At 47.3% G+C, this 45119-nt stretch carries 39 protein-coding genes and 1 pseudogene; 23 read left to right on the top strand and 17 right to left on the bottom strand.

Features of this window, described 5'->3' with window-relative positions; all coding sequences use genetic code 11:
* The 3 genes and pseudogenes from CIK04_RS16045 to CIK04_RS16035 all read left to right on the top strand — a co-directional run.
* Nucleotides 1-254: pseudogene (locus CIK04_RS16045) on the top strand (IS4 family transposase); the annotation flags it as partial.
* The gene (locus CIK04_RS16040) at nucleotides 220-741 is read left to right on the top strand and encodes a DUF1800 family protein (protein WP_369597162.1); all 522 of its coding nucleotides are present in this window, start codon (nucleotides 220-222) and stop codon (nucleotides 739-741) included. The pseudogene CIK04_RS16045 and the gene CIK04_RS16040, both read left to right, overlap by 35 nt.
* Nucleotides 735-2048: a DUF1501 domain-containing protein gene (locus CIK04_RS16035; RefSeq protein WP_097353391.1), complete on the top strand. Its 1314-nt coding sequence runs from the start codon at nucleotides 735-737 to the stop codon at nucleotides 2046-2048. Before CIK04_RS16040 ends, CIK04_RS16035 begins: the two co-directional genes overlap by 7 nt.
* Here CIK04_RS16035 and CIK04_RS16030 read toward each other — a convergent pair whose 3' ends face one another.
* Nucleotides 2049-3647 (bottom strand): diguanylate cyclase, encoded by a 1599-nt coding sequence (locus CIK04_RS16030; RefSeq protein ID WP_039540258.1) that lies wholly within the window; start codon nucleotides 3645-3647, stop codon nucleotides 2049-2051.
* Between the two features lie 691 nt (nucleotides 3648-4338).
* On the opposite strand from CIK04_RS16030, the gene CIK04_RS16020 reads away from it, so the two are divergent.
* Entirely contained in the window at nucleotides 4339-4560 is a 222-nt protein-coding gene (locus CIK04_RS16020; RefSeq protein ID WP_011150071.1) for a hypothetical protein, read from the top strand.
* 67 nt (nucleotides 4561-4627) lie between these two features.
* On the opposite strand, the gene CIK04_RS16015 is transcribed toward CIK04_RS16020, so the two are convergent.
* The gene (locus CIK04_RS16015) at nucleotides 4628-4876 is read right to left on the bottom strand and encodes a DUF1289 domain-containing protein (protein WP_038968651.1); all 249 of its coding nucleotides are present in this window, start codon (nucleotides 4874-4876) and stop codon (nucleotides 4628-4630) included.
* A 196-nt stretch (nucleotides 4877-5072) separates the two neighbouring features.
* On the opposite strand from CIK04_RS16015, the gene CIK04_RS16010 reads away from it, so the two are divergent.
* From CIK04_RS16010 to CIK04_RS15975, 8 genes are all read left to right on the top strand, one after another.
* On the top strand, nucleotides 5073-5519 hold the full coding sequence (locus CIK04_RS16010; RefSeq protein ID WP_017422206.1) for an META domain-containing protein: 447 nt from the start codon (nucleotides 5073-5075) through the stop codon (nucleotides 5517-5519).
* Between the two features lie 277 nt (nucleotides 5520-5796).
* Nucleotides 5797-6942 (top strand): ABC transporter substrate-binding protein, encoded by a 1146-nt coding sequence (locus CIK04_RS16005; protein WP_097353393.1) that lies wholly within the window; start codon nucleotides 5797-5799, stop codon nucleotides 6940-6942.
* Between the two features lie 38 nt (nucleotides 6943-6980).
* Complete coding sequence (locus CIK04_RS16000; protein ID WP_142994996.1) at nucleotides 6981-8681, top strand: ABC transporter permease; 1701 nt, start codon at nucleotides 6981-6983, stop codon at nucleotides 8679-8681.
* Nucleotides 8647-9297, top strand: a complete 651-nt coding sequence (locus tag CIK04_RS15995) for an ATP-binding cassette domain-containing protein (RefSeq protein WP_045588917.1) — start codon at nucleotides 8647-8649, stop codon at nucleotides 9295-9297. Before CIK04_RS16000 ends, CIK04_RS15995 begins: the two co-directional genes overlap by 35 nt.
* Entirely contained in the window at nucleotides 9287-9910 is a 624-nt protein-coding gene (locus tag CIK04_RS15990) for a CDP-alcohol phosphatidyltransferase family protein (RefSeq protein WP_097353395.1), read from the top strand. Before CIK04_RS15995 ends, CIK04_RS15990 begins: the two co-directional genes overlap by 11 nt.
* A gap of 105 nt (nucleotides 9911-10015) precedes the next feature.
* The gene (gene norR, locus CIK04_RS15985; protein ID WP_097353396.1) at nucleotides 10016-11545 is read left to right on the top strand and encodes a nitric oxide reductase transcriptional regulator NorR; all 1530 of its coding nucleotides are present in this window, start codon (nucleotides 10016-10018) and stop codon (nucleotides 11543-11545) included.
* A 202-nt stretch (nucleotides 11546-11747) separates the two neighbouring features.
* A complete protein-coding gene (gene hcp / locus CIK04_RS15980; RefSeq protein WP_038938983.1) occupies nucleotides 11748-13409 on the top strand; it encodes a hydroxylamine reductase in 1662 nt (553 codons plus the stop codon).
* 61 nt (nucleotides 13410-13470) lie between these two features.
* On the top strand, nucleotides 13471-14514 hold the full coding sequence (locus tag CIK04_RS15975; RefSeq protein WP_039467824.1) for a hybrid-cluster NAD(P)-dependent oxidoreductase: 1044 nt from the start codon (nucleotides 13471-13473) through the stop codon (nucleotides 14512-14514).
* A 71-nt stretch (nucleotides 14515-14585) separates the two neighbouring features.
* On the opposite strand, the gene CIK04_RS15970 is transcribed toward CIK04_RS15975, so the two are convergent.
* From CIK04_RS15970 to CIK04_RS15955, 4 genes are all read right to left on the bottom strand, one after another.
* Nucleotides 14586-15518 carry a class I SAM-dependent methyltransferase gene (locus tag CIK04_RS15970; RefSeq protein WP_013571988.1) on the bottom strand — a complete coding sequence of 311 codons (933 nt, stop codon included), beginning with the start codon at nucleotides 15516-15518 and terminating at the stop codon, nucleotides 14586-14588.
* 20 nt (nucleotides 15519-15538) lie between these two features.
* Nucleotides 15539-16234 (bottom strand): TIGR01621 family pseudouridine synthase, encoded by a 696-nt coding sequence (locus CIK04_RS15965; protein WP_017422214.1) that lies wholly within the window; start codon nucleotides 16232-16234, stop codon nucleotides 15539-15541.
* A 103-nt stretch (nucleotides 16235-16337) separates the two neighbouring features.
* On the bottom strand, nucleotides 16338-17954 hold the full coding sequence (locus tag CIK04_RS15960; protein ID WP_038938980.1) for a methyl-accepting chemotaxis protein: 1617 nt from the start codon (nucleotides 17952-17954) through the stop codon (nucleotides 16338-16340).
* A gap of 127 nt (nucleotides 17955-18081) precedes the next feature.
* Nucleotides 18082-19509, bottom strand: coding sequence for a sodium-dependent transporter (locus tag CIK04_RS15955; protein WP_045594453.1), 1428 nt, complete (start codon nucleotides 19507-19509; stop codon nucleotides 18082-18084).
* 352 nt (nucleotides 19510-19861) lie between these two features.
* Between CIK04_RS15955 and cls the strand changes: the two genes are divergently transcribed.
* The gene (cls, locus tag CIK04_RS15950) at nucleotides 19862-21316 is read left to right on the top strand and encodes a cardiolipin synthase (RefSeq protein WP_017422217.1); all 1455 of its coding nucleotides are present in this window, start codon (nucleotides 19862-19864) and stop codon (nucleotides 21314-21316) included.
* Between the two features lie 124 nt (nucleotides 21317-21440).
* Nucleotides 21441-22649, top strand: a complete 1209-nt coding sequence (locus CIK04_RS15945) for a cystathionine beta-lyase (protein ID WP_011080694.1) — start codon at nucleotides 21441-21443, stop codon at nucleotides 22647-22649.
* A 71-nt stretch (nucleotides 22650-22720) separates the two neighbouring features.
* Here the strand turns inward: CIK04_RS15945 and CIK04_RS15940 are convergent, their stop codons facing one another.
* The 7 genes from CIK04_RS15940 to pspA form a co-directional block, all read right to left on the bottom strand.
* Nucleotides 22721-23290, bottom strand: a complete 570-nt coding sequence (locus CIK04_RS15940; RefSeq protein ID WP_176463355.1) for a DNA-3-methyladenine glycosylase I — start codon at nucleotides 23288-23290, stop codon at nucleotides 22721-22723.
* A gap of 60 nt (nucleotides 23291-23350) precedes the next feature.
* A complete protein-coding gene (vmeI, locus tag CIK04_RS15935; protein WP_097353398.1) occupies nucleotides 23351-26458 on the bottom strand; it encodes an efflux RND transporter permease subunit VmeI in 3108 nt (1035 codons plus the stop codon).
* Nucleotides 26451-27536 (bottom strand): efflux RND transporter periplasmic adaptor subunit, encoded by a 1086-nt coding sequence (locus tag CIK04_RS15930; RefSeq protein WP_039449046.1) that lies wholly within the window; start codon nucleotides 27534-27536, stop codon nucleotides 26451-26453. Before CIK04_RS15930 ends, vmeI begins: the two co-directional genes overlap by 8 nt.
* A 1-nt stretch (nucleotide 27537) precedes the next feature.
* Entirely contained in the window at nucleotides 27538-28569 is a 1032-nt protein-coding gene (locus tag CIK04_RS15925; protein WP_097353399.1) for an efflux RND transporter periplasmic adaptor subunit, read from the bottom strand.
* A gap of 163 nt (nucleotides 28570-28732) precedes the next feature.
* Nucleotides 28733-29122: an envelope stress response membrane protein PspC gene (gene pspC, locus CIK04_RS15920; protein ID WP_038938975.1), complete on the bottom strand. Its 390-nt coding sequence runs from the start codon at nucleotides 29120-29122 to the stop codon at nucleotides 28733-28735.
* Nucleotides 29115-29348, bottom strand: coding sequence for an envelope stress response membrane protein PspB (gene pspB / locus CIK04_RS15915; protein ID WP_011080700.1), 234 nt, complete (start codon nucleotides 29346-29348; stop codon nucleotides 29115-29117). The genes pspC and pspB overlap by 8 nt, the downstream gene beginning before the upstream one ends.
* 15 nt (nucleotides 29349-29363) lie before the next feature.
* On the bottom strand, nucleotides 29364-30035 hold the full coding sequence (pspA, locus tag CIK04_RS15910) for a phage shock protein PspA (protein ID WP_017422223.1): 672 nt from the start codon (nucleotides 30033-30035) through the stop codon (nucleotides 29364-29366).
* A 230-nt stretch (nucleotides 30036-30265) separates the two neighbouring features.
* Here pspA and pspF point away from each other — a divergent pair, with 230 nt between their 5' ends.
* The 7 genes from pspF to CIK04_RS15875 all read left to right on the top strand — a co-directional run bounded on the left by pspF (nucleotide 30266) and on the right by CIK04_RS15875 (nucleotide 37561).
* On the top strand, nucleotides 30266-31303 hold the full coding sequence (gene pspF / locus CIK04_RS15905) for a phage shock protein operon transcriptional activator (RefSeq protein WP_026060827.1): 1038 nt from the start codon (nucleotides 30266-30268) through the stop codon (nucleotides 31301-31303).
* 176 nt (nucleotides 31304-31479) lie between these two features.
* Nucleotides 31480-33096 (top strand): ABC transporter substrate-binding protein, encoded by a 1617-nt coding sequence (locus CIK04_RS15900; protein ID WP_017790585.1) that lies wholly within the window; start codon nucleotides 31480-31482, stop codon nucleotides 33094-33096.
* On the top strand, nucleotides 33096-34058 hold the full coding sequence (locus CIK04_RS15895; RefSeq protein ID WP_026060828.1) for an ABC transporter permease subunit: 963 nt from the start codon (nucleotides 33096-33098) through the stop codon (nucleotides 34056-34058). Before CIK04_RS15900 ends, CIK04_RS15895 begins: the two co-directional genes overlap by 1 nt.
* The gene (gene sapC, locus CIK04_RS15890; RefSeq protein WP_017422226.1) at nucleotides 34045-34932 is read left to right on the top strand and encodes a putrescine export ABC transporter permease SapC; all 888 of its coding nucleotides are present in this window, start codon (nucleotides 34045-34047) and stop codon (nucleotides 34930-34932) included. The genes CIK04_RS15895 and sapC overlap by 14 nt, the downstream gene beginning before the upstream one ends.
* Complete coding sequence (locus tag CIK04_RS15885) at nucleotides 34932-35927, top strand: oligopeptide/dipeptide ABC transporter ATP-binding protein (RefSeq protein ID WP_026060829.1); 996 nt, start codon at nucleotides 34932-34934, stop codon at nucleotides 35925-35927. Before sapC ends, CIK04_RS15885 begins: the two co-directional genes overlap by 1 nt.
* Nucleotides 35924-36709, top strand: coding sequence for an ATP-binding cassette domain-containing protein (locus CIK04_RS15880; RefSeq protein ID WP_017422227.1), 786 nt, complete (start codon nucleotides 35924-35926; stop codon nucleotides 36707-36709). The genes CIK04_RS15885 and CIK04_RS15880 overlap by 4 nt, the downstream gene beginning before the upstream one ends.
* Before the next feature lie 69 nt (nucleotides 36710-36778).
* Nucleotides 36779-37561, top strand: coding sequence for a DUF2927 domain-containing protein (locus CIK04_RS15875; RefSeq protein ID WP_097353400.1), 783 nt, complete (start codon nucleotides 36779-36781; stop codon nucleotides 37559-37561).
* A gap of 101 nt (nucleotides 37562-37662) precedes the next feature.
* Here the strand turns inward: CIK04_RS15875 and CIK04_RS15870 are convergent, their stop codons facing one another.
* Nucleotides 37663-38052 (bottom strand): DUF2750 domain-containing protein, encoded by a 390-nt coding sequence (locus CIK04_RS15870; RefSeq protein WP_097353401.1) that lies wholly within the window; start codon nucleotides 38050-38052, stop codon nucleotides 37663-37665.
* Nucleotides 38053-38183: 131 nt separating this feature from the next.
* A complete protein-coding gene (locus CIK04_RS15865; protein WP_026130783.1) occupies nucleotides 38184-39089 on the bottom strand; it encodes a manganese-dependent inorganic pyrophosphatase in 906 nt (301 codons plus the stop codon).
* A 178-nt stretch (nucleotides 39090-39267) separates the two neighbouring features.
* On the opposite strand from CIK04_RS15865, the gene CIK04_RS15860 reads away from it, so the two are divergent.
* Nucleotides 39268-40482: a putative manganese transporter gene (locus CIK04_RS15860; protein ID WP_097353402.1), complete on the top strand. Its 1215-nt coding sequence runs from the start codon at nucleotides 39268-39270 to the stop codon at nucleotides 40480-40482.
* Between the two features lie 100 nt (nucleotides 40483-40582).
* Here CIK04_RS15860 and CIK04_RS15855 read toward each other — a convergent pair whose 3' ends face one another.
* Nucleotides 40583-42322 (bottom strand): glycoside hydrolase family 36 protein, encoded by a 1740-nt coding sequence (locus tag CIK04_RS15855; RefSeq protein WP_097353403.1) that lies wholly within the window; start codon nucleotides 42320-42322, stop codon nucleotides 40583-40585.
* Between the two features lie 236 nt (nucleotides 42323-42558).
* On the opposite strand from CIK04_RS15855, the gene CIK04_RS15850 reads away from it, so the two are divergent.
* Nucleotides 42559-43476: a sulfotransferase gene (locus CIK04_RS15850; protein ID WP_097353404.1), complete on the top strand. Its 918-nt coding sequence runs from the start codon at nucleotides 42559-42561 to the stop codon at nucleotides 43474-43476.
* A gap of 89 nt (nucleotides 43477-43565) precedes the next feature.
* Here the strand turns inward: CIK04_RS15850 and CIK04_RS15845 are convergent, their stop codons facing one another.
* A complete protein-coding gene (locus CIK04_RS15845) occupies nucleotides 43566-44591 on the bottom strand; it encodes a porin (protein WP_325205724.1) in 1026 nt (341 codons plus the stop codon).
* Nucleotides 44592-45119: the final 528 nt, after the last annotated feature.

The raw sequence follows: 45119 nt of genomic DNA, 5'->3' as shown, positions 1-45119 counted from the left end.
GTCAAGCGGCCGTAGCACATGGTCGAATGGCCAATGAAATCAGTTTTAAATACGCTTGTCAGTTCATCGCTAGTCAACTGAAAGTAATGAGCAAAGCGGTATCTCCAGGTAATACACCGAAGCGTCTAAAAAGTCTGCGCGGAGACTTATCCATCCTTTTTATAGACAAACGCCCTAAGCCAAATCGGCCTAGGGCGGTAAAAATATCAAAGACCCGATATCCTGTTAATCGCAAGGCAGCTCCTCTTAAGTGAACTACATTGCGACCCAACCGGGCGTTATCACAACAGCAATGGCACGTTTTTCGCCTTTGGCCAAGCGCCTCTCTCTTCTCCAAGTGTGTTCAATTTCTTCTCGCCGGACTACGCGCCAAATGCCCAAATGAAGGAAAAAGGCCTAGTAGCGCCGGAATTTCAGATTCTAAGCTGGAACAACTTCATTAATATCAGTAACCAGATGTGGTCTGCTACTGGAAACAGTCAATACGATTCAGAAGAGAACCCAAAGAAAATTGTCGTTAATCTCGCCCCGTTAGAAGCGCTCGCGAATGATCATCCCGCGCTGATTGCCGAGCTGAGCCGACGCTTTCTCTCCGAGCAAATCAGCCCAGAACTTGCGGTCATCATTGAGCAGAACTTAAATCAGCTCAAAGATCACCAGCAAAACACCAAAGTGCGTAATGCGCTGCATATCATTTTGAACAGTCAGGAATTTCACACCGAGGTAAGCAACGCATGGTGACTCGTCGACAATTTATCTCTGCTCTCGCCGCCACACCTTTGGTATCAATGCTAGGCAGTAAGCCCAGCTTCGCTCTACCCACCAATGATTATAAAGCACTTGTGTGCGTGTTTTTGTTCGGTGGCAATGACGGGTTCAATATGTTGGTTCCGACCAGTGATGCCCATTACGATGAATATGCACGTGCTCGGCCTGACATTGCGTTAGCCAAAGAATCGCTGTTGCCGCTGACGTTGGCCACTGGTTCAACGCTCTCTTTCGGCCTTCACCCTGCCATGAATGAACTGCAAGCATTAGTTAACCGCGGTAAAGCCATCCCCATTGTCAACAGTGGGGTGCTCGTAGAACCCACAACCAAAGCAGAGCTTCTCAATGGCACTCGCGCTCTACCACCCTTTCTTTTTTCACACAACTCGCAACAAGCTGAATGGCAACGGGGTTGGGCGGGCAGTTCCTCCACGTTAGGTTGGGCAGGCAGAATGATGGATGTGCTTTCCAATGGGCAGTTAGAAGTGAGCCCAACGTTCAGCATCAACGGCTATGTGCAGTGGCTGAATGGTGAGAAGCAGCGCGCGAACCTGATCAACCCAGATGGCATGCCCACTCTATGGGCAAACAACAATACGTTGAGGAAACAAAGCTTTGAGCAAGTTTTGGCGCTGCAACCCGACAGCCTATTTGCACAAGCTTTTGATCAGGTGAAGAGCGATTCTATTACTATTCGAGATCAGCTTTCAGCCGCGCTAACGTCCTCTCCTGAGGAGCCACACTTCCCAGATAACCGACTGAGCCAACAGCTTCATACCGTTGCAAGATTGATCAAATCCAGTGAACAACTTGGGCATCAAAGACAGGTGTATTTCGTTGGAATGGGTGGATACGACACCCATGCCAACCAATTGGTCGCCCATCAAACCTTACTGGCTGAGCTAAGCCAATCCCTCGACGCCTTTAACACTTCGCTGGAAAATGCCGGGATTGCCCATCAAGTCACTACCATGACAATGTCAGATTTCGGTCGAAGGCTTGCCAGCAATGGATCGGGAACGGATCACGGTTGGGCAAGCAACCACTGGGTCATGGGTGGCGCTCTGCAATCTGGACGGATTTATGGCCAATGGCCTTCCCTCGTCCTTGATGGGGAAAACGATTTTAATCGTGGCCGAATGATTCCAACCACCTCTGTCGAACAAATCGGTGCAACCGTGGCAAAGTGGATGGGTATTCAAACTGAGCAGCAATTGCTCGACATATTCCCCAACCTTAAGCATTTTGCGCAAAAAGATTTAGGATTCCTTGCTGGATGATCAACTGCTTTCATTGACTTTTTGCACTTGGACAACTCTTCCCTTACCTGCAGATTTTGCTTGGTACATCGCGATATCCGCTTCGTGAATGAGGCTATCCACATTGGTTGACGTCGTCTCGACGTCAACCGTCACTAACCCAATACTTGCGCCAATGACGAGGGCTTTGCGCTCAACAATCACTGGTATCGCAATCGTCTCAAGCAATGCTTGAGCGATTTTGGTCGCGTCTTGCATCGATTGATTCTTCAACAAAACGATAAACTCATCTCCGGCATAGCGAGCCGCCATATCCTCCTGACCCACGGTATCCAGTAACCGCTGAGCGACCGCTTTCAATAGAAGATCGCCCGTTTGGTGACCGTACTCATCATTGACGGCTTTGAAGCCATCAAGATCAATAAATAACAGCGAAAACGGCTGCTTACGCTCCAAGAATTTTGCTATCGCTTGTCTCACGGCAGTACGATTCGGCAAATCCGTGACAGAATCATGTGACGCGAGATGACGCGCAAAACGTTCTGCCGATTTCAGCTCTTTGGTTCTTTCTAAGACTCTAAATTCGAGCTCTTTTCGCCCGCGATTCACTTCATTGGCCATGAGATTGAAACTTTCCACCAATGCTTGAGTCTCTTTAATACCAGTAAAACCTTCGATGGTTTCCAAATGAGAGATGTGGCTTTCTGTCTCCGTCATTCCTTGAATTTGCTTGGTAAGTTTTCTTATTGGTCGCATTAACAGACCCGAGAGCTGCCAACTTAAGATAAAGCAAATAACAAAACAGGCGATGGCCACCACCAACGTGACTTTTTTAAAATCGTTGATTGCCGCATCTAATTCACTCACGGGTTGAGGGATCATAATGCCCCAGCCTAACGTCGGCGTCACAGTAAACCCAGCAATCATGTCTGCCTTCATTGCTGGTGAATAAAAGCGCTCCACGCCTGTTTCACCTCTTAACATCCGTTTTACCACACTGATTTTGGCAATATTTTTCGCCTGAGCTTGCCACTCTTTGTTTGGATGAGCCAAGACGCTTCCGGTGTTATCGACAATAGCGGCATGCCCTTTCTCGCCAAAACTCACCGCCTCTTGAAGCTGAACAACATACTCATTCGCCATCGCCGCCACCCAAACTCGTCCGTATTTATCTTCACGGTAGAGATAAATGGTTGGTTGGGGAAGAGACTGCGAAATAACCGGGGTAACTCGCGTGATTTGATCGGCGTTGACATCCAATGTTTTGGGAAAATAGACGGGCTCACCAAACAACACCCTACGTTGCATGGCGTTTTTTGAATAACGTGCCAAAGCATGTAAATTGAGCTGCTGGAGAAGGTTGATTTGTTGGGCAGAGAGTTCATTGCTATCAAACTCATCGCTGATCGATTCAAACACAGAGAGCACATCGACACTGTAGCGTTCTAAAGCGGCGCTCAGGTTTTTGGCGAGCAGCAAGTGCTTTTCGTGCACGGCTCGATACTCTTTCTCAAGCGCATGCTGAACCGCCCAGTACGAAAACAGCACAATAGGCACGACAGACACTAACAGCATCACTGATAACAAAATTGCACGCAGAGAAGGTCGCAATACAGGCATAAGCGTTCCAAACATTCGCAACAAGTTCTTAAGCACCTTAGCTGTGCTTAACGTTAACCTGCGCCAACTGTCATTTATAGAAATTATAATGATTTATAAGATACGGCGTTTAGAGGTGGTATAAAAGCCATCATCTGTAGTTCGTGTCCGCCATTCATAATTTTTATGAATAAATTTGCAATAATCTCACTTATTAGAATAGCGCTAACGGCGCTCGATACAAACTTCATGAACGCGATAATCCCGTCTTGTCCCTTCATCGCCATTCAGCAACGAACTAAATCACGCAAGGTTATCAACGCTCGGTTGAACGATTGCTTTGCTATAAGAAAAACTCAAAATTAAAAAACGAACAAAAAATAATCAAAACACCATTGACGAGATGTTGGCCCACTTCTAAATTTGATCAGTACCTGAGCAACCCACCCTCGACAAGGTCGCTGGCTTGCAACCAAACGAGGAAGTTGCTATCGACTGAGGTGTAGACCGATGTCGTTTAGGTTTCATTTCACGTCTCTGAGAACCGTTAGATACGTGATACAAGATGGCGTGCCTATCTGCTCTGAGACAATGTGTTTAATGCCAAGCGATTGACTTCAAATGGCCTCCAGAGAACTCGTACCACTAACGTACGAGTAAGAGCAGTTTACGCCTTAAACACTGCTGCTATGTATTCACGGAGGTTAGAAATATGAAACGAGCCAGCAAATCCTATCGTCTACAGCTCATAAGAGAAGTGGTGACACGACGCGAGCTGCAAACCAGTAACGACCCTATGGCAAATTACATCTATCAACTGATGACAGACAAAACGCATTCAACGCATGACGTTGAACAAAATCATAAATTTGTCGGTAGCCATTTTGATGAACATGCTGGGGGGTGGGTAAACGATAAGTGGGGGCTAAAATAGTCATCAACTCATGCATTTGACTCTCCTTAGTCAACGCATCTCAAATGTGTACTAGGGCTAGGGAGAGTTAAAATAAATCTTGCTGTGGGCTTTGTACTTCTTCTTTTATGCTTGATGGAGCTTTACCTTGTGCAAGTTTACGACGATAACGCTGACGACACAGTTTAATCACATGCAGCTGTTCACTTGGTGTCATGTTCAGCCAGTTAAAACGCTCTTCACGTTTACGCATGCATCCGTTGCAATAGCCTTTGTCATCGACACTGCAAACCCCCACACAAGGGCTGGGTACAGTGAAAAACTCCAATTGTTCCATACCGCCTCCTGCTGCTCATCGCTTTCACTGTTCACTCTAATCGTATCTCCATGAGCTAAGAAAGCATTCTCTAATAAAAACATGACCATGGTTGCTTTAAACGGCAAATTTTCATACGAAACTATGACCGTATTCTGACAAATACAGCGTTCGATTAACTATACTTCCCTCATTCCCCAAATCTGGAGTTAATATAATGAAGCTTAGTTCAAAAACCCTACTTGCCGCTATTTCAATGCCTCTACTAATGACTGCTTGCGTAAGTAACGGTGACAACATGAAACAATTAACAGCTCAAGATTTACAGCACCATAATTGGGAACTCGTCAGCATTGATGGCAACGCCATTACAATCAACGAGCATCAACAAGCCCCTCGCCTTGAAGTGGGTGAAAACATGATGGCTAATGGTAACGCGGGTTGTAATAACTTCTTTGGTCAAGCCGAGCTGAAAGATAACCAGTTCCGCATTGAAAAAATGGGCATGACAATGAAGATGTGTATCGATGACGCGATGAGCACTGAGCAAGCCGTTTCTCAAACTTTGTCTGACTGGAGTGATATCACCCTAACAAAAGACAGTCTAGTGTTGAAAAACAGCAACCACACGCTCACATTCACACTGAAAGATTGGAAAAACTAATCCAGTTTGATTGATTTTTTAGGGCCGCTTCTCGCGGTCCTTTTTATTCTCTCGCCACTCCATACATCGCTTTACCCCTGCATTCTCTCATCTTGCTTCATGTGGCTTTCACTTTCTTTCTCTGCACCTGTTCATAGAAGCATCAAAAACTGAACAACTTGCGCACAAAACTCGTAAACATTTCAATAAATTCAATTTTTTCATTCATAATGAAAGAAAACCGAGACAAGCACGGTCTCTGGTTGCAACACATAAAGCTCAACATGAAAGGAATGCTATGAAACGGCTGACAACACTACTGACTGGCGCGCTACTCTCTGCCAGCGTTTTCGCTACCACACCCTCTTGGCAACAAATCGAAGAAAAAGCACAAGGACAAACGGTCTTTTTCCATGCATGGGGCGGTAGCCAAGAGATCAACGACTATCTTCGCTGGGCGGGAGGCGAGCTGAAAACTCGCTATGGTGTCACGCTTAAGCACGTCAAAGTCACCGATATTGCCGAAACCACGACTCGACTCATCGCAGAAAAAGCCGCAGGAAAAAACCAAGGCGGGAGCGTTGATATGGTTTGGATTAACGGTGAAAACTTTAAGTCGATGAAAAACAATGATCTGCTTTACGGACCTTTTGTTGAGCAGCTTCCAAGTTGGCAATACGTCAATAAGACGCTGCCAGTAGACAGTGACTTTTCAGAACCCACACTTGGGCTCGAGGCGCCATGGGGCGTGGGTCAATTAGTATTTATTCATGATGAAAAAACACTTAACAATCCGCCCGCTTCGTTTTCAGAAATGCTGAGCTATGCAAAAGCGTACCCTAACCGCATCAGCTACCCGCGCCCTCCTCAATTTCACGGCACCAGTTTTTTGAAAGCAGTGCTCATTGAGCTAACCGATAACGACCCAGCATTAGCAAAACCGGTCAACGAGCAAGAGTTTCAACTCATCACTAAGCCACTTTGGCAATATTTGGATGAATTTCATCGTGTTGCTTGGCGTCAGGGAAAACAATTCCCAACGGACAGCGCAGAGTCTTTCCAACTATTGGATGACGGCCAGTTGGATTTAGCCATCACCTTTAACCCAAATGCAGTTTACTCAGCCCAAGCGAATGGCACGCTAGCAGAATCAACCAAGACATTTGCCATGAGCAAAGGCGCGCTATCAAACATTCATTTTCTCGCCATTCCTTGGAATGCAAACGCAGCGGAAGGGGCACTGGTCACCATCAACTTCTTGCTCAGTCCAGAAGCGCAGTCACGCAAAGGTGACCTGTCAATTTGGGGCGATCCATCTGTATTGGAGAATCAGTATCTCACCGGCAGCGCTAAAAACACGCGCCTATTTAAATCGGTGGCTGAGCCACATCCAAGCTGGCAAACCGCGCTTGAAGCCGAATGGCAAAAGCGTTACGGCAATTAATTCGACTACAACCAAGAGCCAATACAAACGAGAGCACGATGTTTAGAGCCGCTTATTTGATACTGATTTTAGTGTGCATTGCTCCGGTTATTCCGGGCTTATTCGGCGTGTTGCTCTCGTCTTTTGGTTATATTCCTCCCGTTGGCTTGAACCAACTGTCTTCGGTCGGATTTGAGGCAGTATTCAATTGGACTGGCGTGGAAAAGTCCATCGCGTTGACGGTGTTTAGCGCCCTTTTCAGTACCTACTTGGCTTGCTTGTTTACTTTCGCAATCTTGCAAGCCTTGTGGCAAAACCGCCATTGGAAAAAAGTGGAGTCGCTACTCTCCCCACTGCTTGCGATGCCTCATGTGGCGTTTGCTATCGGTTTCGCCTTTCTCTTCTCTCCCACTGGATTGGTTGCGAGAGTCGCGGTGCAAACGTTGGATGTTGGTCTATCCACTGACGATAGTGCTTGGTTTGTCAACGATCCGTATGCGTTGGGGTTGACCATCGCCCTCGCACTGAAAGAAATTCCGTTTTTGTTGCTCATGAGCGTGCCAGTGTTGCTGCAGTTAAACGTTGCTCAGCTCAGCCAAGTCTCCGCCTCTATGGGCTATTCACCGGCACAGTTTTGGTGGAAGACCGTCCTACCTCAGTGGTTAAGCAAAATGCGTTTTCCACTGTTTGCTGTGATGGCGTATGGCGTTGCGGTGGTTGATCTCAGTTTGATCCTCGGCCCAACCAATCCTGCCACGTTTGCCGTATTGGTTTGGCAGTGGTTTAGTGATCCTGAGTTGGAGCTATTACCAAGAGCTGCCGCAGGTGCGATGGTTCTGTTTGTTATCGCCAGTTTGCTTATGGCGGCTATCATGCTGTTTGAAAAGAGTGTCACGGGTTACTTTGGTCGCTGGCAGTATTCCGGCCGATTTGGTTTTTCGCTGCCAGGAAAAACACTCTTTGCTTTTTCAGCATTACTGGCACTGACTATGTTTCCTTTGATGTTGCTCTGGAGCTTTGCCCACCGCTGGCGATTCCCCGATCTTCTACCCAGCCGTTATAGCCTACGCTTTTGGCAGGCCGAATGGCAAAACGTACTGCCAACCGTGGAACAGAGTTTGCTTTTTGCCCTCGCAACAGCCAGTGTTGCTGTACTTTTGGCTTTGGTGGCACATGAATACCGCGATAAGCATCGAATTCATCTTCCTGGCTATGTCATTGCCTTGCCGATGTTGATCCCGCAACTTTCTATCTTGTTTGGATTGCAAATTGCGACGCTTTATCTCTCGTCAGATGCCTATTCGCTTTGGGTGTTGTGGTCACACGTGTTTTTTGCGTTTCCGCTTGTTTATTTGGCTTTGGATGGCCCTTGGCGCAGCTACAACCAGAACTACACGCGCGCCGCGCTCAGTCTTGGTAAAGCACCGATTTGGGTCTTTATTCGCATCAAGATGCCCATCCTAATGCCGGCTATTTTGTATGCTTGGGCAGTTGGGGCAAGCGTTAGCCTTGCACAATATTTGCCAACGCTTATCCTCGGTGCAGGCCGCATCACCACCATTACCACCGAAGCGGTGGCGCTCTCGAGCGGCTCAGATCGTCGCGTGACGGCCATTTACGCTTTGTGGCAAGCCATACTGCCATTTGTTTTCTTTTCTATTGCCCTCTTTATTGGACATTTACAAACGCGCCGTCGTCACGCTCGCGTTAAGGACACTAAAACTCATGACGTTTTGTCTCGAAAACCTCGCCATCCATAAACGCTCGGGCGAGACGCTGTTTTCCGACATCAATTTGACGATTGACGCCGGTGAGATTGTTAGCTTAATGGGCCCAAGTGGTTGCGGAAAATCCACACTACTGAGCCTTATCGCCGGTCATTTGAGTGACGAATTTAAGTACTCAGGTACACTTTCGCTTAACCAACGCGATCTCGCACCTTTGGCTCCCCACCAGCGTCAGGTGGGTATTTTGTTTCAAGATGATATGCTCTTTCCTCATTTGAATATTTGGCAAAATTTGGCGTTTGCGTTGCCCAACGACATCAAAGGGGCAGAGCGAAAAACGCAGGCTATCAATGCCCTCGACAAAATCGCTTTGTCTGAGTTAGCCGACTCTTATCCGGAGCAAATTTCTGGGGGGCAACGAGCGCGGATCAGCTTGATACGAATGTTATTAGCCAAACCACAAATGGCGCTGCTCGACGAGCCATTTAGCAAATTGGATAAGGAACTGAGAGTGCAATTTCGCGACTGGGTCATCAGCCAATTGCAACAGGCCAATATTCCAGCGCTGATGGTAACCCACGATATTGATGACGTGCCACCGGGAAGCCGAGTGCTGCATTGGCCTTGGGAGCAGTGCAATGTTAGATAGATTTAGTATTAAAGTGATACGTTGGCCGCTGACGCAAAGTGCCCAAGTGCTCAACCATTATGGCGTCACCGCCAATCAGATCACGATACTCGGTTTTGCCTTGGGCTGTTTTGCCCTTCCCGCCCTGATGGCAGAGCAATACCTACTAGCATTGGCGTTTATTGTTCTGAACCGAGTCTGCGATGGGCTTGATGGGGCGTTAGCACGCACCCAAGGGATCACCGACGCTGGTGGTTTTCTCGACATCAGCTTGGACTTTCTCTTCTACTCACTCGTTCCTTTTGGTTTTGTCTTGGCCAACCCAGAACAAAACGCCATTGCTGGCGCCTTTTTGATTTTCTCTTTCATTGGAACAGGCAGCAGTTTTCTCGCTTTCGCGGTGATGGCGGGTAAAGGGGGTATTGATAACCCGGTTTATCAAAACAAATCTCTTTATTACATGAGTGGTCTGACCGAAGGCACAGAAACCATCGCCTGTTTTGTGTCGTTTTGCCTCTTCCCGCACTCTTTCGCGACACTTGCTTACCTCTTTGGCGCGGCATGTTGGTTCACAACAGGGACACGTATCTACTCTGGCTTCCATACCCTCAATCAAGTCGATGAAGAGGAATAAGACAAATTGATCGACGTCAATAGAACATCAACTTTTGCTTGAATGCGATGTTCAAATGACATCACCTTGGTAGCATAACCGCTCAAAATCCAAGAAGAGGCGGTTATGTCCCAAACGATTGACCAAGCGGTGTTGAAAATCGCACTGAATTTAAGTTCCACTCTATCAAGCGAACAACAATACCAACACTTGATTGATGGCATCGCTTCGGTATTTCCTTGTGATGCTGCTGCGTTATTTGTGTTTGACCAAGACGGTTTTCTTACGCCCGTCGCGGTTAAAGGCTTATCCCCTGCGGTATTAGGCCGGCGTTATTTTCCCGCTACCCATCCCCGTTTAGAACGTATTTTACAAAGTCGCCACACGGTGCGCTTTGATGCCGATTGCGCCCTACCCGATCCCTTTGATGGTTCGCTGCTCACCGAAGATCAATGCATCGATGTGCACGATTGCCTTGGCAGCAGCCTTTATGTCGACGGCCAATTGGTTGGTGTACTAACGATGGATGCTCTGACCGTCGGCGCCTTTGATTATCTCGACCCCGTGATGGTGGAAACCTTTACCGCCTTAACCGCGGCCACCTTGCGCAATATTGCCCAGTTCAAGGCCTTGAAAGCGCAGAATAAAAAGCAAAAAAGCGTCACGCAAACACTGATCCAACAAGCGCGATCTCAGCAAGGGGAAATGGTGGGATTTAGCCCGCAAATCAATCAGCTGCGCAAACAAATTACCACCGTTGCTCCTTCAGATTACGCGGTATTGATCATGGGAGAAACGGGCACGGGCAAAGAGCTGGTGGCGCATAACGTTCATGCACAATCGCATCGCAGTGACAAACCGATGATCTACGTGAACTGTGCAGCGCTCCCGGAAGGGTTGGCGGAGAGTGAGCTGTTTGGGCATGTAAAGGGAGCCTTTACCGGCGCCAATCAACATCGTGCGGGAAAATTTGAGCTGGCTGATGGAGGCACTATTTTTCTCGATGAAGTGGGCGAGCTGCCTTTGGTGCTGCAAGCTAAATTGCTGCGCGTGATTCAGCAAGGGGAACTGCAGCGAGTTGGGAGTGATAAACACCTGTTGGTGAACGTACGCATCATTGCCGCCACCAACCGAAATTTGGAGAAAGAAGTCGAAACGGGCCATTTTCGCGCCGACCTTTTCCATCGTCTGAATGTTTTCCCAATCAAGGTTCCTGCCTTGCGTGAGCGAGAGGGCGATATTCCGGTATTAGCAGGCTATCTGCTTGAAAAAGTTCGCCATCAATTCAATGAGCCTAACTTGCATGTCCACCCAAAACTTTTAAACCAATTAGAGCATCTACCTTGGTATGGTAACGTTCGTGAACTAGAACACACCCTCACTCGCGCCGCCTTGCACGCCATTCAACAAGGGCAAACCACCATCAAAAGCGACCATATCGGGACACTGGCAAATCAATCCGATGTCAAAAATACATCCACCTTCTTTCCTGAACACGCTCAAGGGATGAGAGAGTTGGTCGAATCCTATCAAAAACAATTGATTGAACACGCTTTGTCCCAATCGGATGGAATTTGGGCGAAAGCCGCTGAGTTTCTACAGATGGACAGAGGCAATTTGTACCGGATGGGGAAAAAACTAGGGGTTAAAGTGTAAGCAATTGGGTATTTATTGATGTAAAAAAGACACGAACAGCGTGTCTTTTTTACATCTCCAGTATAGGCACCTTAAAAATAAATCCTTTAATTTCATACAGATACAAGTTGGCACGCAATCTGCTCTTAGGTGAACGTTTTTAATCTAATAACAACAACCTAAACCCATTTCGTTTAGGGATAACGACACCGGAGACGCCACTATGTTCTGTATTCAATGTGAACAGACGATTCAAACCCCAGCCGTAAAAGGCTGCTCTTTTGCTCAAGGTATGTGCGGAAAAACCGCAGAAGTGTCCGATTTACAAGACGTCCTTGTCTACTCATTGCAAGGGGTTTCCTACTGGGCGACTCAAGCACATCGATACGGCATCATTAACGATGAAATCAATCAATGGGCGCCAAAAGCGTTTTTCTCCACACTGACCAACGTTAACTTCGATCCTGAACGTATTCTGCAATTAACTTCTCAGGCTGCGCAGTTTAAAGCACAGCTAAAAGACCAAGTACTCACTGCCTCTTCATTGGCAAACTCACCACTGTCAGAAGTTCCTGCGGTTGCTGAGTTTGAACTACCAGAAAACGCACAAGCCATTCTCGCCTTCGCCCCACAAGTTGCGGTCAATCGCGGCAAAGAAAGTGTTCATGAAGACGTCATTGGCTTGCGCTTGCTCTGCCTGTATGGTTTAAAAGGGGCTGCCGCCTATATGGAACACGCACGCGTGTTGGAACAAACCAACAACGACATTTATGCGGAGTACCACGAAATCATGGCTTGGTTAGGCACCGATCCTGACGATCTTAACGAGCTGCTAGAGTGTTCAATGCGCATTGGCCTAATGAACTACAAAGTGATGGAAATGCTCGATCATGGCGAAACCGCGACGTTCGGCCACCCGGTTCCTACCGCGGTCAACGTCAAGCCAGTCAAAGGCAAATGCATCTTGGTTTCCGGCCATGACTTACACGATTTAGAAAAAATCTTGCAACAGACCGAAGGTAAAGGCATCAATGTCTACACTAACGGAGAGATGTTACCTGCGCACGGCTATCCAGAACTGAACAAATATCCGCATCTGGTGGGTAACTATGGCAGTGCTTGGCAAAACCAGCAAAAAGAATTTGCTAACTTCCCGGGTGCCATTGTGATGACCTCAAACTGCCTGCTGAACCCCAATGTGGGCCAATACGCAGACCGTTTGTTCACACGTAGCATCGTAGGCTGGCCGGGTGTCGCTCATATTGAAGGTGATGATTTCAGTGCCGTTATTGAATCTGCGTTGGCACAACCGGGCTTCCAGCACGATGAGATTGAGCACATGATCACCGTCGGCTTTGGCCGTAATGCACTGATGAATGCCGCCCCTGCGGTGATCGATCAAGTAAAGCAAGGCAACATCAAACATTTCTTCCTTGTGGGTGGATGTGACGGTGACAAGGCCGAGCGCAGCTACTACACCGACTTCACTGAAGCCGCACCAGAAGATACGCTGATCTTAACGCTTGCTTGCGGTAAATTCCGTTTCAACAAAAACACCTTTGGTGACATCAACGGCATCCCTCGCCTACTCGATGTTGGCCAATGTAACGACGCGTACTCCGCGATTCAATTGGCGTTGGCGCTGGCGCAAGAGTTTGACTGTGGCATCAACGAGCTGCCACTAACGCTTGTCCTATCGTGGTTTGAGCAAAAAGCGATTGTTATCCTACTCACCTTGTTCGCTCTGGGTGTGAAAGGCATTTACACCGGTCCAACTGCACCTGCGTTTTTGACTCCTAACCTGATTGCCATCATTCAAGAGAAGTTTGATATGCGCAGCATCGGTAATGTTCAGGACGATCTGAACACCATTCTTGCTGCTTAATCACTCGTGCCCTCCTTCGTGAGGGCACTTATCTTCCTTCTATCCCAACAAAGAGTGCTCTATGTTTTTTGAATGGCAAGGCAACGAACCCGCAACGTTGCAATGCGTAGACAAGTTTTTTGAAACCGATGACACGGTTTCCATCCGTCTCGCTGATCTCACTGAATCGCTGCTTTTTCAATTTAAGCCAGGCCAGTTCGTTAACCTTGGTGTAGAGATCGACGGCAAGATGGAATTTCGTGCCTACTCAATCAGTTCGCTGGCTGGTGAAGAATATCTTCAGTTCACCATCAAACGAGTTGACGGGGGTAAAGTATCAAACTTCATCATCGACTCTCTGCTTATCGGAGATACGGTTCAAGCCCTCGCCCCTGCGGGTGAGTTTAATTGTGTTGACCACCCACCACGTGAATTCGATGGACAAAGGAAAGCGCTCTTGATCAGCGCTGGATGTGGTGTCACTCCCGTTTTTGCCATGGCCAAACATTGGCTGAGCAATGAGATGAATGTCGATATTGAATTTCTTCACATTGCCCGCTCAGCCCAAGAAACGATCTATTTTGATCACCTATCAACCTACCAGTCGGCCTATGCTCATTTCCACTTAAAGCTGCTGCTCAAAGATGCCCAAGGTACAACGCACCCACAAGGGCGATTCGATGCGCAATGGCTACAAGATTTGGTGCCAGATTTTGCCACTCGTACCATCTATCTCTGTGGGCCAAATCAGTTTATGCAAGATACGCAAGACTATTTGCAAGTCTTGGGGTTTAACATGAATAACTTTTATCACGAAAGTTTTACCCCAGAGAAAGCCGACGCTATGGAAGCGAGCGATGAAGAGGTTTGTATTTCGGTGCCTGACTTCGCCCAAACCATCAACGCCCAGAAAGGTCAGTTGTTGGCGGATGTACTTGAAAATGCGGGTCTGCCGTTGATTGTCGCTTGTCGCAGTGGCATTTGTGGCTCATGTAAGTGCAAAGTGACGAATGGCCAAGTGCGCACCATCAGCCAAGAAACGCTCACCGACGAAGAAATTGCGCAAGGTTATGTTCTGGCTTGCTCATCGCACATCGAATCGGATCTGGATGTCAGCTTGCACTAAACAAGCGACGCTCCTGATAAACAAACGCCCTCACAATGTTGAGGGCGTTTTCACGTTCGCTGGCTACGCTGTTAATTGAAGCGCAGCACTTTCAGCGCGGCTTCGCTGTCGATATCCATAAACTCAGGGGGATTGTCCAAGCGCTCACGGAAAGTCAGCTGAGGCGCTTCTTCTTTCATGCTTTCAATCAAGAAATCGCTGCTCACTGCAGGGGAGTTAACGCACGCCAACACCTCACCTTGCTCTGTCAATAACTCTGGCAAACGGCGAAGAATCTTCTTGTAATCCTTGGTTAGCGCAAAACTGCCCTTTTGAAACGACGGCGGATCAATAATCACCAAATCATAAGGGCCCGCTTTTTTGATTTTCCCCCAAGATTTAAAGATGTCGTATCCCAAGAAGCTAACCTGATTGATGTTGTGCTCATTTAACTTGTGGTTGTCACGCCCTTTCGACAATGACGATTTGGCCATATCGACGTTCACCACTTTGTCTGCACCACCCGCGATCGCCGCAACAGAGAAACCACAGGTGTAGGCAAACAGGTTGAGTACATTCTTATGTTTGGCATTTTCGCGTACCCAATCGCGACCATAGCGCATATCCAAAAACAGGCCAAAGTTCTGATTTCGGCCAATATCTAATTGATATTTCAGGCCACTCTCGACAACCACAGGGCGCGCTTCCAATTCGCCAACCAACACTTCGGCTGGGTCACCATCGGCATATCGGTGCTGAATCACCACGCAACGACCAAGCTTTTCTTGCCACAATGGTGTGTTCGTTAGTGCTAACAAGCCTTCTCTGAGGCATTGTAAGAATGCCTCATCCACTTGTTTGAAGAGATTGACGATCAACTGGCCGTGCAGCCAATCACAGGTAATTTGCTCTAGCCCTTCAAAGCGTCGACCACGCCCATGAAAAAGACGGCGAATCTCATCAGGAGCCTGCTGTAACTGCGATTCGACATGCTGGAAAAATGTCGTTAGGTGTGATGCTTGCATCTGTGTCTCTACTAATTTGTTTATTTATTGATGGTTGGCCAGTTGAGTTGCCAAGGTGTCAACCATTGTTCAATGGCTTGGTTGAGCGCCTCGCTGTTCCATTTCTCACCCAGGTCGGCTTGATTTCTCGGGTCGCACACAAAGTGGTATTGCTCACCTTGGTATTGGAAACCAAGACAAAACGCGTGCAAGTAACCACGATCGGAATCACTGCCGGCATTGTAGATGGGATCGCCAACAATGCTCGATCCTACCGATTTTAACGCCACGCGGATCTGATGGGTTTTGCCCGTGTAGGGTTTACACAAAAAGGCGCGTTCTCCCGGTTCTCCGGCAAGGGAAAAGAATTGAGTGATGGCGGGATTTTGCTTACTGTTGACCAGCTTCCAACTGGCCCGTCGTGAGCGCTCCATATCGCCAATAATGGTACCTTGTTTTTTCTTTGGCTTCTTCGCACCAATGGCGAGATAGAACTTCTCTACCTCTCGTTGCGCAAAGCGTTGTGAAAGCGCGCTGGCCGCCGTGCTGTTTCTTCCCAGCAACAAAATACCAGAAGTCATTTTGTCGAGCCGATGAATAAGATATAGATGCTCATCACCACTGACGTTGGCCACTTCTTGTAACAGCATGGTATCGCCATCATCTTTGTGAACCGAAACATTAGGATGTTTGTTGATGATCAGAAAATCAGGGTGGGTAAAGAGAATATCAAACATGGCGTAACACAAGTTGAGCCATTTTCATGCGAATTTGGCTGGTTTCATGGACAAGGGCGAAGTATACCCGTAATCGTCATGAATACCAGCCAAACTCTAGTGCTTACGCAATGCGAAACTTACCAATCAACTGATCCAGTTGAGCTACTTTGCCACTCAAACCAGCCACGCTCTCAGAGCTGCGGTTTGCAAGAGCCAAAGATTGTTCAGAAATATCACTAATAGCGGTGATGTCTGACGCGATCTCTTTCGTTACCGCAGTCTGTTCTTCCGCTGCAGTAGCAATGGAATTGACCATGCTTTGCACATTCGCAGCCCCCGCCACAATTGCTTCTAGCGAAGAAACGGCACCTTGACTCTGCTCAACACCAATTTCCACCAAACGACAATTATCTTGGGTGTAAGTGACCGCTTCATGTGTGCCTGATTGTATCGCTTGAATAATGCCTGCGACTTCTTTAGTTGCTTTAGTGGTTCTTTCTGCCAGAGCTCGAACCTCATCCGCCACCACCGCAAAACCGCGACCAAACTCACCTGCACGAGCCGCTTCAATCGCCGCATTGAGAGCCAATAGGTTGGTTTGTGCGGCAATATCTTCAATCACTTTAATCACACTACCAATTTGCTCACTGTGCGTTCCAAGCTCGTTCATTTGCACCGACATATCACTCATTTGTTGAGAGACTTGCTGAATACTCGCCACCATTTCTACGATGACGTTGCGCCCTTCTTCCGCCGACGCTTCTGAGCGTTTCGCCTCTTCAAACGTTGAGCTGCCTTGCTGCGCCACTTCCGAGATGGTGAGGCTCAGCTCTTCGGCCGCTGTCGCGATCAAATTGGCTTTGTCAGCTTGCGCGGATGCACCCTGAACAATATCTCGGCTTACTTTATTGAGATCCCCCGTGACCACTTGCACCTCCCGAGTCACTGAGGAAATTGAACTGATAAGGTTAACCAAAGAGTGCTGCATCTTGTTAACGGAGGTGGCTAAATTCGCCAACTCATCACCAGATTGGTCTTCAATATCTTCTGCTGTCAGATCCCCACTGGCGACGCGCTGAGCGACTTCATCTAGCTTACTTAAACGGACGGTAATCGAATTCGAAAGCAGATAGGCAATGGTACACGTTAGGACGATACCTATCGCTGTGAGTATCATGATGGTACGCTCAATATTAGACAGAGAGTCCTCTAAGGCCCCCATGGCCCCATCTGCACCTGCAATTTCTTCCTCTGATGCCTCATCAAGCATGTTTTCAATTGGAATCAAGTGGGTTTGATACAACTTGCGTAAAGCCACAATCAGAGATTCATCAATGTCTCCCTGTCCATTTTTCGCCAAGATTTGAGCTTCAAACGCGTCAGTAAACTGCTTCATGGATGATTCAATTTTCTCAAGGCGGCGATCATCTTCTCCCCCTGGCGTTTCGAGTTTACGCACCTCGCGTAGTGCAGCGGCAAATTCACCTTTATTGTCTCGATAGTCTTGTGCTGCGCCTTCTACGCCTGTCACAACCCCCATAGCATCACGGTAGACGTCTCCCGCTTCATCCACCAAAATTAAGTAGTAAACCACTTCAGGTACATCGTCTTGACGCACTTCATTGGCCACCGCATGTGATTCAGTTACCTCTACCCATATTGTTGCCACCATCACCAGCATAATGGCCAATACACTGCCAAAACCGGCGTATAACTTTTTTCTTACTGACATCTTCACTCTAAACTTCCTTACGATGAATCTTTCTCACGTAAAGTATATCGACTACATTATCAAATAGTTGAGTGTTGTAGCTCGCAAAAAAAAACCTCCCAAAAGGGAGGTTTTTGATGTTTATTCAACGGTTTTACAGCTTCTTCGAAAGTAATCCAGCGAAGACGAAGATGGAAATACCTAGCACCATGATCTCGCCTTTACCGCTGTCAAAGCCAGACTTAATACCCATCACCGCAACAATCGCGATTGCTACTGGAATAATGTATTTGACTAGGTTGTACCAAACACCGAACAGTGGGAAAGAGACTTTGCCGTCGTTGGTGATCTCTTTTTCAAGATCTTCGCGGCTCAAACGCCAGCCGGCAAAGATACACACCAACATACCACCGACCGCAAGGAAGATTTTATCAGTGAGCAAGTCGAAGATATCAAATGCACCAGTATCAAACAGTTTTGGACCCACACCACCTAGCGACAGTGAAGCGAAGATACACAAACACGCCATCACTACACTTGATGAAATAACAGCCGTTGAACGCTTCATGCCTTTCTCATCGATGAGGTAAGAAACCACCACTTCAAGAAGAGAAACGGAAGAAGTCAGTGCTGCTACAGTCAAACCGATAAAGAATAGGAGCGCTAGGACGAGACCGATAACACCACCCATTTCAGAGAACAACTGAGGCACAACCACGAATACAAGACCAGGGCCAGCTGCTGGCTCCATACCAAAAGCAAACATCGCTGGGAACATAGCCACACCAGCTAGGATAGCGACACCGGTATCCATCGCGGTAACCATACCCGTGGTTTGTACAAGGTTTTCTTGCTTCTTCAAGTAAGAGCCGTAAGTCATCATACAACCCATACCTAAACTTAACGAGAAGAACGCTTGACCCAGAGCTGCGAGCACAACATTGCTGTCTACTTTTGAGAAGTCCGGCATAAACAGGAACTCAAGACCTGCCATCGCACCTGGCAACATCAGACCTTTCACCGATACGATGATGAGGATGATAAATAGCAGTGGCATTAGGACCTTGCCCGCTTTCTCGATACCGCCAGAAACACCACGCATAACAATTACGATGTTCAGTAGCAGGTAGATACCCATCCAAAGCAGAGGCTGAACCGGATCGGAAATAAACGCGCCAAAGCTCGAACCAATGGTGTCTGGTGTGCTTAATAGACCACCACCCACTTTGAAGATGTAGGCCAGTGCCCAGCCACCAACCACTGGGTAAAAACCCATGATCAATAGACCACTGAAGACACCCAATACGCCTGTGAACGTCCAACGACGATCCGTTGACTTAAATGCGCCAACCGCAGAAAGACCTGTCTTACGACCAATAGCAAACTCAGTGAGCATTACGCTAAAGCCGATAAAAATAACGAAAAATAGGTAGATCGCAACGAATGCACCGCCGCCGCTCTCACCTGCTGTGTAAGGGAACTTCCATATATTGCCTAAACCGACCGCAGAGCCTGCGGCTGCCATTACGAAGCCTAGTTTAGACCCCCACGTGTCACGTGGTGCTGCACTTGTATTACTCATATCCACGCTCTATCTCCAAAAAATATGTTGTGTTTGCATCCAGATGAGCGTCTAAATAGGTTATGTACAAAATTTTTTACACACGAACATTGTTCGCTTGACGTCATCCTGCTAGCAAGTAAAACAGTTTAAGAATAAAATTGGAAGCCCGAACAGTCTATTTTCCCACCTTATCTTTCATTATCGCGATTAAGTGCTGATTTTTTCACCACAAACACCTCATCAACCTTAATTTTACAAAATATTTACAACTTTTCGCTATATGAACTCGGTTCTCTATTGAGGCTGCTATTTCTAATTTCTCTATTTCAGCTTACTATCTGAATCGTTTACTAGTTTCTACGAGATAGCGATGGACAAGTTCTACCATTTTCTCACCCTCGCAGGGATCGGACTTTATTGGGTTCTGATTGCTGGTGTGACGTTCCGTGTCGTGTTAAAGCGTCGTGCCGTGAGCGTTTCGCTCGCATGGCTAATGATCATTTACATTCTCCCAGTGCTTGGCGTCGCCTGCTATTTTCTGTTTGGTGAGCTCAATCTCGGCCGAAAACGAGCTGAGCGTGCAAAAGAGATGTTCACTCCTTTCGCCACTTGGTTCTCTCAGTTAAATGACTGTCAAGCTCACACGCCTGAATCGATGGGACGCCATATCTATCGTATTGACGAGTTGTGCAACACCCGTCTTGGTTTGCCAGCGCTGAGTGGCAACACGCTTTCACTGCAACGTTCACCTGAAGAAATTCTTCACTCTATTATTCGTGATATTGAAAAGGCGCAAAGCTCGATTCGTATGGTGTTTTACATCTGGCATCCCGGTGGTTTAGCGGATTCTGTCGCTTCCGCGCTTATCCAAGCCGCCAAACGAGGAGTGGATGTCAAACTGTTGCTTGATTCCGCTGGCAGCCCACGATTTTTCCGCAGCCATTGGCATCAGATGATGGTCAATGCAGGCATTCAGGTAGTACAAGCTTTAGAAGTCAGTCCGTGGCGTATTTTCCTACGTCGCCTCGATTTAAGACAGCACCGAAAAATCATCGTTATCGACGATGAGATTGCCTACACAGGTTCAATGAATTTGGTCGACCCCGCCTACTTCAAACAAAGCAGCGGCGTTGGACAATGGGTGGATATCATGGTGCGTTTGACAGGCCCAACAGTGAACGTACTATCTGCAATCCACTGCTGGGACTGGGAAGTGGAAACTGGGGCGCGCCAACTCCCCCGGTTACCTGAATGCCCATTAGACTCGACGCAATACCAAAACCCAATTCAAGTAGTTCCATCGGGCCCCGGCATGCCGGAGAACTTGATTTCTCAAGTGTTGATTCTCGCCATCAACCAAGCAAATCACTCGGTTACCATCACCACTCCTTACTTCGTACCTAGCCTTAATTTGCTGGATACCTTAAAAATGACCGCCCAACGTGGCATCGACGTTCAGTTGATCATTCCTCATAAGAATGATTCTTTAATGGTTCAGTGGGCATCGCGGTCGTTCTATAGTGAATTGATGGAAGCTGGGGTCAAAATTTTTGAGTTTTATGGGGGCTTACTGCATACCAAATCCGTTGTGATCGACCAAGAGTTTTGTCTCGTCGGGACGGTCAACATCGACATGCGCAGTTTGTGGCTCAATTTTGAAGTCACACTGGCGGTAGATGATGAGCATTTCACCCAACAAATGCATCAATTACAACAACACTACAAATCTCAATCCCACGCAGTAAAACGAAGTGACTGGAATAAGCGCTCACTCTATTCTCGTTTTCTTGAACGACTCTATTACTTGTTCAATCCGCTGTTATAAGTTTCCCAAAAGTCGGCATCATGAAACATCCCCAATTCGGGGATGTTTTTGCTTTAGAAACCTTGCCAAGCCTATGCCCTCCGTGTTTTAAATAGAGAAATCTCAAATAGGACAAGGAATTGACATGTCGGAAGGCAAGCAAACCAAATTGGTCACCGCTGGACGCGATAAAAAATGGACAAATGGCGTGGTAAACCCGCCAATTCAACGTGCATCGACGGTGGTTTTTGACACTGTGGCAGACAAACACCACGCGACCGTCAATCGAGCCAACAAGACACTTTTTTACGGCCGTCGCGGCACTCATACCCACTTCGCCTTTCAAGAAGCGATGACTCAAATTGAGGGTGGTGCCGGCTGCGCACTTTACCCATGTGGCACCGCCGCCATTTCCAACGCCATTCTTTCCTTCGTCGAAACCGGCGATCATATTCTAATGGTCGATACCTGCTACGAACCAACTCGTGATTTCTGCGATAAGATCATGAAAAAAATGGGGGTGGAAACCACCTATTATGATCCAATGGTTGGAGAAGGCATTCGTGAGCTTATCAAACCCAATACCAAAGTGCTGTTTTTGGAATCTCCCGGCTCTATTACGATGGAAGTGCAAGATGTTCCTACCCTCGCACGTATTGCGCATGAGCACGGAATCATCGTCATGCTCGACAATACTTGGGGGGCTGGTGTTAACTTCTCGCCTTTCGAGCATGGTGTAGATATCTCGATTCAAGCAGCAACGAAGTACATCGTCGGCCATTCGGATGTGATGCTAGGAACCGCGGTCGCGAGCGAGCCCTACTGGGATCAGTTACGCGAGCAAAGTTATTTGATGGGACAATGCGTCTCACCGGATGACGCCTACCTTGGTCTGCGTGGTCTAAGAACAATTGATGTACGTTTACGTCAACACGAACAAGCCAGCCTAAAAGTCGCGCAATGGCTAGCAACCCGACCAGAAGTGGACCATGTTCGCCACCCAGCATTGGAGAGCTGCCCTGGTCACGAGTTTTTCAACCGTGATTTCACTGGCGGGAATGGCCTGTTTTCCTTTGTATTGAAGACTTCATACCCTCGTGCAACCACGGCGCTGCTCGATGGAATGAAACACTTCAGCATGGGCTATTCGTGGGGTGGGTTTGAAAGCTTGATTTTGGCCAATGAACCAAAGAGTTTCTCAAGCTTACGGACTGTCGCCAATCCGAACTTTGAAGGCACCTTAATCCGCCTGCACATTGGTTTAGAAAATGTCGAAGACCTGATTGCTGATCTCGAAGCGGGTTTTGAACGTTATAACGCATTGATTCTTGAAAGAGAAACCTCTCTTAGCTAGCGGCGATTTACCTCGTTAGGCGCTCCCCGCTATGCATATAAAACAGCCCCTCATCTCTGCGGGGCTGTTTTTTATCGGTGTGCTTTACAGGGGCAATCAATTAAATGATCCTCGACCATCCCGACCGCTTGCATGAAGGCATAGCAAATGGTTTCTCCAACAAATTTGAAGCCCCGCTTTTTAAGAAACTTACTGAGCGCTTTGGATTGCTCCGTGACCGCGGGCACTTCATCCATGGATTGCCATTGGTTGACAATCGGCTGATGGTCGACAAACGGCCACAAAGCGTTAGACAGTGAACCAAACTCTTCTTGAAGCGCTAATGCCGCGCGTGCGTTACTAAACACCGACGCAATTTTCCCACGATGTTTCACCACATCGTACTGAGCAATGATCGCCTCAACTCTTTGCTCTCCCTGTTGCGCGAGTCGTTTGAGGTCATAGCCTTCAAATGCCTCTCGATAACCTTGGCGCTTTTTCAGGATCGTAATCCAGCTCAAGCCTGCCTGTGCACCTTCTAGCGTAATGAACTCAAAGAGTATGGTGTCATCGTAAACAGGCTTACCCCATTCTGCGTCATGATATTCACGCTCTAAAGGGTGATTCATCGCCCACGCACATGTTTTTTGTTCTGACATCATCTAACTCCTTATAAAAACGCCCTCACAAAGTGAAGGCGTTTAGATTCCTAAGCCAATTAATTATTTCGGCACCGTCACCTTGTGGAAGAGACGATACAACACAGGCACGACAATCAGTGTCAGGATTGTCGCAAAACCCAAACCAAACATAATGGTGACTGCCATCGGCTTAAAGAAAATGTCGGGTAAGAGTGGCACCATGCCAAGAATCGTCGTGATCGCCGCCATACATACCGGACGAACACGGCTCAATGCCGCATCCACAACCGCAACATACGGGTCTTTGCCTGACTTCATCTCTATTTCGATTTGATCAAGCAGTACGATACCATTTTTCAGCAACATGCCAGACAAGCTCAAGAAGCCGAGTAACGCCATAAAACCAAATGGCGTATTGAGCGCTAACAAGCCAGTTGTTACCCCAATCACCGCCAAAGGTACTGTTAACCAAACGATCAATGGCTCTTTCACTGAGTTAAACAAGAACACAGTGATCAAGAACATAAACAGGTAACCCATCGGCATGGTGGTAAAGAGTGACGCTTGTGCATCACGAGAGGATTCATATTCCCCACCCCATTCCAGAGAGTAACCCGGTGGCAGTTGAATGGCTTCGATTTGAGGCATCAAACGTTTCTGTAACGTTGACGCGGTCTCTTCACCAAGAATGTCAGGGTCTGCCATCACTGTCAGCACGCGTTTGCGGTTCTTACGTACAATAATTGGGTCTTCCCAAAGCAATTCATAGCCTAACGTCACCTGTTGAAGAGGAATGAACTCGCTTAACGCCGGGCTCCAAATTTTCATCCCTTCGATATTACGAATGTCCACACGCTCTTCATCGGGTAAGCGCGCCACAATCGGCATTAACGTCGTGCCATCACGGTAAATACCAATCGCCATTCCCGAAAACGACATCGCGAGGAAATCGTCCACATCCGACTTTGTGATGCCGTAACGTCTCGCTTGGCTTTCGTTAAACTGCGGCTCAAGCACTTTGGTACGTTCACGCCAGTCGTGGCGAACATTGGTTGCCCCTGCATCGGCGTACATGATATCCATCACTTGAGCGGCAATTGAACGTAATACCGTTGGATCCGAACCGATGATGCGCGCTTCGATTTTCGCACCACCGCCTGGACCTAACTCAATTTGCTTTAACTTGTAGTTGATCTCAGGGAAATTCTCTTTGACATGCTGGCGGAACTTCGCCATCAAAGCATCAAGGGCTTCATAGCTGGTGACACGTGTGGTGATTTCCCCATAGGCAGCATAGCTTTTCTCCGGTGCGTAGGTCAGCATGAAACGCTGCAAACCCTTACCCGCAGTGGTCGTGATGTGCTCGACATCGTCTTGTTGTGACAACCAGCTTTCCAACGCTTTAAGCTTCGTGTTGGTGGCTCGAATGTCCGTCCCCTCTGGCAGCCAGATATCGGCTTGGAACATTGGCGTGGTCGACGATGGAAAGAATGCCTGTTTCACCAGTGTGAAACCGTACAAGCTGACGCCTAAACCCACCACCAGCACAATCATGGTCAACCAAGCTCGCTTCATACAGAACTCTAAGAAGTTCTTGTATACCACGAAGATCATGCCGTTATACGGGTCCACTTCTTCACCCGATTCTGACACATTCACTTTCTGGCCTTTAAAGAACATGTCCGCAAAGAAAGGCGTCAGTGAAATCGCAGTGAACCAACTCAGCATGAGAGAAATCAGCAACACGGTAAAGAGAGTGCCACAGTATTCTCCCGTCGCATCTTCAGACAGACCGATAGGCGCAAATGCGGTCACCGCAATGACCGTCGCCCCAAGGAGCGGCCACTTGGTTTGCGTGACAATGTCGGTCGCAGCTTGCATACGGGTTCGGCCTTTTTGTGTGCCGATCAATATCCCTTCAACTACCACTATGGCGTTATCCACCAGCATCCCCAGTGCGATAACCAACGCGCCGAGAGAGATACGTTGCAAGTCGATCTTGAAATACTGCATGAAGATGAAGGTACCCAGTACCGTGAGCAGCAAAATCAAACCGATCAACAGGCCAGAGCGTAAGCCCATAAAGAACAGCAGGACGATAATGACAATCGCGACTGCTTGCCCCAAACTCACCACGAATCCGCTGACCGACTTATCCACTTCCTTCGGTTGGCTATAAACCTCGGAGATATCAATGCCAACGGGTTGCTGGTATTTCAATTCTGCTAGGCGACGGTCGAAGGATTTACCCACTTCCACCACGTTAACGCCTTGTGCAAAAGAAACGCCGACGTTCAACGCCAATTTGCCATTAAAGTTGATGATGTTGTTCGGCACTTCCACGTAGCCACGTTTGATATCGGCCACATCTCTTAGATAGATCAATCCCTGAGCACCGCTCTCGGTGATAATGAGATCGCCCAACTGATCGACGTTTTGGAACTCACCCGTAGGATGGATGCGAATGTATTCATCGCCTATTCGTATCGCACCAGCGTCAGACACCACGTTTTGCGTTGACAGCAGGTTAAAGACTGTCGTTGGTGATAAGCCCAATGAACTCAATCGCTTCATCGAAATTTCGATAAACACTTGCTCTTGCTGTTGTCCAGTGACGGAAACTTTGCTGACGCCATCGACCAGTTCGAGCTCACGTCTTAAATAATCGACATAATCCAGCAGTTCTTTGTAACTGTAACCTTCACCGGTGACAGCGAGTAAGATGCCATAAACATCACCAAAGTCGTCTATCACTTGAGGAGCATTCACCCCTGGCGGCAGTTGACCTTTTAAATCATTGACCTTACGACGCAATTCATCCCAGATTTGTGGCAGATCATCCGGACCATAATTGTTTTTCATCGTCACGGTGATTTGAGATAACCCACGGCTGGAAATAGAGTTAACTTCATCCACATAAGTTAATTGCTGAATCGCTTTCTCAAGCGGATAAGTCACCTCTTCTTCAACCTGCTGAGGTGTGGCCCCCGGATAGGAGGTCACCACCATTGCGTCTTTGATGGTAAATGCAGGATCTTCTAAACGACCCAAGCCAAAAAACGCAGCCACCCCACCAATCAAAAAGATCAAAGAAATCATCCAACTAATCACACGATTTCGAATGAAATACGCTGCGATGCCCGTTACTTCATCATCGCTTTGAGGCGACACTACTGGTTTATCACTCATTATTCGCCTCCTGAGAAATCACATTCACTTTAATGCCGTCGCGCAGTCGTGCGATACCCGCCACCACCACTTGCTCTGAATGCGTTAACCCCTCAATAATTTGCGCACTCTCTTTCGAGGCTTTACCCACAACAACCTGACGCTTGCTAACACTGTTGTCTGCGTTTAACACCCAAACAAACTTTTCCTCTCGATTCAGATCATCCCCATCGGCATTAAAAATGGCCTCAATCGGTACACGAATACCAGAATTCAACTCCAGTCCAACACCTTCTCCTCGTGAAGTCACCTCAACGGCCATTCCATCTAAGATGTACTCGTTTTCCGGCATCGGCATGGTCAGCGTGACAGTAAAAGTGCCGGTTTTCGGATCGGGCTCTGTGGTGAACTCTTTGATTTTTGCTGAGTACTCATTCCCACTGCGAACGCGAACTAAGGCATCAACTTGCTCAAGCTTTTCTCTGGTGGGCTGATTAACATACAGCTGATCGGGAAGCTGAATTAAGATTTCGACTTCATCAACACTGTGAATGTTGACCACTTGCTGCCCAACTTGAACGTTTTCAAATTGGTCAACACTGACCCGTGAAATAATGCCGTCAACAGGGGCTTTTAACTGTGTAAAAGAGAGGCGCAGTTTTGCCAGCTCCAGTTCAGCCAGCGCAATTTGGCGTTGTGCGGCAATCTCATCAAACTGAGATTTTGCCAGTAGCCCTTTTTTCACCAGCGGCTCCGAACGCTTAAACTGGCTATCCACTACCGAGAACCTTGCTTGGGCGTTATCCACGTCTAAGCGGTAATCTGTGGGATCAAGTTCCGCGATCACATCGCCTTTTTTAATCCTATCCCCTTCTTTGACGTATAAATTTCTTACTTCCCCAGAAACTCGAAAACTGAGGTGAGAACGTTCTGCAGCATTTGCTACAGCGGGGAAATAGAGGCTGTCGATCATCTCTTCATCAGTCAACGAGACAATTTTGACATTTGGGTCAGCCAGAGCGGCTGGCTGATTTTGTTGCCCACATCCGGCTAACAGTAAAGCGGCGGACAACGCGGTTAAACCAATCCATTTGTTCACGTTATAGCCCTCGCTCTTTAACCCATTCACGAACTTTTATGCCTGACTCGATACCACTGACACCAGAAATAATGATTTGGTCACCATCATTGAGACCATTAACCACTTCGCGCTTGTCGTTAAGCTCTACTTCCGCGAGCTCTACAATGCTCTGATCATTTACGCGCCAAACATACTTTTTCTCATCTTGTTTAAAGATGGCAGAGGTTGGAATTTGTGTGGCAGATTGAGATTTGGCACTGACGTGAACACTGCCAGCCATGCCGGGGAGCACGCCAATATCGGCAGGACGCTCCATGATCATAGTGACTTTATAACTGCCAGTTTTGGTATCCGCTTCGGTATCAATTTCTTGAAAACGCAGTGGGAACTCGCTCCCTGGGAATGCATCAAAACGCATCACCGCATTCGGCTCAACCCCCTGAGAGAAGCGACCCAATAGATGATCTGGCAATTGGAAAATCACCTTCATCAATTGATTGGTTTGGATATTCATTACGCCTTGCTTGGCCGCAACGTATTCGTGATTTTCAGCTGGAATAAGAGAAATGGTGCCATCATAAGGTGCAATCAGCTTAGTGTAACGAAGGTTGGCCTCAGCTTGCTCTAACGTTGCACGCGCAGAGTTGTGGTTGGCTTGCGCTTGATCGAAGTCTTGCTCTGAAACCACTTTATCGGCGCGAAGCTTTTTGTAACGCTCATATTGCACATCCGCCAGTTTAAAATTCGCTCTCGCTTGTTTTGCCAGCAAAGCGTATTCATCTGGGTTCAAGGTGGCTAAAACCTGACCTTTTGCCACTCTTTGGCCTGCAGTTACGTCAATGGTCTGCAACTGTCCGGGGACACGAAATGTTAAAACGGCCTTATCACCCGCTTTAGAAACCGCAGGAAAAGTTCGTTCAAATTTGGCGTCACCCACCGACACTGTGAATAACTTGGCGGGCCGCGAATCAGGCTCAGGAATAGGAGGAAGCTCTCGACCACATCCTCCCAATGCCGTGGCGACAGCAAGAAAAACCAATGCTTTTCTCATGGTTATCATCCTGTTAGAAAAAGTTCTCTATACCTTAGATGAAACTATGATTTTGTTCCAGTTAACAGCTTTGTAAATATCTGAAATTTAATAAAATGAGAGCAAGGTTAAACCTTGCTCTCATGAAAATTACCCAAGAAGGGTTATTTTTACTAAAACAAACTTAAAGTTTGTTAAATTCTCGGTTCACTTTGAAGGTATCGGAAGTGACATACGCTTCCATATCACGCACTTTGCTTTCAATTCGATTGAAATCCGCTTCAAGGATCGCTAACAAGGATTCCGCCGTTTGCCCTTGCTGCCAAGGCTTGGCTTTGAGCTTATGATCATGACGCATTTTTAAATCTTCTTGGTACTGGATTGGTTGCTTTTCCAACATAAATGTCAGGGCAAGATACGCCAGAATAACCAGAAAACTTCCGCCTAACAGCGCCGCAGAAATCACGAGAATCCGAATCAACCAAACTTCAATGGCCAAGTAGTTCGCAATACCCGCACAGACACCACTCAATTTGCCGTTGATTGGGTCACGATAAAGCTCTCGACTATTCATAGCGACGTCTCCAATTGGGGTTTTCCGCATCGAGGATACGCTCCAAGGTGTCTATGCGTGATTGAAGTTTTTCCGCTTGACCGGACAAAGACTCCAACTTCTGCAAATCTATGTCCGACAAACCGCTACCTACTTTGCGCTGACTGCGATAGTGAAGAAATAGCCACAGTGGTGCGACAAAAATCAAAAATACGATTAATGGCCCTGCAATCATAAATGTCGTCATAGATGGCTCCTTAGCTTATTTTTTATCCGAGTTCACTTGTTCTTTTAGCTTTGCTAGCTCTTTTTCGATTTCATCTTGGGCTTGAAGTTCAGCAAACTCCTGTTCTAACGACTTGGCAGAGCCAGTATTCGCATACACATCCGCTTCAGCTTCAAGCTCATCCACTCTGCGGGCATATTGCTCAAACTTTGCCATCGCTTCATTCGTGCGACCAGAGCTCAAATGACGCTGAACATCACGACGGTTGGAAGCCGTTTGATTGCGGATCATCAAAGCTTGCTGCTTCGCGCGCGTTTCGGCAATTTTGGTTTCCAATTTGCCAATTTCGCCAGTCAGTTTCTCGATGGTTTCTTCCACAAGAGTTTGCTCTGTATGCAAACCTTTGATCAAGTCTTGCAGCTTTTGCTTTTCAATTAATGCTGCACGCGCCAAATCTTCACGTTGCTTAGTCAGCGCCAATGTCGCTTTTTGTTGCCAATCCGAAATTTGGCTTTCCATTGCTTCCACTTTACGAGCGAGCTCTTTTTTATCCGCAATGGCTTTCGCCGAGTTGGTACGCACTTCAACCAACGTGTCTTCCATTTCTTGAATGATGAGACGAATCATTTTTTCCGGATCTTCTGCTTTATCCAGCAGCGCACTGATATTGGAATTGATGATGTCTGCAAAACGAGAAAAAATACCCATGATGGAACTCCTCTATTAGTCTCGATATCGTGCTTTTGTCTAAAAATGCACTCAGTCAGTGTTCTAGTTATTAACGTTATAACAAGAAGCATGCCAAAGTTGATTTTCTTTATTTTTCAATAAAATAGAATTCAACTTGTCTCTCACCGAACCTATGCTATGATGATTTTCACCAAATATTGGTGAATTTAACCAATTTCGTTCCCTAAACGCTCACTAAGAAGGAACTTATGAAGCAAAACTTGATCGGAGAATCACCTGCCTTTCTGTCTGTGCTCGACAAAGTGTCAAAACTGGCACCGATTGAGCGTCCAATCTTGATTATTGGCGAACGAGGCACAGGTAAAGAACTGATCGCTCAGCGCTTGCACTACCTGTCTAAACGTTGGGATAAACCGCTCCTATCTTTAAACTGTGCCACATTATCAGAAGGTCTGATCGACTCCGAGTTGTTTGGCCATGAATCCGGTTCTTTTACTGGCTCAAAGGGAAAACACAAAGGGCGATTTGAACGTGCAGAAGGTGGCACTCTGTTTCTTGATGAACTTGCAACCGCCCCTTTGATGGTGCAAGAGAAGTTACTGCGCGTAATCGAATACGGAGAATACGAACGCGTGGGTGGCCATCAACCGCTGACCGCGGACGTTCGCTTGGTGTGTGCCACCAATGCGGACTTGGTAAAAATGGCCGACGAAGGTCAGTTTCGCGCTGACTTGCTCGATCGACTCGCATTTGATGTTATTACACTACCGCCATTGCGAGAGCGCCAAGAGGACATTCTATTGCTCGCCGAACACTATGCGATAAAAATGTGCCGCGAACTCAAACTCGACTATTTTGTTGGCTTTACTTCCTATGCTAATCAACAGTTGACTCAATACCGCTGGCCGGGCAACGTTCGAGAGCTCAAAAACGTCGTAGAACGGGCCATTTATCGTCACGGCCTTAACCCAGATCCGATTGATGAGTTGATTTTTAATCCCTTTGCTACCGGTTGGGAGAGCGAAAAGGCCGAACAAGACCAACCGAATGCATCAAGTACTTCATCCATTTCGGCAAACGACGATCAAGTCTCTCCACCAGCAACGACCGAGTTTTCGTTCCCCATTGATTACAAACAGTGGCAAGAAGAGCAAGACATCAAGCTACTCAATCAGGCCTTGGAAGCCAGTAAATTTAACCAGCGCCAAGCCGCCGACCTTTTAGGACTCAGCTATCATCAGTTCCGAGGTATGGTAAGAAAGTACGCCTTGGTCGGACAAAACTAGCGCTCGATTCAGCAGCAAACTGTCGCCTAAGTGTTACACTTAGCACAATGGAATTTTGATTATTAACGCTTTGCTGAAAAAAGAATTTCTGTTTGGAACAAGGTAAATAAAATGGTAAATTAGCCGGATCTTTTGGCGCTGACAAAGGCGTACATCCATACGATACGTTTCATTTTATGAAAACACTAATACAACTCACATTGGGATTATTAGGCTTTAGCTTACTAACCGGGTGTGGCAAAGACATTGACCACAAAGAAGTACGCCAAACTGGCTTTGTTTTTTGTGGGCAAACCAATCTCAAAACCTTCAACCCCCAGTTGATTGATAGCGGTATTACGGCAGACACTCTCAGCCCACAGATTTTCGATACCCTTTTGACGCTTGACCCACAAACGCATCAGCCCATTCCGAGCCTTGCTGAAAGTTGGAAAGTCAATAAAACCGGCACAGAATACACGTTTACCCTACGCAAAAATGTCGCTTTTCAAACCACAGACTGGTTTACCCCTTCACGCCCCCTTAACGCAGAAGACGTGGTGTTTAGTTTCCGTCGTATTATCGACCCTAGTCACCCTTATCATCTCGTTGGAGGAGGAAATTACCCTTGGTTTGCTGGCATAGACTTTGCCAACCTTTTGGTGGATGTGGTACCACTTGCCGATGACCAAGTGAAGTTTATTCTCAGCCGTCCGAATTTTGCGTTTCTTTCTAATCTTGCGACTGCGCACTCGGTGATCCTGTCTGCCGAATACGCCAATCAACTGGCAGCAAAAGATGCCAAAGAGCGTATCGATATGTACCCCGTTGGCAGCGGCCCGTTTTTGTTAGACGAGTATCAAATTAACGATTTGGTTCGTTTACGTCGCCACGAAGGCTATTGGCGTAACCCCGTAAAAATGGAACAGGTGGTGTTCGATATTTCACAACGTGGTACAGGCACGCTTGCCAAACTACTGCGTAACGAGTGCGATGTGTTGCGCTCACCCATTTCCAGCCAGATCCCGATTATTGAAAACAACCCCAATATGGAACTGACGGCAACGCCGGCCATGAACGTTGCTTTCATCGCCATCAATACCAGCCATTCTGCGCTAAAAGATGTGCGTGTGCGCCAAGCATTGAACCTCGCGATCAACCGACAAAATATCCTCGATTCCGTCTATTATGGAACAGGAACAAAGGCCTACACCTTGTTGCCTCCTAACTCATGGGCATACCAAAAAGACAGCGTCAAAGTGCGTTTTGATCGTAACTACGCACTTGCGCTAATGCGTGAAGCGGGTTACGAGAAGGGGCTTTCACTAACGATGTGGGTACCACTAGAGCCTCGTGTCTATAACCCAAGCCCGAGAAAAACTGCGGAGTTGATTCAGTCTAATCTTGCGGATATTGGTATCGATTTAACCCTTATTACCGATGAGAGAAACGAACGAGTGACCACCGATCACACACAAGGTGATCTTTCACTAACGGGTTGGGTGGGAGACACTGGCGACCCTGATAATTTCTTACGCCCACTGCTTTCTTGCAGCTCTGAAAGAGCGGGGATTAACGTTGCCATGTGGTGTAACAGTGATTTTGATTTCTTACTCGATCTCGCGTTAGAAACCGAAAAGAATCGTTATCGCTTAAACTTATATCGTCAAGCGCAAAATATTCTCAATGAGGAATTCCCTGTGATTCCATTGGCACACGGTGTTCAGTTCCGTGCTCATGACAAATCGCTGATTGGCTTCAAATCCAGTCCATTCAATTCCCAACCTTTCGACACGGTAGAGAGAGCTTATTGATGTTCTGGTATGCAGTAAGACGCCTTAACTTATTTGTCATTACACTGGCCATTTTAACCATGGTTGGTTTTTCGATCTTACGCTTAGACCCAGAATCTGTCTGGGCTCGAGCCGAATATTGGCATGGTTGGAGTATTTATCTCTCCGAACTCGCGCAACTTAACTTTGGCGTCAGTAAAAGCGGTGCCGCCATTTATGATGAGTTAGCCGTGGTGTTTCCCGCCACATTGGAACTCTGTTTTTTTGCCTTTTTGGTTGCGCTCTTGATCGGCATTCCTTTTGGCACGATCGCAGGCATGAAACAAGGCAAGTGGGTCGATACCACCATCTCTTTTGTCTCTATGTCTGGCTACTCTGCCCCGCTCTTTTGGGTCGCTCTATTGATGCTGATGGTGTTCTCTCTCCATTTCGAGATATTTCCTGTCTCTGGCCGCTATGATCTACTTTATGAAATCCAACACGTCACCGGTTTTGCCATCATCGATGCGTTTCTTGCGAAAGGGCCTTACAAAGCTCATGCACTGCAGAGCGTCATTGAACATATGGTACTGCCCTGTTTGGTCTTGGCGCTGGCGCCAACCACGCAAGTGATCGGTTTGATGCGAGCTTCTGTGGCCGACGTCATGAGTCAAAACTACATCCGTGCGGCCAGAATCAAAGGTTTAACCACACGAGAAATCGTCACCCAACATGTATTACGCAACGCGATTCCGCCCATTATTCCTAAAGTTGGCGTACAGCTATCCAGCATGCTAACGCTGGCCATCATTACGGAATCGATTTTTAACTGGCCGGGCATTGGCCGCTGGCTACTAGATGCGCTCTCGAATCGAGATTATGTATCGATTCAAGCGGGCGTGATGGTCGTGGCGACATTGGTGCTCACGGCCAACATTTTGTCCGATCTGATTGGCGCGATGATCAATCCACTGGTAAGGAAGGAATGGTATGCTAACCGATAGTGTTTACCAGGAAGAGCATATTCCGACTCAGTTTGAGCGTTTCTGGCGCAGTTTTCGCAGCAATAATTTAGCCATGTTTGGCTTGTGGTGTTTGGTCTTGTTGTTGCTGGTGACCATCAGCGCACCTTGGCTGGTTCCGCATGATCCTCAGCAGCAAACCGCACAATTACTGGTCCCTCCTTCATGGAGCCCTGCAGGGACGGTCGAATATTTCCTCGGTACTGATGATTTGGGGCGAGACATCCTTTCGCGCCTCATTATGGGAGCTCAACCTACCTTAGGTGCATCGATTATCATCACCGCCATCGCCGCGATTATTGGCTGTTTCATCGGTGTTCTTGCCGGGATGACACGGGGACTCCTTTCCAGTACGCTGAACCACTTACTCGATACGGTCATGTCCATTCCATCACTGCTTTTAGCGATCATCTTTGTCGCGTTCTTTGGTGTCGGCGAGTTCACCGTGTTGTTAGCGGTTGGGCTGGCGCTTATTCCGCGTTTTATTCGCTCGGTTTATATCGCAGTGCATACTGAAGTAGAGAAAGACTACGTGATGGCGGCACGTCTTGATGGCGCCAACAATTTTTACCTGCTTTGGAACTCGATTTTACCCAATGTGTTGGTTGTCATTGCTACTGAGATAACCTTAGCCCTTTCCGTGGCCATACTAGACATTACGGCTCTCGGCTTTCTCGGCCTTGGCGCTCAAGCTCCGAGCACCGAATGGGGCGCAATTCTTGGCGATTCAGTGGAACTTATCTATCTAGCGCCTTGGACCGTTACCCTGCCGGGCCTTTCCATCATGTTTACCGTTGTCGTTATCAACCTTGTCGGTGATGGCGTGCGACGAGCTCTCAATGCGGGGATCGAATAATGCCATTATTGGATATTCGTCATTTGACGATCGAAATTGAGACCCCTCAAGGGCTTGTAAAAGCCGTTGATCGCATGAGCCTCACACTAAATGAAGGTGAAATTCGCGGTCTGGTGGGAGAATCAGGTTCAGGTAAAAGCTTGGTCGCCAAAGCCATCGTTGGGGTATGCAAAGACAATTGGAAAGTCACCGCCGACCGCATGCGATTGGGCAACATTGACCTGCTGCAACTCACACCAAGTGAACGTCGACGAGTGATTGCTCGTGACATCGCGATGATTTTCCAAGAGCCATCGACCTGTCTCGATCCTTCAGAAGAAGTGGGTAAACAGTTGATTGAGTCTATTCCGTGGCGCACTTTTGACGGGAAATGGTGGGAACGTTTCAAATGGCGTAAGAAACGCGCGATCGCCCTTCTCCATAAAGTTGGGATTAAAGACCATGTACGCTTAATGAAGAGCTATCCTTATGAGCTTACAGATGGTGAATGTCAAAAAGTGATGATTGCGATGGCAATAGCCACCGCACCTAAGCTCTTGATTGCCGATGAACCCACTAATGACTTAGACCCAATCACTCAGAACCAGATTCTGCGTTTGCTAAGTCGTATGAATCAGTTGAACAACACCACGATTCTGCTCATCGGACACGACTTAACCAATATTACCCAATGGGCTAACCGTATTACGGTAATGTACTGTGGGCAATCAGTAGAGTCTGCTGATACAGATAGTATTTTGGAGGCGCCAAAGCACCCATACACCGCTGCGCTATTGAAAGCGATGCCTGATTTTAGCCACTGGATTCCTCACAAACAAAAGTTGCAGTCTCTACCGGGGTCGATCCCGCCATTGCAGCATTTGCCTATTGGCTGCCGTTTGGGGCCACGCTGCCCTTATGCACAGCGCCAGTGTGTGGAGATCCCTTATGCACGCCGCATTAAAAATCATAAGTTTAGCTGTCATTTCCCTCTTAACACGGAGAAAGATTCATGAGTGCCTTGTTAGAGGTGGAAAACCTGTCGAAAAATTTTGTTACTCGCTCGGGCTTGTTTAAGCGCAGAGTACAACAAGCGGTGAAACCGGTCAGTTTTACGCTTGAAGCGGGTCAAACCATTGGCTTTATTGGTCAAAATGGTTCAGGAAAATCAACGCTAGCCCGCATGCTGGCGGGCATGGTGGAACCGACCTCAGGCGAAATTCGTGTCAACGGTGAGCGACTCGAGCACCGAGATTACGCCACGCGCTGCAAACTGATTCGGATGATTTTCCAAGATCCCAATACCTCATTGAATCCACGTATTCAAATCGGGCGTATTTTAGAAGGTCCACTCAAGCGAAACACCAACATGCCACCAGAAGCACGCCTAAAGCGTGTTAAAGACACGCTATTGCGGGTTGGCCTTTTACCCGAGCACGCCTATTTTTATCCGCAGATGCTGGCAACCGGGCAAAAACAGCGTGTCTGCTTAGCACGAGCCTTGATTCTACAACCGTCTATCATCGTTGCCGACGAAGCGCTCAACGGCTTAGACATGGCAATGCGTTCACAGATCATTAATCTCTTTTTAGAGCTTCAAGAAGAGATGGGGGTATCGTTTGTTTATGTATCACAGCACATCGGTATCGTTAAACACATCACCGATAAAGTGATGGTGATGCATGATGGCGAAGTGGTGGAATCTGGTGATACGCAAATCGTGTTGAGCGATCCACAGCATCCTCTTACACAACGCTTGGTCGAAAATCATTTCTACAAAACCCCTTCTCACTACTAGACGCCATCTGCAAGTAGAAGCCATCTGCAAGCGCGATGAGAAAATCGTCAACGAAGCAAGGAGCAATGCATGAATAACGTTTGGGTGAAACCATTGATTGGCATTGCTCTCATGCTGTTGACATCAAGCACTCATGCACTGGAAAAAACGTGGCTTCAACCCGCCTTTGTCAGTAACGCATTCATTCAAGTAGCATTGCGCAATGAATACAGCCCAGGGGAAAAGAAAGTTCGCAAATGGAACTCGCCGATACGTGTGTACGTTGAACATCAGGTTGCTGATAAAGCGCTACATAAATCGCTATTAGAGATGCACCTGCGTGACTTGTCCGCCATCACAGGTCTCTCAATTGAGACCACCAGCGACAAAACACAAGCCAACGTTGTTTGGGTATTCACCCAAGAATCGAACTATCAAAGTGAAGTCAAACGTCTCATGGGACGCCAATCTGCCAACAATCTAGGCAGCGCGGTTTGCAAAGCAGGTTTTAAAACTCGCCAAAGTGACATCTATTATGCTGCGATTGTTATTCCTGTCGACAAAGCGCGCGAACACGGCAAATTAGTCGCTTGTATTGTGGAAGAAGTCACACAGGTTCTTGGCCTGCCTAACGATTCAGATCAGGCTTACCCTTCTATTTTTAATGACAACTCCCCAGAAGAACTACTCTCACCACTCGATATCGTCCTACTCAAGTTGCTTTATCAACCGGAGATTAAAGCCGGTATGTCGGAGGCGGAAGTCAAACCCGTGCTGAATACGCTACTCACGCGTTTTGCCGACAATGGCACCCTATCTCAATCCGTCGATGTAGCAACACAAACCGAGCTGTTTCAGTTTATTGGTTATTGAGCGGTAGCCTTTGAGGGGTTCAACAAGGTTCAAGTTGCTATTCGGCGATGAAAAAACGGCGCTGAATAGCACCGTTACTTTCTGTGATTGGCCAAAGCGTTTTATCTCTTCGCCGCCTGTTTTTTCAGTTCAAAATCAAACTCATCAGGGAACAGCACCACCCCTTCCTCATTCATGCTCGGAAACACGACAACCGATAGCTCGTCATCTTCTAAGCCACGAGTCCAGCGGCTGTGCCACTTGTTTAGCGAGATCGATTCCGCTTGGCACTCTTGCCAATCGCCCGTGGCCCACTCTTCGGCAAATTCTTTATTTGGCCAAACCGGTACGCACTCTTCCTCTTCGGTGTTGAGCATCACGCAGCCGTGCTCATCAGTGAGGATCCAAACTTGGCGCTGGGCGACAATTTCCTTCACGCAGTAACGTAAACGCTGCTCTTGATCGTAACTATTAATGGTACGAATTTGATCTTGGGATAATGGTGTGGTCATTGCGCCTCTCCACTTTTGCCTTTTGGCGACATTCAATTAAAAACGCCCACTTGCCGTGGCAAATGGGCGTTTCCATTATGGTGCAAAGTCTCACCTAGTACCAGCGAGACTCTTTCACTCTGTGCGACTGATTACGCAAGCTCAACTTGAAGCCAAGGCCAGCCTTGCTTCTTACGGCTTAGCGTGTTTTCCATCATCAACAGGCCATCTTTTTCATGCTTAGCCAGTTTGTCTGACCACTCACCTTTGTAGATCAAGCGAGTCCAAGCTGTCGTGATGTCAGTTAGCATCACAGCGGCAAAAGCAAGGCCATCTTCATCACAACGACGTTGTAGGTCTGCTTCTAGCGCTTCGATCATGCCGTCGACTTGCTCAAGCGTTGCCAGTTCAACTTGGCCTACAACCACGTCACGACCATTGAATGGGTAACCTTTCAGATCTTTCTCTACAAGTTGTGCAGCAGACAGACCTTCAATGTTTGTTTTCGCGATCAGCAGATCTTTAGTGAACGCATCAATATCAGTAACACCCGCAATTTGCGCAAGCTCTGCTACTGCATCTTTATCTTTTTGCGTACAAGTTGGAGAAGCAAAACCAACGGTGTCAGACAGAATTGCAGACATCATTAGCTTAGCGATTTTTTCAGAGATCGCGTGACCTTCAATCTTGAACATGTTGAACAGAACGGTGTTAGTACAACCAACAGGCCAGATCCATGCTTCCATTGGGTTTACGGTCATGACGTCACCAAGACGGTGATGGTCAACGATACCCGCAACTTCAGCTTCAGCGATATCATCAGGCGCTTGCGCAAGATCTGAGTAATCCACCAACCAAACTGTTTCACCGGCTACAGATGTGCGTAGCTCAGGAACCTCTGCACCAGCCACTTCAAGAATGTGCTGTGTTTCGCGGTTGATTTCGCCTTGACGAATCGGCATCGCTTCAACGCCACGCGCTTTTAGCAGCTCAGTGGCTACGATGGCACTACAAATACTGTCACTGTCTGGGTTTTTATGACCTACAACTAGAATCATTATCTTTCCTATCCAAGTCTCGTTATTCCTGCTTAACCAAAAAGCAGGGTTGCTCACAAAGGGGCATACTTTACCTGAAATGAGCGGATTTGACATCAAGAAAAGTGACCTCTCGCTATTGCGAATAATTCTCACTTTCATATAATGATAATCATTCTTATTTGCATTAGAGACAACAATGAACGCAACGAAATTTTTTAGCTCAACGCACCCATTGCTGCAACCGACGCAGTTTCGTCTCGCTCATAAACGGTTGATATTGCCTGTTGCCCTTTTGGTGTTGCTGTTCAGTGACACGACTCGACAAGTAACCGTGACCACTCTGTCTGACTCTTTCTGGGCGGTCTCCTGTTACGTCGCGGCCACGCTCGCCATTTATCACTATTTATCTGGCTTTATGTCGCGCACCAATCGCGTGACACAACTTTATCGCGCATCACGCCACTACCAAGTCTTTTTTGCCGCTTTACTTGGCGCTCTGCCCGGTTGTGGCGGAGCCATTGTTGTCACAACGCAGTTCATCAGTGGCCGAGTTGGCTTTGGGGCGATTGTCGCCGTGCTAACCTCAACCATGGGTGACGCTGCCTTTCTGCTGCTCGCCGCCAAACCCGTGACTGGACTCGGCGTTATTGCGTTGGGCATTGCAGTCGGAACCCTTTCTGGCATGGTGGTGAACGCATTCCATGGCGACGATTTTTTACGGCCCAAAGTGAGCGATGAACCTAACCAACCACATTGTTGCCAAAACAAGCCAGACGCACATACCCCATTTGAACAGCGAGCCATTAACTTGCAAGGCGCATTTTGGAAATGGCTTCTGATACCCGCTGCGGTCATTGCTCTGCTTGGTTCGTTTCAAGTGGATGTGAATTTGCTGCTTGGTCTTGAGGAAAACACCATCGAATGGATGGGTGCGATCTTCGCCGTTACCAGTATGTTCCTTTGGGCATTAACCAAAGAGCTCGGCAGCTATCAATCTGCCGTCTCTGAAGACGAAAAGATCATCGACTCCCATCCGATTCAAAAAGCGGCACAAGACACGAATTTCGTCAGTGCTTGGGTGATTTTGGCGTTTCTTGCTTTTGAGCTGACTCGCTATTTTTCTGGGCTGAATTTGCATGCAACTTTCTCGGGATTGGGGGTATGGATGCCGCTCATCGGCGTTGCCGTGGGAATGCTGCCCGGGTGTGGGCCACAAATTCTCATGACCAGCTTATACCTCTCCGGCGCCGCGCCGCTCTCCGCGCAGCTCGCCAACGCGATTTCAAACGATGGTGACGCGCTCTTCCCTGCCATTGCAATGGCACCGAAGGCGGCCTTGGTCGCGACGATTTACTCAGCCATTCCTGCGTTTATTGTGGGTTATAGTTATTTCTTCCTGTTTGAGTATTAGTTTGCACAAGACAAGCCGTCAAACGCCCCATCATCTCCAAAAAGAGCCTCTACTCTATAAAGTGAGGCTCTTGTCTGGATAGGCTTGCGATTAACCGAATTTACGCTGTGACGATGGCTTTTGCATTCAAGCCAGGATTTAATTGAGTCACAAATAGCTGGCAAGGCTCATCACTTAAGCGTTCTTGTGTCCAGTAGTCGTACCAATGCACTGGCGTGTCAGAGATCAACGTAAACTCTTTGTCTTGCTGGCCATCATAATTGAACAAACAGTGCAGATCGTTTTTCTCGGTCAGCTTCAAGAAGGCGTGGTTGAGACTGAACGCGGTAAATTTCGCCGCATTCTGATTGTGCTTTTGACGAACCATCAATTTGGCAAGACAAGATTTGGCGAATGGCGTGATCTCAGGAAGTGGATCGCCCGACAGCAATAGCCCGCCACACGCAAGCAGGACATTACGATGAAATTCGTATTCTTGCCTTTGTGCACCTTGGTTAGGTAGCGAAGTGAACGTTGCGCAGTCAGGATCAATCTGCCACAATTTTCGATGCTGCCAACTACGGTAGAAGGTCTCTTTGGCGATTTGTTCGAAGCGATGTGCATGGCGCTCAACGTCATCCGAAACGCGCATGGCATCAACCAAACCTAGAGAAGGCCACATCGGTGCATTGCAGCCTAACAACCACGCGTCCCCCGCCCCCTGAGCAATGGCTTCCATTCCGAGTCGATACGCTTCAACACCTGTTATGCCTTTTTGGTAACGCTGCCCTTTTAGCGTACCCCAATTGTTAGCGTCCAATTTAAAGAGCTCTACGCCCCACTCTTCTCGCATGGTTTTTACCACATGAGTTAGATGCTCCTGCACTTCAGGATTTGACGTATCAAGGATATACCATGGTGTGCAGCGCCAACCGCCATAAGTAATATCTTCCGCTTTTAACAGCGTGCCATCCTCATGTCTGACAAACCATTCAGGATGCTTTCGGAAGATCTCTGATTCAGGCTGGGCAATAAAAGGTGCCAGCCAAATCGCTGGTTTTTTGCCGCTCGCACGAATCTGCGCAATCAGTTGTTTGACTCCCCCTGAAAACTTGTCAGAAGGAGTAAGCCAATCACCCATAAATGCCTGATAGCCGTCATCAAGTAAGACCCACTCCAGCGACTCTAAGCTGCCCTGCATCTGCTCGACATTGGCCAAGATATTTTGCTGACTCACATCGGCATAATAGGCATACCAAGAGCACCAACCTACTGGCGCATTTTGCTTCACCCCTGCTCTGATCGGATGATGAATTGCAATGTGTTGTGCAAACTCAGCATAGAGCTCAGACAAAGACTCTCCTTCCAACAGCACCACGGATTCCAGCGTATTGGTTTCCCAATCTTGGATTTCCGTCTGTTCGCCATCAAGATAAGCGACAACATGCCAGTGGTTGCCCGTTTGTTCCAGCTCAAAATAGCCAGCGAAGCGCCGACAAGAGGTAAAACCAAACAAGGTGTAACCTTGTGATTCCTCAATCACTAAGTAGTTATAGTAACGCTTAGACGCATGCTGTGAATAAAGGCGATACTGTGGGTTATTGTCAGGACAGCGACCGATGTCGGTCACTTGGTCTCGAGTGCCTGTGGTCTGCGCCAACATTTGAAACCCATCCCCCAAGAGCTGAGCCTGAGCTTCAAAATTGAAAGGAGTACGAAAGAGTTCAAATCGATCATCGATGGTACGGTTGTGCATACCGTGATAGCAGAAGTGAACTTCATTGTTATTTATCGTCACTTCCAGTTCATCATCATTCACCTCGAAAGGGATGTGATTGCCTAAGATATAAGGGCTTTTCATGAAATCTGCTCACTGTATTTTTCTTGTATTATCAATCAATAGCAGCACTACAAATCGTTATCTTCATCACGATTTACTGGCAAAAATTTTCAAATTGCCTATCAAATTGAGAAGAACTCAACGCCTAAGAGTGAGTTTTCTCTAACGAATTGTTATTTATAAACATTTCGTTTGGCACAAGCTTTGCTCTCAACCTAAAAGCAAGCACAAAATCGACACTAAGATGGGACGATAACATGATGACAAGCAAACCCAATCATCAAACTCGATTATCAGCACCGATCATTTTTATCGGTCCCGGCCGTTCAGGCTCAACCGTTATTTCTGAGTTTGTTATGGCTCATCATAGTTTGGGCTGGCCAGACAACTACTGCGAGTGGCTTCCATCTCGACCATCACTTGCTTGGCTCACGCGACTCACCAATAACTCACTTTGGTACGTATCCGGCGAAAAAGCGCAGCTTAATCACACGTTACCACTCAATAACTTGCTACCGAGACCCGCTGAAGCATGGCCTTTTTGGCAAAAGATCACTCGTGATGAGATCGATTTCAGTCGGGGATTCTTGCTTCACCAGAGAGCCAGTGCCGAGGAAAAACAACGGATTCGTACTTATTTAAATCAGCATTTGCGAGCGCAAGGAAAACCGCGTTTAGCGATGAAATTTACTGGTCCGGGGCGCGTGGAGTATTTGTCCAGTATATTTCCAGATGCGTTGTTTATTAATGTCGTTCGCGAGCCCGTCGCCACCGTCAATTCACTGCTCAAGGTGCCATTTTGGCAAGCTCAGGGGTTACATCAATTATGGTGGCTAGGCGCCTACAGCAACCATGAACTCGAAACCTATCAGCAAATTCGTCACGACCCGGTCTGCAGCACCGCATTTCAACTGAATAAAATTCTTAAAACCACCGAGGAGGAAATCTCACGAACAAAAGTAAAATCGTTGACGGTTCATTACGAGGACTTTGTTCGAGATCCTCAGTTTATCGTCCATCAAATCATGCACTTTTGTCATCTTCCCCCTTGCGAAAGAGTGCGCAACAAACTGAGAAACAGTCCAATTCGGGATCAAAACAAAGCAGCAAAAGTGAGTGGTATCGCGACAAGAGTATCCACTTGGTGTAAAAACGAAAAGACCCTCGAATCCTGAGGGTCAAAGAAAAGGCAGTGGATTATCGCCAAAAAAGCGTCCTGCTTTAAATGGCCCGCGATGCAGGCCATAAATTGCTAAGGAAGTTCTTAGAAGTCGTAAGCAACTTTGAAGAATGCTGCTAAATCATCGCTGTTGTTGTCATCAGACAGATCAACTTTGATATCGACAAGCGCAGACAACTTGTTAGTGAACTGGTAAGAACCACCGAAGTTAGTCCACTCTGAATCTACACCATTTGATTCGTATGCTTCTTGATTTGCGTAACCGATAGCTAGGTATAGCTTGTCGATTGTGTAGCCTGCAGATGCGCTGTAAAGCATAGACTCATCACCGTTGAAACGCTCGTGGTTCGCAACGTTCGCGCCGATCGCTAGGTCACCGAAAGTCACCACACCGTTCACTAGGTAGATTTGCTCGATGTCAGTGCCACCAGCTTTCTCGTCGTTCTTCTCGTAACCCGCGTTAACTTGGAACTGTTCATTTTTGAAACCAACATAGCCGTTGAAACCACGTTGACCAGATGCGTCTGCTTCGCGGTCACCGTAGTAAGCGATGCCGTATTTGAAGCCTTCTTTCATGCCTTCAAATTTGATCACTTGGTTTACGTCAGAAGCATCAGATGCAGATGCACCGTACTCGATCGTTAGGTCAGCTGCGCCGTCTACTGCATCAAGTGCAGAATCGTTTGCGTAACCGATAGACGCTACGCCGAAACCGGTTTTGTAACCAACCCAAGTGTCGATCACAGTGAACTTAGCATCCATTGAAGAGTAGTTTTCAGCTAGGTCGAATTCACCTGCAAACTGACCGATTACGTTGCCTTTTTGGTAGTTGATGAATAGATCAAAACCAGTTACATCGTAGTTGTGAAATTCTTTTTTCTCGCCGTTTACTTTACGACCTTCTAGGTACTCACCACCGACAGCCACTTGACCACCAACAGAGAATTCTTCGCCAGAAAGGATTAGGTCGATCATTGACTCGCGAGCACGCTCAGAAACGTTTTGGTTTACGTCTGCTGCGATCGCAGAACCAGCAACAAGAGATAGCGCCACCGCTAATACTGTTTTTTCATTTTTATTTTGTCCTATCAATTTTATAGATTTTTTCACCACTCGACTTAGCCCGTAAGCGCCAGCCGTTGCGGCGAAATTATTCTCAAAGACAAAACTTTCCTAATAAAACATTACAAATAGATATAAATTACAACCACTAGGGCAAGGTAAATTTTTCATAAAAAACAATGAAAAAACGCGCTCTATTTAATCGATTAACTGTATTTTTAGCGAACGTAATCACAAAACAAGACCAACAATTCACAAAAAAGTATAAATATTAAATCAGCATATAAATTTTCAGTTTTAATCACTTTCAATGACACCCCACCAAGCGCTGACGAAAAAACAAGCACAGCAACGCTCACAAAGTGTACAAACCAACCTATTACTCAGCGTCTAACTTAACTCTGTGTTTAGCGTTAAAAATACTTTCCAAGGGCTGCGGCGTCTTCTTATAACGTACATAGGTATCTGTACTTTGATCATATACGTATGTGTTATGTCTCGGCTGGTTCCAGTCGCAAATGGAGTGAACAGGTTACAAGCCTTTCCTCTACAGGAGATATATCGACTTCGTGAACA

It is taken from the genome of Vibrio sp. 03_296 (assembly GCF_002265885.1).
The sequence above is the reverse complement of the archived record's forward strand: the minus strand, read 5'-3'. Positions and strand labels throughout refer to the sequence as shown.

Coding starts and splice junctions, on each gene's coding strand:
- CIK04_RS16035 (WP_097353391.1), top strand. CDS start 735: ATGGTGACTCGTCGACAATTTATCTCTGCTCTCGCCGCCACACCTTTG.
- CIK04_RS16030 (WP_039540258.1), bottom strand. CDS start 3,647: ATGCCTGTATTGCGACCTTCTCTGCGTGCAATTTTGTTATCAGTGATG.
- CIK04_RS16020 (WP_011150071.1), top strand. CDS start 4,339: ATGAAACGAGCCAGCAAATCCTATCGTCTACAGCTCATAAGAGAAGTG.
- CIK04_RS16015 (WP_038968651.1), bottom strand. CDS start 4,876: ATGGAACAATTGGAGTTTTTCACTGTACCCAGCCCTTGTGTGGGGGTT.
- CIK04_RS16010 (WP_017422206.1), top strand. CDS start 5,073: ATGAAGCTTAGTTCAAAAACCCTACTTGCCGCTATTTCAATGCCTCTA.
- CIK04_RS16005 (WP_097353393.1), top strand. CDS start 5,797: ATGAAACGGCTGACAACACTACTGACTGGCGCGCTACTCTCTGCCAGC.
- CIK04_RS16000 (WP_142994996.1), top strand. CDS start 6,981: ATGTTTAGAGCCGCTTATTTGATACTGATTTTAGTGTGCATTGCTCCG.
- CIK04_RS15995 (WP_045588917.1), top strand. CDS start 8,647: ATGACGTTTTGTCTCGAAAACCTCGCCATCCATAAACGCTCGGGCGAG.
- CIK04_RS15990 (WP_097353395.1), top strand. CDS start 9,287: ATGTTAGATAGATTTAGTATTAAAGTGATACGTTGGCCGCTGACGCAA.
- norR (WP_097353396.1), top strand. CDS start 10,016: ATGTCCCAAACGATTGACCAAGCGGTGTTGAAAATCGCACTGAATTTA.
- hcp (WP_038938983.1), top strand. CDS start 11,748: ATGTTCTGTATTCAATGTGAACAGACGATTCAAACCCCAGCCGTAAAA.
- CIK04_RS15975 (WP_039467824.1), top strand. CDS start 13,471: ATGTTTTTTGAATGGCAAGGCAACGAACCCGCAACGTTGCAATGCGTA.
- CIK04_RS15970 (WP_013571988.1), bottom strand. CDS start 15,518: ATGCAAGCATCACACCTAACGACATTTTTCCAGCATGTCGAATCGCAG.
- CIK04_RS15965 (WP_017422214.1), bottom strand. CDS start 16,234: ATGTTTGATATTCTCTTTACCCACCCTGATTTTCTGATCATCAACAAA.
- CIK04_RS15955 (WP_045594453.1), bottom strand. CDS start 19,509: ATGAGTAATACAAGTGCAGCACCACGTGACACGTGGGGGTCTAAACTA.
- cls (WP_017422217.1), top strand. CDS start 19,862: ATGGACAAGTTCTACCATTTTCTCACCCTCGCAGGGATCGGACTTTAT.
- CIK04_RS15945 (WP_011080694.1), top strand. CDS start 21,441: ATGTCGGAAGGCAAGCAAACCAAATTGGTCACCGCTGGACGCGATAAA.
- CIK04_RS15940 (WP_176463355.1), bottom strand. CDS start 23,290: ATGATGTCAGAACAAAAAACATGTGCGTGGGCGATGAATCACCCTTTA.
- vmeI (WP_097353398.1), bottom strand. CDS start 26,458: ATGAGTGATAAACCAGTAGTGTCGCCTCAAAGCGATGATGAAGTAACG.
- CIK04_RS15925 (WP_097353399.1), bottom strand. CDS start 28,569: ATGAGAAAAGCATTGGTTTTTCTTGCTGTCGCCACGGCATTGGGAGGA.
- pspC (WP_038938975.1), bottom strand. CDS start 29,122: ATGAATAGTCGAGAGCTTTATCGTGACCCAATCAACGGCAAATTGAGT.
- pspB (WP_011080700.1), bottom strand. CDS start 29,348: ATGACGACATTTATGATTGCAGGGCCATTAATCGTATTTTTGATTTTT.
- pspA (WP_017422223.1), bottom strand. CDS start 30,035: ATGGGTATTTTTTCTCGTTTTGCAGACATCATCAATTCCAATATCAGT.
- pspF (WP_026060827.1), top strand. CDS start 30,266: ATGAAGCAAAACTTGATCGGAGAATCACCTGCCTTTCTGTCTGTGCTC.
- CIK04_RS15900 (WP_017790585.1), top strand. CDS start 31,480: ATGAAAACACTAATACAACTCACATTGGGATTATTAGGCTTTAGCTTA.
- CIK04_RS15895 (WP_026060828.1), top strand. CDS start 33,096: ATGTTCTGGTATGCAGTAAGACGCCTTAACTTATTTGTCATTACACTG.
- sapC (WP_017422226.1), top strand. CDS start 34,045: ATGCTAACCGATAGTGTTTACCAGGAAGAGCATATTCCGACTCAGTTT.
- CIK04_RS15885 (WP_026060829.1), top strand. CDS start 34,932: ATGCCATTATTGGATATTCGTCATTTGACGATCGAAATTGAGACCCCT.
- CIK04_RS15880 (WP_017422227.1), top strand. CDS start 35,924: ATGAGTGCCTTGTTAGAGGTGGAAAACCTGTCGAAAAATTTTGTTACT.
- CIK04_RS15875 (WP_097353400.1), top strand. CDS start 36,779: ATGAATAACGTTTGGGTGAAACCATTGATTGGCATTGCTCTCATGCTG.
- CIK04_RS15870 (WP_097353401.1), bottom strand. CDS start 38,052: ATGACCACACCATTATCCCAAGATCAAATTCGTACCATTAATAGTTAC.
- CIK04_RS15865 (WP_026130783.1), bottom strand. CDS start 39,089: ATGATTCTAGTTGTAGGTCATAAAAACCCAGACAGTGACAGTATTTGT.
- CIK04_RS15860 (WP_097353402.1), top strand. CDS start 39,268: ATGAACGCAACGAAATTTTTTAGCTCAACGCACCCATTGCTGCAACCG.
- CIK04_RS15855 (WP_097353403.1), bottom strand. CDS start 42,322: ATGAAAAGCCCTTATATCTTAGGCAATCACATCCCTTTCGAGGTGAAT.
- CIK04_RS15850 (WP_097353404.1), top strand. CDS start 42,559: ATGATGACAAGCAAACCCAATCATCAAACTCGATTATCAGCACCGATC.